56 protein-coding genes (2 of these 56 running past the window's edge) are annotated in these 56,733 nt (G+C 73.2%); 26 read left to right on the top strand and 30 right to left on the bottom strand.

Going from position 1 to position 56,733, the window contains the following annotated elements:
• Nucleotides 1-545, bottom strand: partial view of a dienelactone hydrolase family protein gene (locus tag LL648_RS12545; protein ID WP_232662675.1) — the 5' portion only. The gene continues 196 nt to the left of window position 1, outside the view; 545 of the gene's 741 nt are visible here — the first part of the coding sequence; it begins with the start codon at nt 543-545; its stop codon lies beyond the left edge, outside the window.
• Between the two features lie 45 nt (nt 546-590).
• Here LL648_RS12545 and LL648_RS12540 point away from each other — a divergent pair, with 45 nt between their 5' ends.
• The gene (locus LL648_RS12540) at nt 591-1,355 is read left to right on the top strand and encodes an SDR family NAD(P)-dependent oxidoreductase (protein ID WP_232662674.1); all 765 of its coding nucleotides are present in this window, start codon (nt 591-593) and stop codon (nt 1,353-1,355) included.
• 70 nt (nt 1,356-1,425) lie between these two features.
• Here the strand turns inward: LL648_RS12540 and LL648_RS12535 are convergent, their stop codons facing one another.
• Genes LL648_RS12535 through LL648_RS12525 form a run of 3 tightly spaced genes read right to left on the bottom strand, consistent with a single transcriptional unit; the run spans nt 1,426 to nt 4,323 of the window.
• The gene (locus LL648_RS12535; protein ID WP_232662673.1) at nt 1,426-2,238 is read right to left on the bottom strand and encodes an NAD-dependent epimerase/dehydratase family protein; all 813 of its coding nucleotides are present in this window, start codon (nt 2,236-2,238) and stop codon (nt 1,426-1,428) included.
• A 4-nt stretch (nt 2,239-2,242) separates the two neighbouring features.
• Nucleotides 2,243-3,508 (bottom strand): mandelate racemase/muconate lactonizing enzyme family protein, encoded by a 1,266-nt coding sequence (locus LL648_RS12530; RefSeq protein WP_232662672.1) that lies wholly within the window; start codon nt 3,506-3,508, stop codon nt 2,243-2,245.
• Nucleotides 3,505-4,323 (bottom strand): RraA family protein, encoded by an 819-nt coding sequence (locus LL648_RS12525; RefSeq protein ID WP_232662671.1) that lies wholly within the window; start codon nt 4,321-4,323, stop codon nt 3,505-3,507. Before LL648_RS12525 ends, LL648_RS12530 begins: the two co-directional genes overlap by 4 nt.
• 194 nt (nt 4,324-4,517) lie before the next feature.
• Here LL648_RS12525 and LL648_RS12520 point away from each other — a divergent pair, with 194 nt between their 5' ends.
• On the top strand, nt 4,518-5,348 hold the full coding sequence (locus tag LL648_RS12520) for a DUF3626 domain-containing protein (RefSeq protein WP_374112033.1): 831 nt from the start codon (nt 4,518-4,520) through the stop codon (nt 5,346-5,348).
• A 63-nt stretch (nt 5,349-5,411) separates the two neighbouring features.
• Here the strand turns inward: LL648_RS12520 and LL648_RS12515 are convergent, their stop codons facing one another.
• The 6 genes from LL648_RS12515 to LL648_RS12490 all read right to left on the bottom strand — a co-directional run bounded on the left by LL648_RS12515 (nt 5,412) and on the right by LL648_RS12490 (nt 12,012).
• Nucleotides 5,412-6,293 (bottom strand): NAD-dependent epimerase/dehydratase family protein, encoded by an 882-nt coding sequence (locus LL648_RS12515; RefSeq protein WP_232662670.1) that lies wholly within the window; start codon nt 6,291-6,293, stop codon nt 5,412-5,414.
• A complete protein-coding gene (locus tag LL648_RS12510; RefSeq protein WP_232662669.1) occupies nt 6,290-7,174 on the bottom strand; it encodes an alpha/beta fold hydrolase in 885 nt (294 codons plus the stop codon). The genes LL648_RS12515 and LL648_RS12510 overlap by 4 nt, the downstream gene beginning before the upstream one ends.
• Nucleotides 7,171-8,178 carry a patatin-like phospholipase family protein gene (locus tag LL648_RS12505; protein ID WP_232662668.1) on the bottom strand — a complete coding sequence of 336 codons (1,008 nt, stop codon included), beginning with the start codon at nt 8,176-8,178 and terminating at the stop codon, nt 7,171-7,173. Before LL648_RS12505 ends, LL648_RS12510 begins: the two co-directional genes overlap by 4 nt.
• Nucleotides 8,175-9,575: a WS/DGAT/MGAT family O-acyltransferase gene (locus tag LL648_RS12500; RefSeq protein WP_232662667.1), complete on the bottom strand. Its 1,401-nt coding sequence runs from the start codon at nt 9,573-9,575 to the stop codon at nt 8,175-8,177. Before LL648_RS12500 ends, LL648_RS12505 begins: the two co-directional genes overlap by 4 nt.
• A gap of 27 nt (nt 9,576-9,602) precedes the next feature.
• A complete protein-coding gene (locus tag LL648_RS12495; protein WP_232662666.1) occupies nt 9,603-10,961 on the bottom strand; it encodes a cobyrinate a,c-diamide synthase in 1,359 nt (452 codons plus the stop codon).
• A 76-nt stretch (nt 10,962-11,037) separates the two neighbouring features.
• Nucleotides 11,038-12,012 carry an aldo/keto reductase gene (locus tag LL648_RS12490; RefSeq protein ID WP_232662665.1) on the bottom strand — a complete coding sequence of 325 codons (975 nt, stop codon included), beginning with the start codon at nt 12,010-12,012 and terminating at the stop codon, nt 11,038-11,040.
• Nucleotides 12,013-12,114: 102 nt separating this feature from the next.
• Between LL648_RS12490 and LL648_RS12485 the strand changes: the two genes are divergently transcribed.
• A complete protein-coding gene (locus tag LL648_RS12485; protein ID WP_232662664.1) occupies nt 12,115-13,005 on the top strand; it encodes a CPBP family intramembrane glutamic endopeptidase in 891 nt (296 codons plus the stop codon).
• A gap of 78 nt (nt 13,006-13,083) precedes the next feature.
• On the opposite strand, the gene cobO is transcribed toward LL648_RS12485, so the two are convergent.
• The 3 genes from cobO to LL648_RS12470 are packed head-to-tail and all read right to left on the bottom strand — an operon-like array spanning nt 13,084 to nt 17,214.
• Nucleotides 13,084-13,698 carry a cob(I)yrinic acid a,c-diamide adenosyltransferase gene (cobO, locus tag LL648_RS12480; RefSeq protein ID WP_232662663.1) on the bottom strand — a complete coding sequence of 205 codons (615 nt, stop codon included), beginning with the start codon at nt 13,696-13,698 and terminating at the stop codon, nt 13,084-13,086.
• 13 nt (nt 13,699-13,711) lie between these two features.
• The gene (locus LL648_RS12475; protein ID WP_232662662.1) at nt 13,712-15,700 is read right to left on the bottom strand and encodes a putative cobaltochelatase; all 1,989 of its coding nucleotides are present in this window, start codon (nt 15,698-15,700) and stop codon (nt 13,712-13,714) included.
• Nucleotides 15,700-17,214: a cobyric acid synthase gene (locus LL648_RS12470; RefSeq protein ID WP_232662722.1), complete on the bottom strand. Its 1,515-nt coding sequence runs from the start codon at nt 17,212-17,214 to the stop codon at nt 15,700-15,702. Before LL648_RS12470 ends, LL648_RS12475 begins: the two co-directional genes overlap by 1 nt.
• Nucleotides 17,215-17,423: 209 nt before the next feature.
• Between LL648_RS12470 and LL648_RS12465 the strand changes: the two genes are divergently transcribed.
• The 3 genes from LL648_RS12465 to LL648_RS12455 are packed head-to-tail and all read left to right on the top strand — an operon-like array spanning nt 17,424 to nt 20,012.
• On the top strand, nt 17,424-18,221 hold the full coding sequence (locus LL648_RS12465) for an SURF1 family cytochrome oxidase biogenesis protein (RefSeq protein WP_232662661.1): 798 nt from the start codon (nt 17,424-17,426) through the stop codon (nt 18,219-18,221).
• 4 nt (nt 18,222-18,225) lie between these two features.
• Nucleotides 18,226-19,203, top strand: coding sequence for a non-homologous end-joining DNA ligase (gene ligD / locus LL648_RS12460; protein WP_232662660.1), 978 nt, complete (start codon nt 18,226-18,228; stop codon nt 19,201-19,203).
• Nucleotides 19,200-20,012, top strand: coding sequence for an alpha/beta fold hydrolase (locus tag LL648_RS12455; protein WP_232662659.1), 813 nt, complete (start codon nt 19,200-19,202; stop codon nt 20,010-20,012). The genes ligD and LL648_RS12455 overlap by 4 nt, the downstream gene beginning before the upstream one ends.
• On the opposite strand, the gene LL648_RS12450 is transcribed toward LL648_RS12455, so the two are convergent.
• A complete protein-coding gene (locus LL648_RS12450) occupies nt 19,978-20,925 on the bottom strand; it encodes a cobalamin biosynthesis protein (protein WP_255685293.1) in 948 nt (315 codons plus the stop codon). The two genes, LL648_RS12455 and LL648_RS12450, sit on opposite strands and share 35 nt — an antisense overlap.
• 71 nt (nt 20,926-20,996) lie before the next feature.
• Here LL648_RS12450 and LL648_RS12445 point away from each other — a divergent pair, with 71 nt between their 5' ends.
• Nucleotides 20,997-21,623, top strand: coding sequence for a flavin reductase family protein (locus tag LL648_RS12445; RefSeq protein ID WP_232662657.1), 627 nt, complete (start codon nt 20,997-20,999; stop codon nt 21,621-21,623).
• A gap of 35 nt (nt 21,624-21,658) precedes the next feature.
• Here the strand turns inward: LL648_RS12445 and LL648_RS12440 are convergent, their stop codons facing one another.
• The gene (locus LL648_RS12440; RefSeq protein ID WP_232662656.1) at nt 21,659-21,895 is read right to left on the bottom strand and encodes a hypothetical protein; all 237 of its coding nucleotides are present in this window, start codon (nt 21,893-21,895) and stop codon (nt 21,659-21,661) included.
• A 217-nt stretch (nt 21,896-22,112) separates the two neighbouring features.
• Entirely contained in the window at nt 22,113-23,798 is a 1,686-nt protein-coding gene (locus LL648_RS12435) for an AMP-binding protein (RefSeq protein ID WP_232662655.1), read from the bottom strand.
• Nucleotides 23,799-23,947: 149 nt separating this feature from the next.
• Here LL648_RS12435 and LL648_RS12430 point away from each other — a divergent pair, with 149 nt between their 5' ends.
• Nucleotides 23,948-24,457 (top strand): hypothetical protein, encoded by a 510-nt coding sequence (locus tag LL648_RS12430; RefSeq protein ID WP_232662654.1) that lies wholly within the window; start codon nt 23,948-23,950, stop codon nt 24,455-24,457.
• Nucleotides 24,458-24,638: 181 nt separating this feature from the next.
• The gene (locus LL648_RS12425) at nt 24,639-25,052 is read left to right on the top strand and encodes an SsgA family sporulation/cell division regulator (RefSeq protein WP_232662653.1); all 414 of its coding nucleotides are present in this window, start codon (nt 24,639-24,641) and stop codon (nt 25,050-25,052) included.
• Here LL648_RS12425 and LL648_RS12420 read toward each other — a convergent pair.
• Nucleotides 25,030-25,461 (bottom strand): DUF5313 family protein, encoded by a 432-nt coding sequence (locus tag LL648_RS12420; protein WP_232662652.1) that lies wholly within the window; start codon nt 25,459-25,461, stop codon nt 25,030-25,032. The genes LL648_RS12425 and LL648_RS12420 overlap by 23 nt on opposite strands.
• Before the next feature lie 8 nt (nt 25,462-25,469).
• Nucleotides 25,470-25,787 (bottom strand): DUF5709 domain-containing protein, encoded by a 318-nt coding sequence (locus LL648_RS45185; RefSeq protein ID WP_232662651.1) that lies wholly within the window; start codon nt 25,785-25,787, stop codon nt 25,470-25,472.
• 181 nt (nt 25,788-25,968) lie between these two features.
• Here LL648_RS45185 and LL648_RS12410 point away from each other — a divergent pair, with 181 nt between their 5' ends.
• Nucleotides 25,969-26,553 carry a TetR/AcrR family transcriptional regulator gene (locus LL648_RS12410; protein ID WP_232662650.1) on the top strand — a complete coding sequence of 195 codons (585 nt, stop codon included), beginning with the start codon at nt 25,969-25,971 and terminating at the stop codon, nt 26,551-26,553.
• A gap of 41 nt (nt 26,554-26,594) precedes the next feature.
• On the top strand, nt 26,595-27,788 hold the full coding sequence (locus tag LL648_RS12405) for a cytochrome P450 (protein WP_232662649.1): 1,194 nt from the start codon (nt 26,595-26,597) through the stop codon (nt 27,786-27,788).
• A 114-nt stretch (nt 27,789-27,902) separates the two neighbouring features.
• Here LL648_RS12405 and LL648_RS12400 read toward each other — a convergent pair whose 3' ends face one another.
• Together LL648_RS12400 and LL648_RS12395 are read right to left on the bottom strand one after the other, a co-directional pair.
• Nucleotides 27,903-28,415 carry an SRPBCC family protein gene (locus tag LL648_RS12400; protein ID WP_232662648.1) on the bottom strand — a complete coding sequence of 171 codons (513 nt, stop codon included), beginning with the start codon at nt 28,413-28,415 and terminating at the stop codon, nt 27,903-27,905.
• Nucleotides 28,412-28,726: a hypothetical protein gene (locus LL648_RS12395; RefSeq protein ID WP_232662647.1), complete on the bottom strand. Its 315-nt coding sequence runs from the start codon at nt 28,724-28,726 to the stop codon at nt 28,412-28,414. Before LL648_RS12395 ends, LL648_RS12400 begins: the two co-directional genes overlap by 4 nt.
• Nucleotides 28,727-28,775: 49 nt before the next feature.
• Here LL648_RS12395 and LL648_RS12390 point away from each other — a divergent pair, with 49 nt between their 5' ends.
• Nucleotides 28,776-29,135 carry a nitrile hydratase accessory protein gene (locus LL648_RS12390; RefSeq protein WP_232662646.1) on the top strand — a complete coding sequence of 120 codons (360 nt, stop codon included), beginning with the start codon at nt 28,776-28,778 and terminating at the stop codon, nt 29,133-29,135.
• Nucleotides 29,136-29,140: 5 nt separating this feature from the next.
• On the opposite strand, the gene LL648_RS12385 is transcribed toward LL648_RS12390, so the two are convergent.
• On the bottom strand, nt 29,141-29,992 hold the full coding sequence (locus LL648_RS12385; RefSeq protein ID WP_232662645.1) for a LysR family transcriptional regulator: 852 nt from the start codon (nt 29,990-29,992) through the stop codon (nt 29,141-29,143).
• A gap of 69 nt (nt 29,993-30,061) precedes the next feature.
• Between LL648_RS12385 and LL648_RS12380 the strand changes: the two genes are divergently transcribed.
• Nucleotides 30,062-30,967: an EamA family transporter gene (locus LL648_RS12380; protein ID WP_232662644.1), complete on the top strand. Its 906-nt coding sequence runs from the start codon at nt 30,062-30,064 to the stop codon at nt 30,965-30,967.
• 79 nt (nt 30,968-31,046) lie between these two features.
• Here LL648_RS12380 and argS read toward each other — a convergent pair whose 3' ends face one another.
• Nucleotides 31,047-32,789: an arginine--tRNA ligase gene (gene argS, locus LL648_RS12375; protein ID WP_232662643.1), complete on the bottom strand. Its 1,743-nt coding sequence runs from the start codon at nt 32,787-32,789 to the stop codon at nt 31,047-31,049.
• A 96-nt stretch (nt 32,790-32,885) separates the two neighbouring features.
• Here argS and kduI point away from each other — a divergent pair, with 96 nt between their 5' ends.
• The 5 genes from kduI to LL648_RS12350 all read left to right on the top strand — a co-directional run bounded on the left by kduI (nt 32,886) and on the right by LL648_RS12350 (nt 39,024).
• The gene (gene kduI / locus LL648_RS12370) at nt 32,886-33,704 is read left to right on the top strand and encodes a 5-dehydro-4-deoxy-D-glucuronate isomerase (RefSeq protein WP_232662642.1); all 819 of its coding nucleotides are present in this window, start codon (nt 32,886-32,888) and stop codon (nt 33,702-33,704) included.
• A complete protein-coding gene (locus LL648_RS12365; protein WP_232662641.1) occupies nt 33,701-34,468 on the top strand; it encodes an SDR family oxidoreductase in 768 nt (255 codons plus the stop codon). The genes kduI and LL648_RS12365 overlap by 4 nt, the downstream gene beginning before the upstream one ends.
• A gap of 521 nt (nt 34,469-34,989) precedes the next feature.
• A complete protein-coding gene (locus LL648_RS12360; protein ID WP_232662640.1) occupies nt 34,990-35,397 on the top strand; it encodes an anti-sigma factor antagonist in 408 nt (135 codons plus the stop codon).
• 111 nt (nt 35,398-35,508) lie between these two features.
• Nucleotides 35,509-36,771, top strand: a complete 1,263-nt coding sequence (locus LL648_RS12355) for a YeeE/YedE family protein (protein WP_232662639.1) — start codon at nt 35,509-35,511, stop codon at nt 36,769-36,771.
• Between the two features lie 63 nt (nt 36,772-36,834).
• Nucleotides 36,835-39,024, top strand: coding sequence for a heavy metal translocating P-type ATPase (locus tag LL648_RS12350; RefSeq protein ID WP_232662721.1), 2,190 nt, complete (start codon nt 36,835-36,837; stop codon nt 39,022-39,024).
• Between the two features lie 15 nt (nt 39,025-39,039).
• On the opposite strand, the gene LL648_RS45180 is transcribed toward LL648_RS12350, so the two are convergent.
• Entirely contained in the window at nt 39,040-40,905 is a 1,866-nt protein-coding gene (locus LL648_RS45180; protein WP_232662638.1) for a cytochrome c oxidase assembly protein, read from the bottom strand.
• 90 nt (nt 40,906-40,995) lie between these two features.
• Here LL648_RS45180 and LL648_RS12340 point away from each other — a divergent pair, with 90 nt between their 5' ends.
• The 3 genes from LL648_RS12340 (at nt 40,996) to LL648_RS12330 (ending at nt 44,840) form a co-directional block, all read left to right on the top strand.
• Nucleotides 40,996-41,706: an SDR family NAD(P)-dependent oxidoreductase gene (locus LL648_RS12340; RefSeq protein ID WP_232662637.1), complete on the top strand. Its 711-nt coding sequence runs from the start codon at nt 40,996-40,998 to the stop codon at nt 41,704-41,706.
• A 168-nt stretch (nt 41,707-41,874) separates the two neighbouring features.
• A complete protein-coding gene (locus LL648_RS12335) occupies nt 41,875-43,026 on the top strand; it encodes a L,D-transpeptidase (protein WP_232662636.1) in 1,152 nt (383 codons plus the stop codon).
• Between the two features lie 38 nt (nt 43,027-43,064).
• Complete coding sequence (locus tag LL648_RS12330; RefSeq protein WP_232662635.1) at nt 43,065-44,840, top strand: DUF5107 domain-containing protein; 1,776 nt, start codon at nt 43,065-43,067, stop codon at nt 44,838-44,840.
• Nucleotides 44,841-45,210: 370 nt separating this feature from the next.
• Here LL648_RS12330 and LL648_RS12325 read toward each other — a convergent pair whose 3' ends face one another.
• The 3 genes from LL648_RS12325 to LL648_RS12310 form a co-directional block, all read right to left on the bottom strand.
• On the bottom strand, nt 45,211-45,621 hold the full coding sequence (locus LL648_RS12325; protein WP_232662634.1) for a hypothetical protein: 411 nt from the start codon (nt 45,619-45,621) through the stop codon (nt 45,211-45,213).
• 71 nt (nt 45,622-45,692) lie between these two features.
• Nucleotides 45,693-46,739: an alpha/beta fold hydrolase gene (locus tag LL648_RS44840; RefSeq protein WP_308190305.1), complete on the bottom strand. Its 1,047-nt coding sequence runs from the start codon at nt 46,737-46,739 to the stop codon at nt 45,693-45,695.
• A 77-nt stretch (nt 46,740-46,816) separates the two neighbouring features.
• The gene (locus LL648_RS12310; protein WP_232662633.1) at nt 46,817-47,758 is read right to left on the bottom strand and encodes an SDR family NAD(P)-dependent oxidoreductase; all 942 of its coding nucleotides are present in this window, start codon (nt 47,756-47,758) and stop codon (nt 46,817-46,819) included.
• A gap of 135 nt (nt 47,759-47,893) precedes the next feature.
• Between LL648_RS12310 and LL648_RS12305 the strand changes: the two genes are divergently transcribed.
• Complete coding sequence (locus LL648_RS12305; RefSeq protein ID WP_308190304.1) at nt 47,894-48,460, top strand: TetR/AcrR family transcriptional regulator; 567 nt, start codon at nt 47,894-47,896, stop codon at nt 48,458-48,460.
• A 119-nt stretch (nt 48,461-48,579) separates the two neighbouring features.
• Here the strand turns inward: LL648_RS12305 and LL648_RS12300 are convergent, their stop codons facing one another.
• The 3 genes from LL648_RS12300 to LL648_RS12290 form a co-directional block, all read right to left on the bottom strand.
• A complete protein-coding gene (locus LL648_RS12300; protein WP_232662631.1) occupies nt 48,580-49,416 on the bottom strand; it encodes a metallophosphoesterase in 837 nt (278 codons plus the stop codon).
• Entirely contained in the window at nt 49,413-50,390 is a 978-nt protein-coding gene (locus LL648_RS12295; protein WP_308190303.1) for an o-succinylbenzoate synthase, read from the bottom strand. Before LL648_RS12295 ends, LL648_RS12300 begins: the two co-directional genes overlap by 4 nt.
• A 280-nt stretch (nt 50,391-50,670) precedes the next feature.
• The gene (locus LL648_RS12290; protein WP_232662630.1) at nt 50,671-51,156 is read right to left on the bottom strand and encodes a carboxymuconolactone decarboxylase family protein; all 486 of its coding nucleotides are present in this window, start codon (nt 51,154-51,156) and stop codon (nt 50,671-50,673) included.
• Between the two features lie 173 nt (nt 51,157-51,329).
• Between LL648_RS12290 and LL648_RS12285 the strand changes: the two genes are divergently transcribed.
• On the top strand, nt 51,330-52,214 hold the full coding sequence (locus LL648_RS12285) for an RNA polymerase sigma-70 factor (RefSeq protein WP_232662629.1): 885 nt from the start codon (nt 51,330-51,332) through the stop codon (nt 52,212-52,214).
• A gap of 45 nt (nt 52,215-52,259) precedes the next feature.
• Here LL648_RS12285 and LL648_RS12280 read toward each other — a convergent pair whose 3' ends face one another.
• A complete protein-coding gene (locus LL648_RS12280; RefSeq protein ID WP_232662628.1) occupies nt 52,260-53,624 on the bottom strand; it encodes a M20/M25/M40 family metallo-hydrolase in 1,365 nt (454 codons plus the stop codon).
• 152 nt (nt 53,625-53,776) lie between these two features.
• On the opposite strand from LL648_RS12280, the gene LL648_RS12275 reads away from it, so the two are divergent.
• The 3 genes in view from LL648_RS12275 to LL648_RS12265 are tightly spaced (each overlapping or abutting the next) and all read left to right on the top strand, a layout consistent with a single transcriptional unit that may run on beyond the window.
• The gene (locus LL648_RS12275; RefSeq protein ID WP_232662627.1) at nt 53,777-55,297 is read left to right on the top strand and encodes an alpha/beta fold hydrolase; all 1,521 of its coding nucleotides are present in this window, start codon (nt 53,777-53,779) and stop codon (nt 55,295-55,297) included.
• The gene (locus tag LL648_RS12270; RefSeq protein ID WP_232662626.1) at nt 55,294-56,595 is read left to right on the top strand and encodes a sensor histidine kinase; all 1,302 of its coding nucleotides are present in this window, start codon (nt 55,294-55,296) and stop codon (nt 56,593-56,595) included. Before LL648_RS12275 ends, LL648_RS12270 begins: the two co-directional genes overlap by 4 nt.
• On the top strand, nt 56,595-56,733 hold the 5' portion of the coding sequence (locus LL648_RS12265) for a response regulator transcription factor (protein ID WP_232662625.1). The gene runs 506 nt beyond the window's last position; the window shows 139 of its 645 coding nt (coding positions 1-139); its start codon is at nt 56,595-56,597; its stop codon lies off the right edge, out of view. The genes LL648_RS12270 and LL648_RS12265 overlap by 1 nt, the downstream gene beginning before the upstream one ends.

Raw genomic sequence — 56,733 nt, 5'->3', positions numbered from 1 at the left:
TCGGCGGCCGCGATGTAGAGCTTCGCCTGGATCCGGTCGGCCAGCGCGGCGGGGGTCTCCGGGGCGTCGGCCGCGGCGAGCCCGCCACCGTGGAACGACGCGGCACCCCCGATCCGGTCGGGGTGCTTGGCGGCGGCGACGAGGGAGGCCCGCCCGCCCATGCAGTAACCCGTGATGCCGACCTTCTCGCCGGTCACCTCGTCGCGGGCGGCCAGGAAGTCGAGGAACGCGCCCGTGTCACGGTCGACCGCCTCGGGCGTGAACGTCTGCATGAGCGTGGTCAACCGTGCCCGCTCGTCCGGGTCGGTGAAAACGGTGGCGAGGTCGAACGGGGCCCACGCGCCCGCCCGGTAGTAGGGGTCCGGCACCAGCGCCACGTAACCCATGGCGGCCAGCCGGTCGCCCATCACGCTGAACGTCTCCCGAGGCCCGCCGGCGTCGGGGAACATGATCACGGCAGGCGCGGGGCCGCCGCTGTCGGGAACGTGCAGTGAGGCCGGGCATTCGCCGTCAGGGGTGGGGACGCGCACGTCGATTCGAGCCATGCTTCGTTTCTACTCCCCTCCGGGAGATCCATTACGGTGCACGTCGTGGAACTCAAGGACACGGTTGCGGTGGTCACCGGAGGCGGGACGGGCATCGGGCGGGCGGTGTGCGAGTCGCTCGCCCGGGCGGGCGCCGCGGCGGTGGTGGTCAACTACTCGCGCTCGGCCGACGAAGCGGAGGCGACCGCCGAGGCGGTCCGCGCGATGGGTGCGTCCGCCGAGGCGATCCGGGCGGACGTCTCGGACGAGGCCGCGGTGCGGGCGATGGTCGACCAGGTGCAAGGCAGCTACGGCCGCACCGACGTCCTGGTCAACAACGCCGGCGTCACCCGCTTCATCGAGTTCGCAGACATCGACGCGCTCACCGACGACGTCTGGCAGCACCTGCTGGGCGTCAACGTGCTGGGCGCCTTCCGCTGCGCGCGGGCGTTCGCGCCGTCGCTGCGCGAGGCGGAGGGCCACGTCGTCAACATCGCCTCCGTCGCGGGTCACTTCGCGGCCGGCTCGTCGCTGGCCTACTCGGTGAGCAAGGCCGCGATGCTGCACATGACCAAGGGCCTCGCCGTGGCGCTCGGCCCGCAGGTGCGCGTCAACTCCGTCTCCCCCGGGCTGGTCGAGACCCGCTGGCACACCGACCGCCTCGGCGCCGACGGCTACGAGCAGCTGGCGGCGGCGCAGCGCAAGCGCAGCCCGCTGCTGCGCACCGCCGAGCCCGCCGACGTCGCCCGCGCCGTCATGGCGTTCCTGACGACGGACCTGATCACGGGCGAGGACCTGATCGTCGACGGCGGGCAGCACGTGAAGCACTAGGAGGCACCGTCGACAACGACGTTCTGGCTGTTTGTGAGCGCTAACATTGACCAGAACGTCGTTGTCGACGTCAGTGCGTCCAGCCCAGCTCGGCTTCGATCTTGTTGGTTGAGTAGAACGAGCTTCGGGCCGTCGGGTCTGCGCGGAAGGGGACGTCCGGGTACCACCGCTTCGCGAGCTCGGCGGAGTCGACCTCGGCGCCCGTCTCCGGTGCCACGACGAAGTAGGCGGCGTGGCCGGCCCGGCCGCGCGTCAGCGCGAGGAGCACCGCCCGCGCGGCGCTCTCGAACGACGTCCACCCCCACAGGTCGCGGTGGCGCCCCTCCAGCTCGTCCTCGCCGAGCCGGCCACCCGCGGCGTCGCCGACCAGCAGGTGCAGCCGCAGCGAGACGAACGGCACGCCGGGCATCCGTCGCGCGAAGGCGGCGCACTGCTGCTCGCCCACCCATTTCGACAGGCTGTACGCGTCCTCGCAGTAGCTCGGGTGCTCCTCGTCGACGGGGAAGAAGTCGTAGCGGGCCCGCTCGCTGAACGCCCCGCCGATCGCGTTGATGCTCGACGCGAAGCAGAACGCCCGCACGCCGTGCTCCTGCGCCGCGACCAGCGTGTTGTAGGTGCCCTCCACGTTGGTGCGGTGCACCAGCGGCTCGGGGTGGCGCGGGTGCACGAGCGCCCCGAGGTGGGCGACGGCCTCGGCGTCCGCCAGCGCAGCGCGCATCGCGTCTAGGTCGACGAGGTCGGCGTGGCGCCACTCGACGCCCTGCTGGGCGGGACGCGACCGGCCCGCCTGGTCGACCGCGATGATCTCGTGCCCCTCGCGCAGCGCCGCGGCGACGACGGTCCTGCCGAGCCTGCCGGCCGCTCCGGTGACGGCGATCCGCACCTGGTCAGCTCCAGAGCCGGTCGTGGCTGCGCTCGGCGTCCCAGTGCGCCGATTCGGCGAAGAACACCGGGTCACGGGGGTCGAGCAGCCGTTGGAACAGCTCCTCGTTGATGTCGCCGAACCCGAGCCCCGGCACGTCGGGCACCGTGATGAAGCCGTCCTCGATGAGCGGCCGTGGCAGGTCGGTCACCAGCTCGCTCCAGAACGGCACGTCGACGGCGTGGTGCTCCAGCGCCAGGAAGTTCTCCGTCGCCGCGGCCAGGTGCACGCACGCCATCGTCGCGATCGGGGACGCCGCCAGGTGCAGCGCCATCGCGATCCCGCGGTCCTGCGCGTAGTCGCCGATCCGCTTCGTCTCGGCGATCCCGCCCGACGTCGCCGGGTCGGGGTGGATCACCCGCACCGCGCCCGCGTCCAGCAGCGGCTTGAACCCCTCCAGCAGGTAGATGTCCTCACCCGTGCAGGTCGGCACCGCCACCGACGACGTCAGCTCCCGCCACTGCTCGGTGTACTGCCACGGGATCAGGTCCTCGATCCAGGCCAGCGTGAACGGTTCCAGCGCCCGCCCGATCCGGATGCACGAGTCGAGCGCGATGTGCCCGAAGTGGTCCGCCGCGATCGCGATGTCGTTGCCGACGATCGAGCGCACGGTCGCGACGTACTCCGCGAGGTGCTCGACGCCCTTCGGGGTCACCTGGATGCCGGTGAACGGGTGCATGACGGCGGTCTCGTCGCGCGCGCCGGGCGGCGCGATCAGCGCGTCCGGCACGTCCCACAGGAGCGAGACGCCCACGTCCATCTTGAGCATCGTGAACCCGAGCTCGCGCCGGGCCAGCAGCCGCTTGCCCATCTCGTGCGGGTCCGTGGTCGAGGGCGTGTCCGCGTAGCACCGCACGGTGTCCCGGAACCGGCCCCCGACCAGCGCGTACGCCGGCACGCCGTACGCCTTGCCGGCGAGGTCCATCAGCGCCATCTCGACGCCGGAGACACCGCCACCCTGCCGTCCGTGGTGGCCGAATTGCTTGATCTTGCGGAAGATCTTGTCGACGTCGCATGGGTTCTCGCCGACGAGCCTGCTCTTGAGCATGAGCGCGTAGGTGGCGCTGGCCTGGTCGCGCACCTCGCCGTAGCCGACGAGCCCCTGGTTGGTCTCGATCCGGATGATCGACGAGCGGAACGGGACCCCGTCGAGGTTGGCGACGCGCAGGTCGGTGATCCGCAGCGCGCTCGGCCGCGACGCGGTGCTGACGTGCTCCTCGGTGATGCTCACCTGTTCTCCCGCCACTGCTGGAAGTCGGTCTCGATGTCGTCGGCCCAGGTCGGGACGTCGATGTCGGCGCTGGTGTAGCGGCGCTCGGCGATGCGCTGCTTGCCGAAGACATCCCGGACGCGGGTGTCCTCACTGGCCGCGGCCACCTGCGCGGCGAGGTGCGCGGGGATCACGCTCACGCCGGTCGGGGTGCCGAGCACGACGTCGCCCGGCAGCACGGTCACCCCGCCGACGCGGATCGGGATGTTGATCCCGGCGAGCGTGACGTCGCGGATCGGGGTGGGGTCGGCGGCGCGGTGGAAGAAGTTCACGCCGGGGCCGAGCTGCTGCAGGCCGTGCAGGTCGCGGACGCCGCCGTCGATCACCGCGCCGACGCCCGTCCTGGTCGCGACGGCGGTGCCGAGGTTGTCGCCGACGACCGTGCCCTCGACGACCTTCCCGAAGATGTCGACGACCATCACGTCGCCCTGCTCCAGGCCCTCGATGATCCAGGTGTTCTGCCGGTCGCCGGCGAGGTGCCCCTCCCGCGCACCGGCGGCGACGACCACCTCGTCGAGGTCGGGACGGTGCGGCAGGAACTGCGCCGTCACCGCCCTCCCGACGATCACCGTGCCGGGATGGGTCTCCCGCCAGCCGCCTTCGAACTGCCGGACGTACCCGGAGTGGAAGAGCGTGCTCCAGGCCTCCTCCGTGGTCGCGAGCCGGAGCACGTCGAGCACGTCGTCGGGCACCCGCGGGCGCCCCGACGGGAACCGCTCACCCTCCCACGCCGCCGTCAGTTCTTCGAGGTCGTCCTTGCCGGGCTGGATCCGCACCGCTGTCCCTCCACCGCCGTCGAACCACTCTTACGCACACATCAGATGGCTGTCCATCGTCCACATATGTGGACGGCGAATGTTCCTTAGCGCTCTCACGGATACCCCCGACTTCCCCACCGTTTTGGGTGGATGCGCGCCCCAGGAGCGCGCAAGTGCCCAAAACGGTGGGGAGATCCGGCTGGCACGATGCCCTGGTGCACCCATGGGACCGGGCAGTGGCGTACGTGCTGGAGCGCTCGGCGGGCGATCCGGTCGATCCGGCGCTGCGGGTGACGCTGCACTTCCACCCCGACCGTGCGATCGCCGGCAGGCCGATCCTCGAACGGATGCGCGCCGACGGGCGCTACCGCTCCCAGTTCGAGACGGGGACAAGCAATGGAGGCCTCACCGCACATGCGGGCGGGGACCGGTGGCGGTGGGAGAGCCGGATCTTCGGCGCGGTGTACGACGACGGCCCGGTCACGCACCGGCCGGCGTACGGCTCGCTGAACCACAGGTCACGCCCCGCGGGCGGCTCGCCGCGGTTCGGGTCGGCGCACTTCCGGCTGGCCGCGGAGGCGCTGGACCGGGCGACGTTCTGCTACCCCGACAGCTACCTCGAACCCGCCCACTTCGGCGTGGCCAGGCACTTGTCCGGGCTGATCGCGCTCGCCGACGCCGACGACCGCGCCGGCACCGTCGACCAGCTCGACGACTACATCGAGGCGCACGTGCACGGCCCGCTCCTGCTGGAGCGCGACGTCGAGGCGCTGGTGCTCGACCCGTGCTACCGCGGCACCGACGTCGAGGCGCTCGCCGCGGCGTTGCCCTGCGAGGTCGAGTGGCACCACGGGTTCCGGCTGGACGTCGCGACGCTGGCCGCGCACCCGGAGTACCGCGGGCCGGAGATCGTCGAGGCCGGGTGCGCGATCGCCGAGGACGGCATCCTGGACGCGCGGATCATCGGCGCGGCCGTCCGGCCGGGGAACGAGCAGACCCTCAAGCGGGTGTGGCACCACGTCGCGAGGTTCGGCCTCCGGTAGTCGCCACCCCGAGGGCTGGGACACGTGCGTTCCGCAAGCGTGGGCAGCGACGCGGCGGCCCCGCTACCGCGCGACCTGGTGGAGGTGGTGGACACCCGGGGCGAGGGTGGGGGCGAGCGCGGCGGCCCGGGCCGCGATCTCCGCTGTCGCGAGCGACTGCCCGCGCCCCGCGCGGGCGCGGGTCCGGCCGTCGTCCGCGACCGCGCACACGAGCCACGCGTCCGAACCGGGCAGGTGCGCGTCGCCGGGCAAGGAGCCCGCCCCGGGCAGCCGGCTCAGCAAGGTCAGCCCGGCCGTGGCGAACCTGGACGTGAGCCCGAACCAGGTGCGCACCGGCACCCCGAGGTCGCGGGTCAGGACGTGCTGGTCGGCGAAGTCGGCGCGCACCAGCCGCCGGCGGCCGGCTCCCGGCAGGTCGAACGGGTGGGCGCCGCTGAAGTTGAGGACGGGTTCGCCGGTCGCGGGATCGGCGAACCGCCGCCCCAGCAGCCCGAACGTCCACCCGGTCGCGGCGGCGCCGTGCGCGTCGCCGGTGCCGAGCAGCACGGCGACATCGATCCGGCGCGCCGGCCGCTCCCGGTGCAGCTGCGCGGCGAGCAGGTTGGTCAGCCCCGGCGCGAGCCCGACGCTCAGCAGCACCGGGCCCGTGGGAGCGAGCCGCTCAACCGCATGCACGTACGCGGTTGTGGCCGTGATGTCGACGAACGCGGCAGGCCCGGTCGCGGCGACGACGTCGATGCTCTCGACACCGGCGGCGTTGACGACGACGTCGATCCCGGCGAGCGCCTCCCGGTAGCTGCGCAGTCCCGGTTCGCGCAGGTCGACGGCCCGATCGGCACGGGCGGCGTCCCGCCCCGCCGTGGTCACGGAGTGCCCAGCCGCCCGCAACTCACCCACCACTGCGGCACCGACCGCGCCGTACCCGCCGAGCACGAGGAAGTTCATGAAGGGCGCAGGCCCGCCAACGCCGCCACCTCGGACACGATCGACGGCCACAGCTCACGCGGGAGGTTGTGCCCCATCCCCGGGTACGTGACGAGCCGCGCGCCGGGCACCGCGGCCGCGGTCGCGCGGCCGCCGGCCGGGCGGACCAGCGGATCGTCCTCGCCGTGCACGACGAGGGTCGGCACCGCAACCCGGCGCAGCCCCGACACCCGGCTCGGCGACGCGCTGATCGCCGCCAGCTGCCGGCGCCCGCCCGCCGGGTCGTGGCTGCGGTGGAACGCCTTGCGCGCGTACGTGCGCAGCCACTCCTCGTCGAGCGGGTAGCCGGGCGAGCCGATCACGCCGAACGTGCGCACTGCACGATCCGCGGCCTCCTCGGCGGTGCGCGCGGGCGGCGCGACGAGCGCCGACATCGCGCCGAGCTTCGCCCGCCCGATCCGCGGCGACGGGGTCGACATCACCGAGGTCAGCGTGCGGACCCGCGTCGGGTGCCCGATCGCGACCGTCTGCGCGATCATCCCGCCCATCGACGCGCCGAGCACGTGCGCCGACTCCCAGCCCAGCGCGTCGAGCACGGCGACGGCGTCGGCGGCCATGTCGGAGATCCGGTACGGCGCGACGACCTGCGGCATCAGCATCACCGCCGCCATCGACGGCACACCGCGGTCGGCCAGGTGCGTGGACTCCCCGACGTCCCGGTTGTCGAAGCGCGCCGGGCTGAACCCCGCCTCCACGAACCGGGCGACCAGCGCGTCGTTCCAGTACACCATCTGCATGCCGAGGCCCATGATCAGCAGCAACGGCTCGGCGCCGTCGCCGCCGAGCCGCTCGTAGGCCAGCTCGACGTCGCCGTTGCGCGCGGTTGCGGTCGTGCCGGTCATGCGGCGCGCCGCCCCTCGTCCAGCGCGGCGTCCAAGGCATCGGCCGTCGTGGCCATCGCCGTCTCCAGCACCCGCTCGCGGCGGCGCGGGTTCATGAGGTTGAAGCCCATCGCGTGCAGGTCGGCCGGGCCCGGCGTCAGCACGGTCACCCGCGTGCCGCGCGCGCGGACGGCGGCGACCTCGGCGTCGAGCCAGCGGGTCAGAACGTGCCGCACCCCGCGCTCGACCCCGGAGAGCGGGTCGACCGGCCGGTCGTAGGCGTGGCTGGCCAGCGGCGCCAGGACGTAGACCTCGTCGAGGTCCGGGGCGTCCGGCCCGGCCAGCAGCCCGAGCGAGGTCGACGACGCAACCCCGCCGTCGACGTACCTGCGCCCGCCGATCACCTGCGGGGTGAACCAGCCGGGGATCGAACAGGACGCGAGGACGGCCTCGCCGACCGTGGACGGCGGCCCGCCCGCACGGCCGAACACCGTCCGCGCGCCCGAGTCGTAGTCGACGGCAACCACCCACAGCGGCGCGCCGGGCACCCAGCCGTCGGTCGTGATCCCCAGCCGCGTCTGCAGCGCCGCAACCATCCTGATCAGCGAGCCCATCCGCCCGCGGCCCGCCGGGAGCAGCCCGGACGCCGCGACCACCGGATTCACCCGCCACGGGTGCGTGACGGCCGTGGCGACCAGCCGCGGCGAGCCCATCCACGGCAACGGGATCGGCGGCAGCCCGTCGCCCGACTCCCGCTCGATGGTGCGCATGTCCGGCAGATCGCCGGTGTCGAGGTCGGGCGCGATCTCCGCAGGCGGCACGCCGCGCTGGTGCAGCAGCAGCTCGTCGACGCTCATCCCGCAGCGCAGCGCGGCCCCGAAGACGCTGCCGGCGCTGGTGCCGAGGATCAGGTCGAGCTCGCCGAGCGGGCGGTCGAGCCGGTCGGCGAGCGCCGCGAGCCCCGCCGCCATCCACGCCCCGCCGAGGATGCCGCCGGCGCCGAGCACCAGCCCCGTCCGCGTCATACCGTCTCCCGGAGCTCGTCGAGCGACTCCCCGATCGCCGCCGCCAGCACGTCGACATCGCCCATCGTCGTGCGGTCGGCGTTGAGGCCGTAGAACACGCCGCCGTTGTAGGACGTGATGCCGATCGACACCGACTGGCCCTTCGCGAGCGGCACCACCGGGAACATGTCGCGCATCCGGCCGCCCACCGCGTAGAGCGGGAACTGCGGGCCGGGCACGTTGGTGACGACGACGTTGAACACGCGCGCCGAGAGCGAGCTCGACAGCCGCGCGCCGAGGCTGTGGAGCGTGGGCGGGGTGAGCCCGACCAGCCCGACGAGTGCGGTCGCCCCGATCGCCGAGCCGCTGCGCTTGTGCCCTTCCATCGCGGCGCTGATCGTCGTCAGCCGGTCGACCGCGTCCGGCACGCCGACCGGGAGGTCGACGAAGTACGCCGAGACGCGGTTGCCGAGGTTCTCCTCGCTGCCGGGAGCGCCCCCGGGCACCCGCACGCTCACCGGGACCATCGCGCGGACGGTCGTCCCGGCCAGCACCGGTTCGCCGCGGTGGATCAGCCAGCGCCGCAGCCCACCCGCGACGACCGCTAGCACGACGTCGTTGACGGTGCCGCCGTGCGCCTTGCGGATCGCCTTGTAGTCGTCGAGCTCACCCGACGACGTCCCGTACAGGCGTTGCTGGCTGATCGTCGCGTTCAGCGGGTTCGACGGGGCGGTCCCGGAGGCGTTGCGGGCGTACGCCACCAGCGCGCCCGCGGTCTGGGCGACGTTCATGGCGACCGTGCGCGCGTCGGTGACGGCCCGGCGCAGGTTGCCGATCGCCGACTGCGGCCGGCGCAGCTGCTCGGTGACCGCCGACGCGATCAGCTCCAGCGCCGACGGCTCCGGGCGCGGGCGCCAGTCGTCGGGCTCCGACTCGCGCGGCTGCGGCGTGACGTCGAGCAGGACGGCACCGATGTCGATCGACGAGAGCCCGTCCACCATCGCGTGGTGGGTCTTCGTGATCACCGCGAACCCGCCGTCGGCGAGGCCCTCCACCAGGTAGATCTCCCACAGCGGGCGGGAGCGGTCGAGCTGGCGGCCCTGCAGCCTGCCGACGAGGTCGCGCAGCTGCTCCGGGCCGCCCGGCGCGGGCAGCGCCGAGCGCCTGACGTGGAAGTGCAGGTCGAAATCGGGGTCGTCGACCCAGACCGGCAGCCCGAGGCGACCGGGCACCTCACGCACCTTCTGCCGGTAGCGCGGCACCGCCGCCAGCCGCTCGCCGATCAGCGTGATGAACGCCTCGGCGTCGAACCCGTCGGGCGGCGCCTCGAACGTCATCAGGCCGCCGACGTGCATGGCAGTGGTGAGCTCCTCCATGAAGAGGAACGAGGAGTCCAGTGGCGACAACCGTTCCGGCACGGTGACCTCCTCGCGAGCGGCACTTGGTTACTCGACAGTATGCCGATTCGCCGATGATCGGGAGCCGGCCGCAGCGACGAACCGCGCGACCGCGTCGGGACGCCCGGCGGGGTGGCTGTGCAGGAACGACGCATGTACGCCGTTCCGGACGAAACCCTCGGGTTCGGCCCCGCGCCACGCCCACGCGGGCGCGCTGCCCGCACGCGGCTCGACGGCGCAGTGGTGGAACTCGTGGCCCGCCACCCGCTCGCCGGCCTCGAACAGCGGCGAGGCCGTGAGCGCAACCGCGTCGCGGTAGCCGAGCGTGAGCCGGCCGGTCATCGCGGCGGCTGCGGGCAGCACCCCGCACATCGGAGCGCCGTCCAGCGCCTCGCAGAGGTAGAGCAGGCCACCGCACTCGGCGTGCAGCGGGGCGCCGGCGGCCGCGAGCGCGGCGACGTCGGAGCGCAGGGCCGCGTTCGCGCCCAGCGCGCCGACGTGTTCCTCCGGGAAACCCCCTGGCAGGACGAGTGCGGCGGTGCCTTCCGGGAGGGATTCGGCGTGCAAGGGGTCGAGCACCACGACCTCGGCGCCGGCGGCGGCGACCAGCTCGCCGTGCTCGGCGTAGCCGAAGGTGAACGCTGGCCCGCCGAAGATCACCACGCGCGGCCGGCCCGGTGCCGGTTCGGCGACCTCTGGCGACCACGCCGGGCCCGGCGGCAGCGGGGCGGCCGCGGTGAGCACGGCGTCGAGGTCGACGTGCGCGGCCACCAGCTCCGCCATCGCGTCGACCGCCGCCGTTGCCGCGACCCCGTGCTCGACGGCCGTGACCAGGCCGAGGTGGCGCGACGGCACCACGAGCGCGTCGTGGCGCGGCAGCGCACCGAACACCGGGAGGCCGACCTCGTCCGCCGCGGCGCGCAGGACCGTCTCGTGCCGTTCGCTGCCGACCCGGTTCAGCACCACACCCGCCACCCGCAAGGTCGGGTCGAAGGAGCGGAACCCGTGCAGCAGCGCGGCGAGGCTGCGCGACTGGCCCTTGCAGTCGACGACCAGCACGACCGGCGCCCCGAGCAGGCCCGCGACCTGCGCCGTCGAGCCCTCGCCGTCGGCGAGCCGGCCGTCGAAGAGCCCCATGACGCCCTCGACGACCGCGATCTGCGCGCCGGCCGCGCCGTGCCGGGCGAGCGGCGCCACCCGGTCGGCGCCGACGAGCACGGGATCGAGGTTGCGGCCGGGCCGTCCGGCGGCCAGCGTGTGGTAGCCGGGGTCGATGTAGTCGGGCCCCACCTTGAACGGCGCAACCGCCGTCCCCCGCCGGCGCAGCGCCGCCATCAACCCGGTGGCCACCGTCGTCTTCCCCGACCCCGAGGACGGCGCCGCAACCACAACCGCCCTCGCGGTCACCCGAATCTCCCCATCGTTTTGGGTGGATGCGCGCCATGGGAGCGCGCATCCACCCAGAACGGTGGGGAAGTTCGCACTAGTGGCCGGCCACGGCGTGCGGGACGTAGGGCTTCTCCAGCGCCGCGATCTCGTCGTCGGAGAGCTCGACGTCGACCGCGGCGACGGCGTCCTCGATGTGGCCCGACTTCGTCGCGCCGATGATCGGGGCCGTGATCGCGTCCTTGTGCAGCATCCAGGCCAGCGCGACCTGCGCCTGCGGCAGCCCGCGGGCCTCCGCGACCGCGCCGACGGCGTCGACGACCGCGAAGTCGGCCTCGGAGTAGAGCCGGTCGGCCATCTCGTCGCTCTGCGCGCGGGTGGTGCTCTTGCCCTCGCGGGTGCGGTTGCCGGCGAGCACGCCGCGGGCCAGCGGGCTCCACGGGATCACCCCGACGCCCTGGTCGACGCACAGCGGGTGCATCTCCCGCTCCTCCTCGCGGTAGAGGAGGTTGTAGTGGTCCTGCATCGCGACGAACCGCGTCCACCCGCCCAGGTCGGCGGTGTGCTGCGCCTTCGCGAACTGCCAGGCGTACATGCTGGACGCGCCGATGTAGCGGGCCTTGCCAGCGCGCACGACGTCGTGCAGCGCCTCCATCGTCTCCTCGATCGGCGTCTCGGGGTCCCACCGGTGGATCTGGTAGAGGTCGACGTGATCGGTGCCGAGCCGGCGCAGCGACGCGTCGATGCTGGCCATGATGTGCTTGCGGGACAGGCCCTTCTCGTTCGGCCCCTCCCCCATCTTCGAGAAGACCTTCGTGGCGAGCACGTAGTCGTCGCGCGAGCTGAACAGCTCCGCGAGCAGCGCGCCCGTCACCTCCTCGCTCACGCCGATCGAGTAGACGTCGGCGGTGTCGAAGAACGTGACCCCGGCGTCGACGGCGCCGCGCACCAGCGGGCGGGCGGCGTCGACGTCGAGCACCCAGTCGCGCCACAGCTTCGAGCCGTAGCTCATCATCCCGAGGCAGATCCGGGAGACGGCCAACCCGGTCGAGCCCAGTCGCGTGTACTCCACGATCTCGCACGCTACTCGTCGGAGGCACTCCAGCCAGCTCCACCTTCGATACACATGCTCGCGGGATGGGACCGGACCCGCGATCTCCCTAACGTCGCAGCCATGACCGAAAACCGCTGGCGGGCGCTCGTCGCGCGACGTCCGCTCATCACGTTCTTCGTGCTGGCCAACGCCGTCAGCTGGCTGGGCTGGGCGCCCTACATCCTGTCCGCCGACGGGTTGGGAGTGCTGCCCTACCGGCTCCCCGAGCTGCTCGGCGACACCCAGTTGCTGGGGCTCATGCCCGGCGCGTACCTCGGCCCGCTGACGGCGGCGTTCGTCGTCACCGCCGCCACCGAAGGGCGCGAGGGGCTGCGGCAGTGGCGCAGCCGGCTCGTCCGGTTCCGGGTCGGGTGGCGCTGGTACGCGTTCACCCTGCTGGTGTTCCCCGCGGTGCTGATCGCCGCGACCCTCGCGCTGCCCGGCGGGCTCGGCGCCTTCCAGCTGCCCGGCATCGAGTTCCTGCCCATGATCGTGGCGTACCTCGTCATGCAGTGCCTCACGAGCGGGCTCGCCGAGGAGCCCGGCTGGCGCGACTTCGCGCTGCACCGGATGCAGCAGCGCCTGCACCCGCTCGTCGCCACCGTCGTGCTCGGCGTGCTCTGGGCGATCTGGCACTTCCCGCTGTTCCTGACGGCGTGGGGCGGCGGGGCGCAGGCGAGCGTGCTCGTGCAGTTCACGCTGATCACGATCGGGCTCAGCATCGTGATCAGCTGGATCTACAACCGGGCGGGCAACAGCCTGCCGATGGTGATCCTGTTCCACGCAGCCTTCAACACCGTCGCCGGGCCGGGGCAGCGGGCCTTCTACCCGGCGCTCGACCACCAGTGGTCCTGGTCGCCGGTGATCGGGGTGTGGGCGCTCGCGGTCGTCCTACTGGTAGCGACCCGCGGCCGGCTCGGCTACGACGCCACCGCCGTCCCCCGCGCGACGGCCGTCCCGGCCCACGCGTGAAAGTTCCCCACCGTTTTGCCAACCTGCACGCCCTGCAGCCCGTGCAAGTTGGCAAAACGGTGGGGAAGTTCGCGGCGCTCACCACTCGATGCCCCGTTGCCCCTTCTGCCCGGCATCCATCGGGTGCTTGATCTTGGTGGTCTCCATGACGAGATCGGCGGCGTCGACCAGCTCGGGGGCGGCGTCGCGGCCCGTGATGATCACGTGCTGGCGGCCCTGGCGCGCCGCGAGCACCTCGACCACCTCGGCGACGTCGACCCACCCCCACTTCATCGGGTAGGTGAACTCGTCGAGCACGTAGACGTCGTGCGCCTCGCTCTCGATCCGGCGCCGGATCTCCGCCCAGCCCTCCGCCGCGGCAGCCGCGTGGTCCTCGTCGGAACCCTGCTTGCGGGTCCACGACCAGCCCTCGCCCATCTTGTGCCACTCGACGGGCCCGCCCTCGCCGGTCTGCTCGTGCAGCTTGCCGAGCGCGCGGAACGCGGCCTCCTCGCCGACCTTCCACTTCGCCGACTTCACGAACTGGAACACCCCGATCGACCAGCCCTGGCTCCAGCCGCGCAGCGCCAGCCCGAACGCCGCGGTCGACTTCCCCTTCATCGTGCCGGTGTGCACGACGACGAGCGGCCGGTTGCGCCGCTGGCGGGTGGTGAGCCCGTCGTCCGGAACGGTCGTGACCTGGCCCTGTGGCATCGCGTTCCCTCCCTTACGCAGCGCGCGCCGCGTGCACGACCCCGGCGACCCGGTCGGCCGACAGCTCACCCACCCCGACCAGCGCGCCACCCGCGGCGGCGGCGATCCGGCCGGCGAGCCCGAGCCGGACGTGCCCGCTCTCGCAATCGACGACCACCGTCGCGACGCCGTCGGCCGCGAGCAGGCCGGCAGCACGGCAGGCGTCGGCCACCGGGTCACCGCCCGGACGTGCGGCGACGGTCGCCCGCCCGTCGGTGAGCAGCACCAGCAGCGGCCTGCGGCGCGGGTCGCGCAGCCGCTCGACCCGCAGCACCGCACGCGCCCGCAGCAGCCCGTCGGCCAGCGGTGTGCGCCCGCCCGTCCGCATCCCGGCGAGCCTCGCCTGCGCCGCGGGGACGCTCGACGTCGGCGGCAGCACGAGCTCCGCGCCGCCGGCCCGGAAGGTCACGAGCCCCACCTTGTCGCGGCGCTGGTAGGCGTCGCGGAGCAGCGACATCACCGCGCCGGTGACGGCCGCCATCCGGGTCCGCGCCGCCATCGAGCCCGAGGCGTCGACGGCGAAGAGCACGAGGTTGCCTTCGCGGCCTTCCCTGACGGCGTGGCGCAGGTCGTCGTGGTGCAACACCAGTCCCGCCGAGCTGCGGCCGCGCGAGCGCTGGTGCGGCGACGCGGCCGTGATCGTCGCGGGCAGGTGCACGTCGGCGGCCCGCCGCGGGGTCGCCCCGGACGCGCGCACGACCCGGCCGGCGTCGGTACGCGCCCGCGACCGACGCCCCGGAGCACCCTCGCCGATCCCCGGTACCTGCAGCAGCCGCGCCCGGAACGTCGACGACGGCGGCGGGGCGGCCTGCGTGGGGCCGTCGCCGGCCGGGCGCGGCGCGGAGCTCTCACTGCGTTGATCGTCGGTGCCGGCCGCGGGCGGTTCCTCCGGGGCGCCGCCACCAGGCCCGCCGTCCGGTGGTTCGGGATCCTCGTTCTCGCCGGCCTCGCGCAGCGCGTCGTCGAGCGCGCCCTCGTCGATGCCGGGCTCGTCGAACGGGTCGCGCCGGCGCCGATGTGGCAGCGCGAGGCGGGCCGCGACCCGCACGTCCTCCTCCTCGACGACGGCCACACCGCGCCACGCGGCGTGCGCGACGGCGGCCCGGGCGATCACGAGGTCGGCCCGCATGCCGTCGACGTCGAACGCCGCGCAGACCGCCGCGATCCGCCGCAGCTCGGCGTCGGGCAGCACCACCGACCCGACCGTGGCCTGCGCCGCGGCGATCCGCGCCGCCGTCTCGGACTCCGCGGCGCTCCAGCGCGCCGCGAACCCCACGGGATCGGCCTCGAACGCCAGCCGCCGCCGCACGACCTCGACGCGCGTCTCCACGTCCCGCGCGGCCCGCACCTCGACGGCCAGCCCGAAGCGGTCGAGCAGCTGCGGGCGCAGCTCGCCCTCCTCCGGGTTCATCGTCCCGACCAGCAGGAACCGGGAGGCGTGCGAGACCGAGACGCCGTCGCGCTCGACGTGCGCCCGGCCCATCGCCGCGGCGTCGAGCAGCAGGTCGACGAGGTGGTCGTGCAGCAGGTTGACCTCGTCGACGTAGAGCACGCCGCGGTGCGCCTCGGCGAGCAGGCCGGGTTGGTAGGCCCGCACGCCCTCGGCGAGCGCACGTTCCAGGTCGAGCGAGCCGACGAGCCGGTCCTCCGTCGCGCCGACCGGCAGCTCGACGAGCCGCGCCGCGCGGGTCTCCGCGGGCCCGCTCGTGTGCGGGCCGTCGGGGCAGGCCGGGTCGGGATCGGCGGGGTCGCAGCCGAACCGGCAACCCGGCACCACCGCGAGCGCCGGCAGCAGGGCCGCGAGCGCGCGCACCGCCGTCGACTTCGCCGTGCCCTTCTCACCGCGCACGAGCACCCCGCCGACGCCCGGGTGCACGGCGTTGAGCAGGAGCGCGAGCCGCAGGTCGTCGTGCCCGACGACCGCGGTGAACGGGAACCCGGCGGTGCTGGTCGCGGTATTCATCACGGCGAGCCTGCCAGACTGGAGGCCACGATCGGCAGGTCCGACGGTGCACCGTGATTGATGACATGTTCAAGTGAGCGGGTGTCGAGGTGCGCCTCGACCAGATCGCCGAGCAGGTCGAGCTGCGCGGTCCGCACGTCGGCGAACGACGTGCCGGGCGCCACCTCGAAGCCGTCGCGGCCGGCCTGCGCAGCGACCCGGCGCAGGAGCGCGCGGCGGAACCCGTCGTTCTCCAGCAGTCCGTGCCAGTGCGTGCCGAGCACGACACCGCGGTCGGTGCCCTCGGCGCCGATCAGACCGGGGTCGCCGGAGCGGACGACCCGGCCGTGGTGGATCTCGTAGCCGGTCACCGGCTCGCCCCACGCCGTGCCGCTCGGGGTGGCGAGGTGCTTGGCGGGGTCGAACTCGATCTCCAGGTCGAGCAGCCCGAGCCCGTGGGCGCTGCCGCCCTCCACCCCGTGCGGGTCGGCGATCGAGCGCCCCAACATCTGGTAGCCACCGCAGATGCCCAGCACGGGACGTCCGGCGCGGGCGTGCGCGACGACGGCGTCGGCGAGCCCGGTGCGGCGCAACCAGGCCAGGTCGGCGACGGTCGACTTCGAACCCGGCAGCACCACGAGATCGGCGTCGAGCAAGCGGGACGGCTCCGTGACGTACCGGACGGCGACCCCGGGCTCGCAGGCGAGTGCCTCGGCGTCGGTGGCGTTGGAGATGCGCGGCAACCGGACGACCGCGACCCGCAGCCACTGCGACCCGTGCGGCGGCCCCGGCCGGCCGAGCACGGCATCACCGACCGCGGAGAGCGAGTCCTCGGCGTCGAGCCACAGACCCTCGGCCCACGGGACGACCCCGAGGGTGGGGCGGCCGGTGAGCGCGGCGAGCTGGTCGAGGCCGGGGGCGAGCAACGCCGGGTCGCCCCGGAACTTGTTGATCACGAAGCCGGCGATGCGGCGCTGGTCGGCGGGGTCGAGCACGGCCAGCGTGCCGAAGAGGTGGGCGAGCACGCCGCCGCGGTCGATGTCGCCGACCACGACGACCGGCAGGTCGGCAGCCTGCGCGAGACCCATGTTGGCGATGTCGGAGGCGCGCAGGTTGATCTCGGCGGGCGAGCCCGCGCCTTCGCAGACCACCACATCGAAGCGCGAGCGCAGGTCGGCGAGCGTGCCCGTCACGACCTCGAGCAGCGCGGCCTTCCGCTCGTAGTAGGACAGGGCGCTGACGACGCCCTGCGCCTGCCCCAGCACAACAACCTGCGAGCTTCGGTCGCTGCCCGGCTTGAGCAGCACCGGGTTGAACGCGACGCTCGGCGCGAGCCCGCACGCGTGCGCCTGCATGGCCTGCGCCCGGCCGATCTCGCCGCCGTCGGGGGTGACGACGGAGTTGTTCGACATGTTCTGCGCCTTGAACGGCGCCACTTTGACCCCACGACGCGCCAGCCAGCGGCAGATCCCGGCGACGAGCGCGCTCTTCCCCGCGTCCGACGTCGTCCCGGCCACCAGCAGCGCCCCGTGCACGGCACCATCCTCGCGCACACCACACCCTCCAGCGCGGCGCCCCGGACCGCCACCGCGCAGGACGTCCACCCACACGCGAGGGCAGGAAAGCCACTTTCCTGCCCTGTGAGGGCCGGAAAGTGGCTTTCCTGCCCTCCCCCAGGCCCCGGGCTGCCCTGCGCGCGCGGTGTGTTGCCGGGCGCGTTGCGCCGGTGGCCTAACGTGGACGCGTGCGGTTCCTGTTGCGTCCCGGGTGGATCGCGCTCGTTGCGGTGGTGGCGGGGTTCGTCGTCGCCTGCTACACGCTGCTCGCGCCGTGGCAGTTCGGTCGCGAGGCGGAGCGCGAGTCGCAGCAGCGGGCGATCAACGCCTCGTTCGCGACGCCGCCCGTCCCGCTCGTCGAGCTGTCCGCGCCCGGCGCGGGTGTCGCGCCGGACGTCGCGTGGCGGCAGGTCACGGTGTCGGGCGAGTACCTGCCCGACGCCGAGGCGCTCGTGCGGCTGCGCCACCTCGACAACGCGCCGGCGTACGAGGTCCTCACGCCGTTCCGGACGAGCGAGGGCCGGCTGCTCGTCGTCGACCGCGGGCTGGTCGCGGCCACCGGCGGCGCCGACGTTCCCGGCTTCGCGTCGGCGCCGGCGGGGCCGGTCACGCTCACGGCCCGGCTGCGCACCGACGAGACCGACCCCGACGGCCGGGCGGTCATCACCGCCGCGGGCCACCGCCAGCTCTACGCCGCCGACTCCCGCACGCTCGCAGCGGCGACGGGCCTCGCGCTGGAGCCCGGGTACCTGCAGCTCTCGGAGGGGCAGCCGGGTGTGCTCGCGCCGCTCGCCGTCGCGCCGAGCGCAAGCGGGGCACCGTTCACCAACCTCTCCTACGCCTTGCAGTGGCTCACCTTCGGGGCGATCGCCGTCTTCGCGCTGATCTACTTCGTGCGGCTGGAGCTGATGCAGCGCCGCGGCGAGGGACGAGCCGCGAAGAAGGCCGCCGTCCGCAGGGCGCTCGCGGGCGACGACGAGGGGTAGCACCGTGGCCGGCGACCTGATCTCCAACCCGGAACGGGTGTTCTTCGCCGAGCGCGGCGAGACGAAAGGAGATCTCGCCGAGCACTACCGCCGGGTCGCCGAGCCGCTGATGCGGGCGATGGGCGGGCGGCCCGTCCTGCTCCAGCGCTTCCCGGAAGGCGCCGAAGGCCCGTCGTTCTTCCAGAAGCGCGTGCCGAAGAACGCGCCGCGATGGCTGCGGACGACCACGGTCTCGACGCCGAACGGCACCACGTCGGAAGCGCTCGTCGTCGCCGACATCGACCACGTCCTGTGGGCGGTCAACCTCGGCTGCCTCGGCTTCCACGTCTGGCCCTACCTCGCCGACGACCCCGAGCACACCGACGAGCTGCGCATCGACCTCGACCCCACCCCCGGCGTCGACTTCACGCACATCCGGGCCGCGGCGCGGGAGCTGGAAGCGCTGCTGGCCGAGGTCGGGGTGGTCGGGCACCCGAAGACGACCGGCAACCGCGGCCTGCACGTCTACGTCCGCCTGCAGCCGCGGTGGGACTCCTACCAGGTGCGCAGCGCCGCTGTCGCGATCGCGCGGGAGCTGGAGCGCCGACGCCCCGACCTGATCACGGCGGCGTGGTGGAAGGAGGAGCGCGGCACGCGGGTGTTCGTCGACTACAACCAGAACGCGCCGCACAAGACGGTGTTCGGGGCGTGGTCGGTGCGGGCCCGGCCCGGTGCGCAGGTGTCGACGCCGATCAGCTGGGCCGAGCTGGACGACGTGCACCCGGACCAGTTCACGATCGCGTCGCTGCCCGAGCGGCTGGCGACCGTCGGCGATCCGTGGCGCGACATCGCCGCCGAGCCGCAGTCGCTCGACCCGCTGCTCGCGATGCACGCCCGCGACCGCGCCGCAGGCCTGATGGACGCGCCGTGGCCGCCGGTGTACCCGAAACAACCCGACGAGCCACCGCGGGTGGCCCCGAGCAGGGCGAGGCGGACCGAATGATCACCAAGAGGACGCTCGACGTCCCGACCCGGCTCGGCCGGCTGCGGGTCGACGTCGCGGGCTCCGGGCCGGCACTGCTGTTCTGGCCGAGCCTGATGATGGACCGCACGCTCTGGGACGCGCAGGTCGCCCACTTCGCCGACCGGTTCACCACGATCGCGGTCGACCCGCCCGGCCACGGCGGCAGCGAGGCCCTCACCAGGACGTTCACCCTGGACAGCTGCGCGGGGTGCGTCACGGACGTGCTCGACCTCCTCGACTTCGCAACCGCCGACGTCGTCGGCAACTCGTGGGGCGCGATGACGGGCGGCACGTTCGCGGCCCGCTACCCCGAGCGCGTCCGCCGATGCGTCCTGCTGAACGGCACGGCGTCGGCGGCCGGGTGGCGACAGAAGGTCGAGTACGAGCTGCTGCTGCAGGTCAGCACGCTGCTCGGCGGGGTCCGTCCGCCGCTCACGTCGTCGGTGGTGAAGGCGTTCCTCGGCCCGACCTCGCGCCGCCACCGGCCCGACGTCGTCCGGCGGGTCGTGCGGCTCGCCGCTGCCGCGGACGTCCGCTCGGTCCGGTGGGCCGTGCGCAGCATCGTGCCGCTGCGGCCCGACCAGCGAGCCCTGTTCGCCGGCATCACCGCGCCGGTGCTCGTCGTCGCGGGCCAGGAGGACTCCACCTTCCCCGTCGCGGAGGTGTCGGCGATGGCCTCGGCGATCCCGACCGCGGAGCTGGTGGTCATCGAGAACGCCGCCCACCTCGCGGCTCTGGAGGTGCCGCCGCAGGTCAACGGGCTGATCGACGAGTTCCTCTCGGGCTGAGCGCCGCGGCCGCAGCCAGCGCCGCAGCCGCCAGCCCGACCCGTCGGGAGAGCGCCGCGGCCCGGCGGAGGTCGGCGGGCGCGGGCGGCGGGCCGGCGCCGAGCCGCGGCCGCTCCTCGACACCGTGCGCGTAGACGGTGCGCCCGCCGAGCCCGACACCGAGCGCGCCCGCCGCGGCGGCCTCGACGGGGCCGGCGTTGGGGCTCGGGTGCGCCGACGCGTCGCGCCACCACGCCGCCAGCGCCGCGCGCGGCGACCCCGCAACCGTCGGGGCGAGCAGCGCGAACAGCAGCGCCGCCACCCGCGCCGGCACCAGGTTGGCGACGTCGTCGATGCGGGCCGCGGCCCAGCCGAAACGCAGATAGCGCGGCGAGCGGTGGCCGATCATCGCGTCGAGGGTGTTGACCGCGCGGTAGCCGAGCAAGCCCGGCACGCCCGCGACGGCGCCCCACAACAGCGGCGCGACCACGGCGTCGGAGGTGTTCTCGGCCATCGACTCGGTGCCGGCGCGGGCCATCCCCGCCGCGTCGAGCGACGCGGGGTCGCGCCCGCACAGGGCCGGGATCCGGGCCCGCGCGGCCGCAAGATCGCCGCCGTCGAGCTCGGCCGCCAGCGCGGCGCCGTGGCCGGCGAGCGACGAGCCGCCGAGCACGGCCCAGGTCGCCGCGGCCGTCACCGTCGCCTCGACGAGCGGGCGGCGCCTGCCGAGCACCTCGACCGCTGCGCCGAGCAGCACGGTCGCCCCCACCAGCGCGACGGTGTGCGCAGCGCCGGCCGCGCGCCGGTCGGCGTACGAGCGCCGCTCCAGCGCCGCCGCGACCGTCCCGAACCCGGCGACCGGGTGCCACCGCCGCGGATCACCGAACACGGCGTCGGCCGCGACCCCGACCAGCAGCCCTACGGCCCGTCCCAGCACCGGCCGACCCTACCCAGCCGGTGGGGTGGGCCCGGCCCACGGCGTGGTGCGCGGGGGAGGATTGCCGCGTGCGCATCCACATCGATCCCGACGAGCTCGGCGCCGGCCGGTTCTACCGCGTCCTCACCTCGGTCGTCGTGCCCCGCCCGATCGCGTGGGTGTCGACCGTCTCGGCCGACGGCGTGGCCAACCTCGCGCCGCACTCGTTCTTCACCGTCTCGTGCGTCGACCCGCCGATGGTGCAGTTCACGAGCCACGGCAAGAAGGACTCGTTGCGCAACGCCGTCGCGACCGGCGAGTTCGTCGTCAACCTCGCGCCCGAGCCGCTGTTCGAGCAGATCAACGCGACCGCGACGAACTTCCCACCCGACCTCGACGAGTTCGCGGAGGTGGGCGTCACCCCGGAGCCGAGCACGGTCGTCGCGCCACCGCGGGTCGCCGAGTCGCCCGTGGCGCTGGAATGCCGGCTGCACCAGGCCGTCGAGCTGGGCGACTCCACCATCGTGATCGGGAACGTCGTGCACGCGGCCATCGCCGAGCACGTCGTCGAGGGCGACATGCAGGAGGGCGCGCTGCCCACCATCGACAAGCTGCGCCCGCTCGCGCGGCTCGGGCGCAACCAGTGGTCCACGATCGGGGACGTGCTGGCGATCAACCGCATCGCCTACGACGACTGGACCGAGGGCAAGCGCTAGCGCTCTGTCCGGCACCGCGCGCTGGCGGTGGCGCGTCACTCCCCGCCGACGGACTGCCCGAGCCGCAGCTCGTAGAGCCGGCGGGCGTCGACGGCGATCTGGTGCAGGGAGCAGGGCCAGCGTTCGCCGGAGCCGCTGGAGTTGCGGCACGTCGTGCAGCGGCCCAGGCGATCGGCTACGTGCGCGGCGAGGAGGCGTCGCCACACCTCCGGCATCCCCGCCATCATCTCGGCCATGGGCAGGTTGTCGCCGCCCGCGTCGTGAGCGGCCACCGCCGGTCCTTGCGTCACACTCCGCCCAACATCCGCGGGCCCAAGAGATTCCGGTCTGTGACGGGCCCTGCTGTGAACGGCAGAAACGCCGCGGCCGACGTGTGAACGGATGACCGTCCAACCTGTACTTTTACCGATCGTCGGCCGAGGGTTACCGCTCAGCGCGCCTCTGACCTGCACTGATCACAGCACGTAGTGATCTGACGAGCGCGCAGCGTCACAACGTGTATTCCCCCTCGACCGCCGCCGCGGCGTCGGCATGGATCTCGCCCTCGCGCCCGCGGAGCTCGACCCGCCTGATCTTGCCCGAGATCGTCTTGGGCAACGGCGCGAACTCCAGCCGGCGCACCCGCTTGTACGGGGCGAGGTTGTCCCGCGCGAACTCGAGGATCGACCGCGCCGTCTCCTCCGTCGGCTCGTGCCCGGCGGCCAGCACCACGTACGCCTTCGGCACGGCGAGCCGCAACGGGTCGGGCGACGGCACGACGGCCGCCTCGGCCACGGCGGGGTGCTCGATCAGCACGCTCTCCAGCTCGAAGGGGCTGATCCGGTAGTCGCTCGCCTTGAACACGTCGTCGGACCGCCCGACGTAGGTGATGTAGCCGTCCGAGTCCCGGGACCCGACGTCCCCGGTGTGGTAGTAGCCGCCGGCCATCGCCTCGGCGTTGCGCTCGTCGTCGCCGTGGTAGCCGACCATCAGCCCGAGCGGGCGGCGGGCGAGGTCGATGCAGATCTCCCCCTCGTCGGCCTTCTCCCCGGTCGCGGGGTCGACCAGCTCGATCGGGTACCCGGGGATCGGACGGCCCATCGAGCCCGGCTTGACGCTCTGACCGGGCGGGTTGCCGATCTGCACGGTGCTCTCGGTCTGGCCGAAGCCGTCGCGGATCCGCACCCCCCACGCCTTCTCGACCTGCTCGATCACCTCGGGGTTGAGCGGCTCACCGGCGCCGACAACCTTCGACGGCGGGTTCGCGAGGCCGGAGAGGTCGGCCTGGATCAGCATCCGCCAGACCGTCGGCGGCGCGCAGAAGCTCGTGACGTTGCAGCGGTCGAGCACCCCCAGCACGCTCTCGGCGTCGAACCGGGCGTAGTTCATGACCAGCACGCACGACTCCGCGATCCACGGCGCGAAGACGTTGCTCCACGCGTGCTTCGCCCAGCCGGGCGAGGAGATGTTCAGATGGACGTCGCCGGGCGCGAGCCCGATCCAGTACATCGTCGAGAGGTGCCCGACCGGGTAGGACGCGTGGGTGTGCTCCACCAGCTTCGGCTTGGCGGTCGTCCCGGAGGTGAAGTAGAGCAGCAAGGTGTCGGAGCCGCGGGTCACGCCGTCGGGGGTGAACTCGCTCGACGCACCGTCCGCCGCCGCGTAGTCCAGCCAGCCCTCGGGCGCCTCGCGCACCGCGATCCGCGTGTAGTCGCCCTCCACGCCCTCGAACTTGCCAGCGTCGGCACCGCCGACGACAACGTGCTTCGCGCCGCCGCAGTCGAGCCGGTCACGCAGGTCCGACGCCGTGAGCAGGGTCGTCGCCGGGATCACCACCGCGCCCAGCTTCATCGCGGCGAGCAGCGTCTCCCACAGCTCCACCTGGTTGCCCAGCATCAGGATGATCCGGTCGCCGCGGGCGACGCCGTTTGCGCGCAGCCAGTTGGCGACCTTGTTGGAGCGCGCCGAGAGCTCCGCGAACGTCCAGTAGGCCTCGCTGCCGTCCTGCTCGACGATCCACAGCGCCCGCTGCGCGCCACGCACGCCGTCGACGGCGACCGCGTCGAAGTGGTCGAGCGCCCAGTTGAACTCGTCGATCTCCGGCCAGCGGAACTCCCGGTAGGCCGTGTCGTAGTCCTCCCGGTGCGCCACCAGGAACTCCCGCGCCGCGTAGAAGGCCTGTGCTGACGGGTTCATCCGTTCACCTCGCCGAAGTAGCCGCCCATACCGATCCGCCCGCACACTAAGCCGTAGGGACCCTTCCGGCTCACCTCCGATCGGAGAGCACCCTGACGTGCCGGAGGGGTTGCCGGGAGGCGACCGGCGGCGCTGCCTACGGTGGACCGGTGATCACATCCCGCCGCATCGCGGCCGCCGCCGTGGTGCTGGCGGCCGGCCTGCTGCTCACTAGCTGCGGGAACAGCGAGTCGCCCCGGTCGACGGCAGCGGGTGCGGCGCCGACCACCCGGGAAGAGGCGACACGGGATCCGGATCCGGCGCCCAGCAGCACGCACCCCCGCCCGACGCCCGGCGCGCTACCCCGCCTCCCGGACCAGGGCGACGTCAGCACCTCGCTGCCGTGGCCCGCAGCTGGCGCCGCGGAGGCAGCCGCACTGCAGGCCGAGGTTGACCGCGGGTCCCAGCCGTGGCTGCTCGACCCCACCGAGGTCGCGCTCTCCTACGTCTCGGCCGCTCATGAATGGACGACGGCCGAGGCCGCCGTCACCGGATCGGCAGGCGGTCGGACGACCGTCGAGGTGCGCGAAGGACCCCGCTTGTTGACGTTGACCCTTTCGCAGCCGTCGAAGTCCGGCGCGGGCGGCATCTGGGTGGTCACCGCCGAGCGTTCTGCCTGATCGGAGCCCTGGATCGGCATCCGAACGACGGCGGGTTACCGTACAGCCCCCGGATGGGTGATTACTCACTGATTCGGGTGAAGAAACGAAACAGGTGCAGCATTCCGGCCCGCTGCGGCGATCTAGCCCATGACACCGTCGCATCGGCGACGGACACCCGAAGCCCCAGGGGGCGATGAGCATGAGCACCGACTCGGTTCAGCAGGACATGTTCACCGTGCTGCACGGCCAGCCCGCGCCGGTCGTCACGCGCTGGATCTACCACGCCGACGACCCCTTCGCGATCACGTTGGCCGTCCGTACCAGGCAAGACAGGTGGGTGGAGTGGCTGGTCGGCCGCGAGCTCGTGGTCGAATCGCTCTCCCGCGCCGCCGGTGACGGCGACATCAGGATGAGCCCGCAGATCGTCGAGGGCTACGACATCGTCGAGATCGAGATCCGGTCCACCGACGGGCGCGCGGTGCTCGAGGTCGACCGCGACCTGCTCCGCCACTTCGTCGAGGCCACCACCGAGCTGGTCGCGCTGGGTGACGAGGAAGGGATGATGGACATCGACGGGGAAATCGCGAAGATCACGCAGAGCTGCGCGGAGTGACGGTGTCGGGCGGCCCGCCGTTCCGGTACCGCGCCGCGTACCGGAGCTCGGCTGCGGCCCGCTCGTCGGCGTTCGCCTCCGCGCGCACCGCCGTCGCAGTCCCGCGCGGGTACCCCGCCTTCACCGCGCGATGCTCGGTCGACTCGTCCTGGAACGCCGCACCGTAGATCATCCCGACGAAGACTCCCCCGGCCACGGCCATCAGCCTGACCCACGGCTCCCCCGGAACGACGAAGTACACCAGCACCGCGAACGGCAGGATCTGCACGAGCGAGCGCACGAAGGCGCGCACCCGCCACCATCTGGCGGTCACGTCGTGCAGCACCCACTCCCGGTGCCGCGACGGCAGCCCGCCGCCCATCGCGTACCACAGCCACCGCAGCGGGTTCGGACGCTTCACCTGGCCCATTCTCCCCGCTAACGGCCCATCTGTGGGCCGACATCGTCACGTCCCGACGCCGGCGCGGCGGCGCCGTCCGTCTCGGGCGAGCGGTCGATGTCCTCGGCGGTGTTCCCGCGCACGGTGTGCATGGCGGCTTCCTCGGCGCTGGCGGCACCGCCGTCGATGCCGACGTCCGCACCGGTGTCGCTCAGCCGTCCTGAGCGGTTCGGATCGGTCATTGCGTCCTCCTCCGGTTCCTCGCGGTGCAGCCGCTCCTCCGGGTTCTCGGTGCGCCCCATCGCGGCCGAGCTCACCCCGTCGTCGTCGAGCACGTAAGGCCGGTCCGGCGGCACGTACCCGGCGTCGAGGGGGTCGCCGGGCGGGTCGTCGAGCGTCTCGGCGTGTCCAGCTGCACCGCAGCGCCGAGTTCGGCGGACTGCGGCTGGTGCTCCTCGTCGCGTTGCGGCATGTGGAGGAGTTACCCGGTCGCGTGGGGGTCACACACAAACGCCCCGGGTGTGGTCTCATCCCCGCATGTCATCGGCGGGAACGGACGAACCGGTAAGGACGCGGGATTCCGCCGCGACCCGTCGCGCGTTGCTCACCGCTGCGCAGGAGCTGTTCGCGGCGGAGGGGTACGACCGGACGACGGTGCGCGCGGTCGCCGACCGGGCGGGGGTCAACCAGGCGCTGCTCTTCCGCTACTTCGGCAACAAGGAAGGGCTGTTCAGCGAGGCCGTCCGCGGTGAAATGATGGAGCTGCTGAACGCGGGGCCGCCCGAGGAGCTGCTCGAACGGACGATCGCGGCGATGTTCGAGCCGGTGAAGTCGGCCGAACCCTTCCTCGCCGTGCTGCGCGGAGCCGGCAGCTCCGGGGTCGGCGCCGACCTGCGTGCCGAGCTGGGAGCCGCCTACACCTCGGCGTTCGCCTCGCTCGTCGACACCGACGACCACGACGACGCCGTGGCTCGCGCCGAGCTGCTGCTGGCGTTCCTGCTCGGCATCACGGTGATGCGCTCGATCCCCGGAGTGGGCACGATGCTGACCGCCGAGGCCGCGTCCGGGCACCTCCGGCGGGCGTCGACGGCGTTGCTTGACAGCTCCTCCGGGCGCTCCTAGCTTCGGCCGTAAGCACTTGCTTACGGCATCGGGGGCTTGTTGTGGCGACGCGTAGCTATCCCTTCTCCGTCGCGCGGGCGATGGACCTCGACCCGACCTTCCGGACGCTGCTCGACGAGGAGCCGGTCTCGCGGGTGCAGCTCCCCTTCGGCGGCGAGGCGTGGCTCGCCGTGCGGTACGGCGACGTCCGCACAGTGCTGTCCGACCCGCGGTTCAGCAGGGCCGAGCTGTTCGGCAAGGACGTGCCGCGGGTCCGTCCCGAGATCGCCGAGCAGGTCCCGACGATCCTCGACATGGACCCGCCCGACCACACCCGCCTGCGCAAGCTCGTCGCGAAGGCGTTCACCGCGCGCAGGGTCGCCGAGCTGCGCCCGCGGGCGCGCCGGCTCACTGCGGAGATGCTGGCCGGCATGCGTGCCGAAGGGCCGGGCGCCGACCTGGTGGGGCACCTGTCGGTCCCGCTGCCCGTGACGATCATCTGCGAGCTGCTCGGCGTGCCCGTCGCCGACCGCCCGATCTTCCGGGCCGGCGCCGACGCGGCGCTGTCGATGACGTCCCAGACCCCCGAGCAGCGCGCGCAGTCGATGGGCGCGATGTACACCTACATGTCGGGGCTGGTGGCGCAACGCCGCGAGCAGCCGACCGACGACCTGCTCGGGGCGCTCGTCGTCGCGCGGGACGACGGCGACAAGCTCTCCGAGGCGGAGATGATCTCCTTGGCCTTCGTCATCCTCGTCGCCGGGCACGAGACGACGATGAACCAGATCGGCAACATGACCTTTCTCCTGCTCACCCGCCCCGACCGCGGCGCCGCGCTGCGGGGCGACGAGGCCGCCGTGGCGCAAGGGATCGAGGAGCTGCTGCGCTTCACCCCGCTCGGCGCCTCGGCCGGCTTCCCGCGGATCGCGACGGAGGACGTCGAACTCTCCGGGGTCACCATCCGGGCCGGCGACACCGTCTACGTCGCGACGCAGACCGCCAACCGCGACCCCGCCGCCTTCCCCGACCCGGAGCAACTCCAGCTCGACCGCACGATGCCCGTCCCGCACGTCGCGTTCGGCCACGGCGTGCACCACTGCCTGGGCGCCCAGCTGGCCAGGATGGAGCTGCAGGAGGCGATCGGCGGGCTGCTGCGCGAGTTCCCCGACCTGCGCCTGGCCGTCGAGCCCCAAGACGTCCAGTGGCGCACGGGCGGCCTGGTCAGGGGCCCCCAAGCCCTCCCCCTCACCTGGTGAGCCGCGCGTTCCAGAGCGGTGAGTCGCCACTTTCAGCACGGTGAGTCGCCACTTTCAGCACGGTGAGTCGCCACTTTCAGCACGGTGAGTCGCCACTTTCGGAGCGGTGAGTCGTCACTTCCCGCGCGGCGAGGCGTCCGTTTCGGCGAGGTCCTTGAGGGCCGCGAGGGTGATGGCGATCGACTCGCGGAACTCGTCCATCCGGCCGTCGACGATCTCCTCCTCCATCTCCGGCATCTCCTCGATGATGGGGGTGAACATCGACGGGCCGGTGCCCAGCCGCACGTGCTGGCGCAGCTCGGTGCCTCCATCGACGGAGGTCAGCTCGAACCGCCACACCGCCGACGGGCTGGCCGGGTCCTCGACGGCCCACGCGAGCACCCGCGGCGGGTCACACTCGACCACGGTCGAGGTCGTCGTCCACTCCCCGGCCTCCGGGTGGGAGTTGCGGCCGCGGAACCGGTGCCCGCACGCCGCCTCCTCGGCGCCGTCGAGCCAGCTGACCTCCTGGATCTCGCGGCTGATCGACGCGACGACGTGGATGTCGCTCACCACCGACCACACCCGCTCGGGCGCCGCCGCGACGTGCACGACCCCCTCGGCCGTCGGTCCATCGGCGATCTTCACGGAGCCCCGGCCCGCTCGACGTGCACCTGCACGGCGTGCCCGTCGTCCGACAGCCAACCCTTCGCCTCGGCATGGTCGACCATTGCCGCCCACCGCTGGTCCCAGTCGGGTTCCGTGGCCACCAACCGGGCCCTGGTGCGCAGGACGCCGAGGTCGAGCCAGGCGGTGTCGCCGTCGATCGCAGCACCGGTCGCGGTGATCTTCAGCGCCGTGTGCAGCCCGTGCTCGTCGAGGTCGGTCTCCAGGTGCAGCCGCCCGCAGTCGTCGGCGTCGAGGACGACGGCCCCGTCCTCATCGAGTCGCACGATCATCCACCGATACTGCACGTTCTGCCCCTCCGGTGCGAGATAGGCTCGGGTGGTGCCGGCCCCGCTGCCCGTCGACGGCCCTGCCGCTCCGCCCCGCTCCAACGGCGAGCTGGTCTTCGCCGAGCCGTGGGAGGGACGCGCGTTCGGGATGGCGGTCGCGCTGCACGACGCGGGCGCGTTCGCGTGGGAGACGTTCCAGTCGGCGCTGATCACGCACCTCCGCGCCGGGGAGCCCCAGGGCCGCGGCTACTACGAGTGCTGGCTCGCCGCGCTGGAGGACGTGCTCGCCGTCACGGGCCAGGTCCGCGGGCCCGAGGTCGAGGAGCGGGCGGCGGCGTTCGCCACCAGGCCCGCCGGCCACGACCACAACCACGGGCACGGGCACGGCCACGGCCACGGGCACGGCCACTGACCAGCTCAGTCGCGCATCACGTCGCGCGCGAGGCGGACCAGGTCGGGCACCGCGGGATGCGCGGGCGGCTCGAACCACGCGAGCATCACCGGGATGTCCGGCACATCGGTGATCGGGACGAACACGACGCCGGGGAACCGGTGCAGCTCCGCCGTCGCGGCCGCCGTCACGCCGACGGCCCGCCCGTCGGCGACGGCGACGAGCCAGTCGTCGGTACCCGTGACCTCGAGCGTCGCGGGCCGGATCTCGGGCGGCCACAGCTCGGGTGTCGTCGAGCCCGACTCGCGGTTGACCGCGACCGTGTGCCCGGCAAGGTCGGCGAGGCGCACCGCGGGCCGCCCGGCGAGCGGGCTACCGGCCGGGACGGCCGCCAGCCGGGGCTCCGTCGTGAGGAACTCGACGCGGGCTCCTGGCAGCACGATGTCGCCGCGCAGCACGGCGATGTCGGTGTCGCCGGTGAGCAGCCCGGCCGAGCGGTTGTCGAGGCGGATCAGCTCCAGCGGGACGTCGGGATGGGACATCCGCCAGCGGCGCAGCAGGTCGGGGGTGCGCCTGCCGAGCGCCGACCACGCGTGCCCGAGCCGCAGCGGCCACCTGCCGAGCCGGCCGGGGTCCAGCGCGGCATCGACGGCTGCCACGGCACCGGCCGCGCGGGCCCGGAACGCGACCCCGGCCGTCGTGAGCTCGAGGTGGTGCGTCGACCGCTCGACCAGCCGCAGTCCCAGGTGCTGTTCGAGCTGCCGCAGCGTGCGCGAGAGCGCCGGCTGCCCGATGTGCAGGCGGGCGGCGGCACGCGTGATGGAGCCCTCCTCCGCGATCGCGAGGAAGCACCGGAGATGGCGCAGCTCCATGGTCATGTCGGGCAAGCATAACCACAGGTACATCGGCATTTCCGAAGCCGATCCGCGGTAAATAGCGTCGGTGTCGTGGCCGCACTTCGTGTCTCCCCGGCTCCTGTTCCGACCACCCCCGACGGTCAGCTCGGACCGGTGGCGTTGGTGCTCGCCGGACACCTCGTCCTGCACGCCGGCGCCGCCGTCGCGACGTTCCTGCTCCCGCTCGTCGGCGGGCCCGCCGCGGTCATGCTGCGACTGGGCCTGTCCGCTGTCGTCCTGCTGGCGGTCTGCCGGCCCCGGCTGCGCGGACGCTCGCGCGCCGACTGGGCGGTTGTCGTCGGCTTCGGCGCGACCCTCGCCGGCATGAACATGCTCTTCTACGAGGCGATCGCACGGATGCCGCTCGGCGCGGCCGTCACCGTCGAGGTGCTCGGCCCGCTCGCGCTCTCCGTGCTCGCCGCCCGCGGCGCCGGCCGGTGGGTGTGGCCCGCCGTCGCGCTGGCCGGAGTGGCCCTCCTCGGCTGGGACGGCCTCGGCGGGCTCACGATCGTCGGCGGCGGTTTCGCGCTGGCCGCGGGCGCGCTCTGGGGCGCGTACATCCTGCTCGCGCAACGCACCGGCGGCCGCTTCGACCGGTTCGACGGGCTCGCGCTCGCCATGGGTGCCGCGACCGTCCTGAGCGCCCCTCTCGGGATCGCGACCGCCGGCACCGCACTGCTCTCCCCCGCGGTGCTCGGGCTCGGCGCCGCCGTCGCGCTGATGTCGTCGATGGTGCCCTACGGGTTCGAGCTCGTGGCGCTGCGCCGCCTGCGCGCGGCGACGTTCGCGATCCTCATGAGCCTGTCCCCCGCCCTGGCGGCCGTCGTCGGGTTCGTGCTGCTCGGCCAGCGCCTGAGCCTGCTCGAATGCCTCGCCATCGCGCTCGTCGTCGTCGCGAGCGCCGGCGCGGTCCGCGGTGCCCGCCGGCCGGCACCCGCGGTCCCCGCCGCAACGTAACCCCGAACTTCCCCACCGTTTTGCCAACCTGCATGCCCCGCAGGGTGTGCAAGTTGGCAAAACGGTGGGGAAGTTTCGCCTACATGCGTTGCGGCGCCTCGATCCCGATGAGCGCGAGGCCGAGCACCAGCACCTCCGCGGTCAGGTGGGCCAGCACCAGCCGCGAGCCGCGGACGTCGGGAGCGACGTGGTCCTTCAGGATCGGGCAGCTGCCGTGGAAGGCGGTGAACACCTTCGCCAGCTCGTAGAGGTACGTGCAGAGCTTGTGCGGCGCGTAGCCCTCGACGGCCGCGTCGACGGCGGCCGGCAACTGCAGCAGCTTCACCGCCAGCGCCCGCTCGGCCGGCTCGCCGAGCTGCACCACCGTGCCGGGAGGAGGCACCGCCCCGGCCGAGCGCAAGATCGACCGGATCCGGGCGACGGCGTACTGCAGGTACACCGACGTGTTGCCCTCCGTGGCGAGCATCCGGCTCCACGTGAACACGTAGTCGTGCTCCCGGTCGCTCGACAGGTCGGCGTACTTGAGCGCGCCGAGCCCGACCGCCCTCGCCACCTGCGCCTGCTCGGCCGGCTCCAGCTGGGAGCGTTCCGCCACGATCTCGGCCGCGTTGTCGACGGCCTCCGCGAGCAGGTCGGCGAGCTTCACGGAGCCGCCGGCTCGCGTCCGGATGGTCCGGCCGTCCTCGCCGAGCATGCTGCCGAACCCGATGTGGACGGCGCGGTGCGCGTCGGTGAGGTAGCCGGCCTCCCGCCCGGCCGCGAACACCATCCGGAAGTGCTGCGCCTGCGGCGCCCCGACCACGTAGAGCAGGTCGTCCACACCGCGCTCCGCCGTCCAGTACCGGAGCGTCGCCACGTCCGTCACGTGGTAGCCGTACCCGCCGTCGCGCTTGCGCAGGATCAGCGGCAGCGGCTCGCCCTCCCGGTTGGCGAAGCCCACGGGGAACAGGCAGACGGCGCCGTCGCTGACCCGCGTCAGGCCCTTTCCCTCCAGGTCGGCGACGGTGCCGGCGAGCATCGGGTCGTAGAAGCTCTCGCCGTAGATGTCGTCGTCGGTGAGGCCGACGTCGAGCAGCCGGTAGACCTCGTTGAAGTGCCGGGTCGACTCGTCGACGAGCGCGCGCCACAGCCGCAGCGTCCGTTGGTCACCACCCTGCAGCGCGACGACGCGGGCGCGCGACCGGTCGGCGAAGCCGGGCTCGCCGTCGAATTTCGCGCGGGCCTGCCGGTAGAAGCCGTCGAGGTCGTTGATGGTGTGGTCGCCGCCCGATTCCCAGCCGATGTCGACCAGGTGCTCGATCAGCATGCCGAACGGCGTGCCCCAGTCCCCGAGGTGGTTGTGCGGCAGCACCTCGTGCCCGGCGAACCTCAGCAGCCGCAGCAAGGCGTCGCCGATGATCGTCGGGCGCAGGTGGCCGACGTGCATCTCCTTGGCGACGTTGGGGCTGGAGTAGTCCAGCGCGATCCGCCGGGGCCGCTGCGTCGCCGCCACCCCGAGCCGGCCGTCGCCGAGCAGACCCGCCACCCGTGCGGCGAGCCAGTCGGTCCGCAGCGTGAAGTTGACGAACCCGGGCCCGCTGACCTGCGGCGGCTCGAACACGCTCGACGTGCCCAGCGCGCCGACGACCGCCTCGGCGACCTCGCGCGGAGGTCTGCGCAGCGTCCGGGCCAGCTTCATCGCGATGTCGCACTGGTAGTCCACACCGGCCTGCCCCGACGGGCGCACCATCGTGTCGGCGGGCTCCACGCGGACGTCGAACGCCTCGCGCAGCGCGGTGGCCACCCGGCCGCGGATCTCGCTCCCGATGTCACCTGCCGGCACGGTCGACCTCCTGCGGTTCGTTGATCGTCACGAGGAGTCTTCCAGCGGGCGCGACCCGTTTCCCCTTCAGCGATCTTCCCGGCGATACTGCGGAGCGTGATCGACGTCCGGTACGCGACCCACCCGTCCGAGCTGCCCACCCTGCCTCCCGACGAGCTGCGCGCGCGGTTCGTGCTGGAGGACCTGTTCCGGCCGGGTGAGGTGAGCTGGACCCTCACCCACCACGACCGCATCCTCATCGGCGGCGCGCTGCCCGAGGGCGGCGAGCTGGCGCTGGAGGCCCCGGCGGAGATCGCGGCCGAGCGGCTGTGCGACCGGCGCGAGATCGGGGTCGTCTGCATCGGCGGCAGCGGTGAGGTCGTCGCCGACGGCGAGCGGATCGCGGTCGAGGCGGAGGACATCGTCTACGTCGGCGCCGGGACGGCCGCGGTGACGCTGGCCGGCGACGCCGCGTTCTACATGGTGTCCGCGCCGTCGCACGCGCAGCACCCGACCCGGGTCGCGAAGCGGGCCGAGGTCGAGACGATCGCGCTCGGCGACCAGGGGCACGCGAACGTCCGGACCCTGCGCAAGTACATCCACCAGGGCGGGCTGGCGTCGAACGAGCTGGCGATGGGGATCACCACGATCGAGCCGGGCAGCGTCTGGAACACCATGCCGTGCCACACCCACGACCGGCGCACCGAGATCTACCTGTACTTCGACCTGCCGGAGCAGGACCGGATCGTGCACCTGTGCGGGCAACCCGACCGCACCCGGAGCCTGATCATGGCCGACCGGCAGGCCGTCATCAGCCCGTCGTGGTCGGTGCACACCGGCGCGGGCACCAGCTCGTACAAGTTCGTGTGGTGCACGGCCGGGGAGAACATCGCCTACAACGACATGGACCTCGTGGCCACCCCGGACCTGCGGTGACCGGTCTGGAGCGGATGTTCGGGCTCGACGGGCGCACCGCGCTCGTCACCGGCGCGCGCACCGGGCTCGGCAGGGCGATCGCGCTCGGGCTGGCCGACGCGGGCGCCGACCTCGTCCTCTGGGGCCGCACGCCCGACGGGCTCGCCGACGTCGCGCGCGAGGTCGAGCAGCGGGGTCGGACCGCCGACGTCGTCGTGACCGACCTCGCCGACCACGTGGCCGTCCGCGAGACGGCAGCGGGCATCGCCGCCGACCGCCAGGTGGACGTGCTGGTCAACAACGCCGGCACCATCCGCAGGGCCGACGCCGTCGATACCCCGTGGGACGACTGGCGTCACGTCCTCGACGTCAACCTCGACGCCGCGTTCGTGCTGTCGCAGGAGTTCGGCCGCGGGATGGTCGAGCGGGGCGACGGGCGGATCGTCAACATCGCGTCGCTCCTGTCGTTCCAGGGCGGCATCCGGGTGCCGGCCTACGCGGCGGCGAAGCACGCGCTGGCCGGGCTCACGCGAGCGCTCTCGAACGAGTGGGCGGGCCGCGGGGTGAACGTGAACGCCGTTGCGCCCGGCTACATCGCGACGGACAACACGACCGACCTGCGCGCCGACCCGGCGCGCGAACCGGCGATCCGCGCCCGCATCCCGGCCGGCCGGTGGGGCGAGGCGGCCGACGTCGTCGGCGCCGTGGTGTTCCTCTGCTCCCCGTCGGCCGCGTACGTGCACGGCCACGTCCTCGCCGTGGACGGCGGGTGGCTCGGCCGGTAGCCGGAGCGAGAAGCATGCGTTCCGCACGCGAGGGCAGCAAAGCCACTTTCCGGCCCTCACAGGGCAGGAAAGTGGCTTTCCTGCCCTCCCCGACCCCAGGGGCCTTGAGTCGCTGGAATCCGTCGAGAACGACGTTGTCGCTGCATTGCCTGCCCCAGGTCAGCGGCAACGTCGTTCTCGACGGGCGCAGGTCAGGTCTGCGACGAACCTGACTGTGGTCCGTGCACGATCGGGCGCTGGAGGTTGATGGTGCGCCGCGGCCGGCCGGGCGGGGGCCGCGTCGCCCGCCACCCAGGGAAGAGGTCGACCGCGGCGGCCTCGGCCACTTCGACGACCTTCTGCAAAGCGGGAAGCTTTTCGAAGAGACGCCGGACGTCGGCAGCCGCCATCTCGGCGGGGCCGTCGTCTGGAGTAGTGCCGTCGCGCATCGCCCGGGAAGTACCCGCGCCGTCCCGGGGCCCAAACATCTCCGGCATTCCTCGATCCGGCCGAGATCCGCTCGACGCGCTACCGTGCCCGACGTGACAGGTCAACCGACGCCGATGAGCATCTCCACCACCGCCGTACCCACGTCTTCGGCCGGCTCCGCCGTGGTGGTCGCAGTGCATGGTGAGCTCGACCTGCACACCGCGCCGGCGCTGATGGCGGCCGTCGACGACGCGCTGGGCAACGCCGCGCTCGACGCCGTCGTCATCGATCTGAGCGACGTCGAGTTCCTCGGCTCGTCGGGCCTCGGGGTGCTGGCCAACATCGCGACGAGAGCCTCGGCGCCCGCGCAGGGCGGCACCGGGACGGATGTGGCCGTGCGGGTCGTCGCGCCGGCCGACCACCGGCCCGTCACCCGGCCGTGGGAGGCGATGAACCTCCAGCAGATCATCCCGCTGTACCCGAGCGTGGACGATGCGTTGGCGGTTACCCTGCACGGGTGATCCTTCTGACGCGGCGCCGCTTCGTCGATCACTGCACGCAGCGTGGTGCGGCCTGTCGGGTGTGACTGAACACCGCCCGTCCCTGCCGTCTTGCCCTTCAGAAGGACATCCATGTCTGTCGACGCCGGTCCACGCACGCTCCTCTCCCCCGCGCCGACGTGCGCGGTCGCCCCACCACCCGATCCGGCCGCGCCGGTGCAATGGCGCGCGCTCGCGTCGTTCGCCGTCATCGGCGCCGCCCTGATCACCTACGTCGGCCTCCAGCACGGCGCGCGGCAGGCGGTGCTGCTCGCGCTGGGTGTCGGGCTCGGGGTGGCGCTCTTCCACTCGCGCTTCGGCTTCACCTCGGCGTGGCGCCAGCTCGTCGCCGTCGGCAACGGGACGGGGCTGCGCGCGCACGCGTTGCTGCTCGGGACCACCGCCACCCTGTTCGCGTTGATCATCGGCACCGGGACGGGGGTGTTCGGCAGCACTCCCGCGCCCTCCGCCGGCACGCTCGGCGTCGGGCTCGTGCTGGGCGCGTTCCTGTTCGGCATCGGCATGCAGCTGGGCGGCGCGTGCGCCTCCGGGACGCTGTTCGCCGTCGGCTCCGGGCAGGGCACGATCGTGCTGACGCTCTTCGGCTTCATCACCGGCTCGGTCCTGTTCACCTGGGGATATCCGCTGGTCGCAGATCTGCCGGCGCTGCCGGCCGTGGTGCTGGCCGATCACATCGGGTGGTTCGGGTCGTGGGCGGTGACGATCGTGGCGCTGCTCGCGGTCGTGCTGGTGAGCCGGGTCGTGCAGGCACGCCGCAACCCGCCGCCGACCGCACCGGCACCGGCCGCGAGCGGCGCGGCGCGGATCCTGCGCGGTTCGTGGCCGATGCTGGTCGGGGCGCTCGTGCTGGCCGCGCTCGGTGGTGCGGTGCTGCTCGTCTCCGGCGGCGCCTGGGGCATCACCAGCGCGTTCGCGCTCTGGGGCGCGAAGGTGCTGCAGGCCGTCGGGCTGCACCCGGAGACGTGGGCGTACTGGCAGCAGCCCGCGCAGGCGAAGTCGCTCGCCGGGCCCGTGCTGGCGGACAAGACGTCCCTCACCGACATCGGGATCGTGATCGGGGCCGCGCTGGCGGCAACGGCGGGCGGTGCCTGGATCGTGCGCAGCTCCCTGCCGTGGCGCACCGCGCTCGCCGCCGTGCTCGGCGGGATCATCATGGGCATCGGGGCGCGGCTGGCGAGCGGCTGCAACATCGGCGCCTACCTCGCCGGGATCGCGTCCGGGAGCCTGTCGGGCTGGGTGTGGGCGGTCGCTGCGCTCGGCGGCACGTGGGTCGGCCTGCGCGCCCGCGGCCTGTTCGGCCTGGCCAACCCGCGGCCGTCCGACTCCGTCTGCTGAGGGAACCCGAGCCCGGCCGCCGGCGACCTCTGCTGAGTGACCACAACGATCACCGTCGGCGGCATGACGTGCGCCGCGTGCGTCGGGCGGGTGGAGCGCAAGCTCGGCAAGCTGGCGGGCGTCACGGCCACGGTGAACCTCGCCACCGGACGGGCCAGCGTCGAGCACGGCCCGGACGTGCCCGTCGCGACGCTGCTGGCGACCGTCGAGAAGGCCGGCTACCGCGCCGGCCTGCCCACCGCCGAGCCGCCGGCCGCCGACCCCGTACGCGACCTGCGCAGGCGGTTCGCGGTCGCGCTGCTGCTCTTCATCCCGGTCGCCGACGTCTCGCTGGCGCTCTCGCTCGTGCCCGGGCTCCGGTTCCCCGGCTGGGAGGTGGTTGTCGCCGCGCTGGCGCTGCCGGTCGTCGGGTGGGCGGCGTGGCCGTTCCACCGCGCCGCGCTGGTCAACCTGCGCCACGGCACGACGACGATGGACACGCTGGTGTCGGTCGGGGTCGTCGCGGCGAGCGGGTGGTCGCTGGCGAACCTCGCGACGGGTGAGGTCGCCACCGCGACGGGATGGGCCGCCGTGCTGCACCCGAGCGGACCGCTATACCTGGAGGTGGCCGCGGGCGTCACGACGTTCGTGCTGGCCGGGCGCTACTTCGAGGCCCGGGCCCGGCGCGGCGCGGCCGGCGTCATGCGGTCGCTCGCGCTGCTGCGCAGCGACGAGGTCACCGTCCTCGACGAGGACGGCGGCGAGCGCACGCTGCCGACGGACCTCCTGCGGGCCGGCGACCTGTTCCTCGTCCGGCCCGGTGAGCGGGTCGCCACCGACGGCACGGTCGTCGACGGCGTGGCCGCGGTCGACACGAGCGCGATGACGGGCGAGCCGGTGCCGGCGGAGGTGGCGGCGGGCGACGAGGTCACCGGCGGCACCATCGCGACCGGTGGGCGGCTCGTCGTCCGTGCCGACACCGTCGGAGCCGACACGCGGCTGGCCAGGATGCTGCGTGCCGTCGAGCAGGCGCAGGTGCAGAAGTCTGCGGCGCAGCGGCTGGTCGACCGGGTCTCCGCGGTGTTCGTGCCGGTCGTTCTCGGGGTTGCCGCCGCGACGCTGGCCGGTTGGCTGCTCGCGGGCGCCACCACGCACGACGCCGTCGCCGCGGCGCTCTCGGTCGTCGTGATCGCGTGCCCGTGCGCATTGGGGCTCGCGACGCCCACCGCGCTGATGGTTGCTGCCGGCCGCGGCGCCGAGCTGGGGATATTCCTGAAGGGCCACCGCGCGCTGGAGGCCGTGCGCGCTGTGGACACCGTTGTGCTCGACAAGACCGGCACGCTGACCACCGGCCGGATGTCGGTCGTCGCGCTGGCCTGCGTGGACGGCGTCGCGGAGGCCGAGCTGCTGCGCCTCGCGGCGGCCGTGGAGCGTGCATCGGAGCACCCGATCGCCCGCGCGATCGTCCAGCGGGCGGGCGGGGAGCTGCCGTCGGTCCCGGACGTCGCGGACTTCGAGGCGATGCCGGGCCTCGGCGCGCGCGGGACGGTCGAGGGACGCGCCGTTGTGGTCGGCAGGGTCGACGAAGCGCTCCTCGATGACGACCTGCGGGCGGCGACGGGCGGGTGGGCCGCCGCGGGGCGCACGACCGTCGGCGTGACAGTCGACGGTCGGATCGCCGGCGCGATCGCACTGGCCGACCCGCTCGCGCCCAGCGCTGCGGGCGCCGTCGCCGCGCTGCGCGCGCGGGGCCTGCAGCCGGTGCTCGTGACTGGTGACGGGCCGGCGCCCGCGCACGCCGTCGCCGCTGCCGTCGGGATCACCGAGGTGATCGCGCGGGCGATGCCGGACGGCAAGGTCGCCGAGATCCGCAGGCTGCAGGCGCAGGGGCGGCGCGTGGCGATGGTCGGCGACGGCGTCAACGACGCGGCCGCGCTTGCCGCGGCCGACCTCGGCATCGCGGTCGGCGCGGGCGCGGATGTGGCGCTCGACGCCGCCGACGTCGTGCTCGTCCGCGACGACCTGCGGCTGCTGCCCGCCGCCGTCGACCTTGCACGAGCCACGCTCGGCACCATCCGCGGCAACCTCGCCTGGGCGTTCGGCTACAACCTCGCCGCCGTCCCGCTCGCCGCGGCCGGCCTGCTCAACCCGCTCGTCGCCGGCGCGGCGATGGCGCTCTCGTCGCTCCTCGTCGTCACCAACAGCCTCCGCCTGCGCCACGCGGCCGTCGACAACGACGTTCTTGCTGTTGTTAGCGCTCACAAACAGCCATGACGTCGTTGTCGACGGTTACGCGCGGGTGCGGGCCAGATCGGCGAGCATCGCGTTGTAGGCCGTCAGGTCGGCGTCGCCGTCGCGGTCGGCCTTGCGGTCGTGGCGTGCGGCGTCGCGCGCGTCCTCCCGCGACCACTGCACCAGCAGCACGATGACGACGACGAGCATCGGCAGCTCACCGGTCGCCCACGCGATCCCGCCGCCGATCCGCTGGTCGGTGAGCAGGTGCAGGCCGGGCAGCGCGATCGAGCGGTAGAAGTCGGAGCCGAGCACGGAGTCGGCGCTCATCAGCGCGACGCCGAAGAACGCGTGGAACGGCATGGACGCCAGCAGCACCGCGAGCCGGCCGATCGACGGCAGCCGCACCGGCGCCCTGTCGACCCCGATCAGCGGCCAGAAGAACACGTACCCGACGGCCAGGATGTGCACGAACATCAGCTGGTGCGCCCAGTGGTAGCGCAAGGTCGTGTCGAAGATCGGGGTGAAGTAGAGCACGTAGAACGACCCGACGAACACGATCATGGCCGGCACCGGGTGGGTCGCGAACCGCGCGAGCGGCGAGGCGAGCGCGGCGACGATCCACTCCCGCGGGCCGCTCCCCTGCCGGGACGGCGCCAGCGCGCGCAGCGCGAGCGTCACCGCGCCGCCGAGCGCGAGCAGCACGGGCGCGAGCATCCCGATCATCATGTGGCCGATCATGTGCACGCTGAACTGGGCGGACCCGTACCGCCCGAGCCCCGACGACGTGGCGAGCAGGACGATCAGCCAGCCCAGCACCCACACCGTGGTCCGCCCGACCGGCCAGGCGTCGCCGCGGCGCCGCAGCACCCGCACGCCGTGCAGGTACAGCCCGACGGCGATCCCGGCGATCGTGCAGAACACCAGGTTGGGCCGCCAGTCGAGCAGCAGCCGGGCCGCCGTGGCCGGGCCGGCGACGTCGAACCCGATGAGGGCCTGCCCGATGGTGTCGGGCGGCCCGTACATCCGCGGCGGCACGGCGTTCGCCTGCGCCGCCGAGAGCGCCGTGACCAGCAACGACCCGGCCAGCGCGAGCCGCGGCGACCGCCAGCACGCCGCGACGGCGCAGGCCACCACGAGCTGCGCGGCCAGCAGCAGCCCCCACGGCGTGTCCAGCGCGGGCGTGCCGCCGGTCTGCACGAACCAGAACACGACGGTGCCCGCGACCCACGCCGCACCGCACAGCGCCAGCAGCACTGCCCGCCGCCGCGGCGCGTAGGGCCGCAGCACGAGCGGGACGAGCAGCGTCCCGGTCCACACGACCGCGGCGACGGTCCGCACGACCGAGGCGTCGGTGCCCCAGTCGTGGTCGGCGCCCGCGATCGACCAGCTAGCCGCATTCGGCGCCGTCATCGCCAGCGCGGCCAGCACGGCGAGCGCGGCAACGGGGCGCCACCGCACCGTCGCGCAGCAGCCCGCCGCCACCACCAGCAGCGCAGCGGCGGTGACCAGCCACCCGACCGGCTCCTCCAGCGCCGCGTACTCCCCGATCAGCCCGGCCACGCCGAGCACGTCGGTGACGGCGCTGCCGGTCAGGTCGGCCGCGACGAGCACGGCCTGCCCGAGCGCTGCAACCGCGCCGACGGCGGCCGTCCACCGCGCCAACCGCACGGCGCGGTAGCCGTCGACGTCCAGCACGCCGGAGCGCTGGTGCGGCGCGAACACCACGGCGTAGAGCAGGACGCCCGCGGTCAGCGCCGCGCTGAGCTGCGCGACCGTCCGGTTCGCCGCGAGCAGCCCGCGCAGCGCCTCCGGCGCGACCGGGATGCCGACCCGCTCGTAGAGCCCGCTGTCCGGCACCGCCACCGCGGCCGCGACCAGCGCTGATGCGGAGAGCGCGGTGATCAGCCATGCACGATTCACACGGAGGTGGTCGTGATGCGCCCTCTCGTGGTTCCCTGAAGCCGACCTTGATCGACCAGACTGTCGACACACCGGACGAAAGGGACGTAAGTGAACGTCACCAGAGCCGTCGTCACCGGTGCGGCGGGCGGCATCGGCCGCGCGCTCGCCACCGCACTGCGGGCCGGTGGTGCCGACGTAGTGCTGGCCGACGTCGACGAGTCCGCGCTCGGCGCGGCTGCTGCCGAGCTGCAAGGCACGGCCGTCCGCACCGACGTTAGCGACCCCGCGGCGGTCGAGGCGCTCGGCGCCGCGGCCGGCGACGTGCAGCTGGTCTGCCTGAACGCCGGGATCGTCGGCGCGGACGTCGGGCTGCCGTGGGAGGTCGGCGCGGCCGACTGGGACCGCGTGTTCGCCGTGAACGTCGGCGGCGTGGTGAACGGCCTGCGCACGTTCGTCCCGCGCCTGCTCGCGAGCGGGCAGCCCGCCCACATCCTCATCACGGCGTCGCTCGCCGGGCTGGCGACGTTCCCGGTCGGTGGCGCGTACGCGGCGTCGAAGCACGCGGTGGTCGCCGTCGCGGAGCAGGCGGCGCTCGGGCTGGCCGACACACCCGTCGGGGTGACGATGCTCGCTCCCGCTCTCGTGCGCACCGGTATGTCGCAGGACGGCGAGGACCCGGCCGACATCGCCGCCGAGGCGCTCGCGGCGATCGACGCCGGCCGGTTCGGCGTGATCCCCGGCGAATGGCACCGCGAGATCGTCCGTCGCGGCGAGCGACTGGCGGCCGGAGAGCAGCCGCTGATGCCCTCTCCAGGCTGACCGCAAACATCCTTGACTGCGGAGATCGGGTGAATTCCCGGCCCTCGCGGCGCGAGCCGGACACAGAACGGTGGCCGGGTGCTGGATTGTCATCCCAGTTGGGCACGTCGGTACGGGGGCAGGGTGATCAGGCGAGGTCGGGGTTGGTTGCCCTGGGTGGTGGCGACGGTGCTGATCGGCACCGGCGCCGCGCTGGTCGTCGTCTCCGAGATGGACGCGCACAACGCCGCGTTCGTCCCGCCGCCGGTCGAGCTGCGGGTGGCCATCAGCCCCGCTGACGCGAGCACCGGGGTCGTCCCGGCCGAGCCCATCCGGGTCGACGTCATGGGCGGGACGCTCGCCGACGTCGCCGTCACGTCCGAGGACGGGAAGGTACTGCCCGGCGGCCTCTCCACCGACGGGCAGACCTGGCTCGCGACGCAGAAGCCCGCGTTCGGCACCACCTACCGCCTCACCGCCACCGGGATCGGCGAGACCGGCCCGCAGCCGATCTCCAGCACGTTCACGACGGTCGCCCCGAAACGCCTGGTCAAGGCCACGTCCAACATCGGCGACGGGGACGTCGTCGGTGTCGCGGCGCCCATCGAGATCCGGTTCGACCGGCGCATCCCGGAGGCGGACCGCGCCGCGGCCGAGAAGGCGCTGGCAGTGCAGACCTCGGTGCCCGTCACCGGCTCGTGGGGATGGCTGCCCGACAACGACTGGGAGACCGGCTCGCGGGTGCATTGGCGGCCTGCGACGTACTGGCCCGCCGGCACCACCGTGACCGTCATGGCCGACACCCGCGGGGTCGACCTCGGGGCGGCCGGCTTCGGCTCCAACGACCTCGGGACGACGTTCAGCATCGGGCGCTCGCAGATCGTGAAGGCCGATGTCACCTCGCACCGCATGGTCGTGGTGCGCGACGGCCAGGTGGTCAGCGACCTCCCCGCGAGCTACGGGCTGGAGGCGGACGCCCGGCGGGTCACCCGCAACGGCACCCACATCGTGATGAGCAAGTCCCCGTCGGTCCTGATGACCAACCCCACGTTCGACTACGAGAACGTGCTGATGCACTGGGCCGTGCGGATCTCCAACAACGGCGAGTTCATCCACGCCAACCCGGCGTCGGGTTGGGCGCAGGGCCGCAGCAACGTCACGCACGGGTGCGTCAACCTCTCGACCGCCAACGCACGGGCGTACTACGACACCGCGATCTACGGCGACCCGGTCGAGGTCACCGGCAGCACGGTGCCGATGACCCGCGCCGACGGCGACGTCTACGACTGGGCGATCCCGTGGGAGCAGTGGCAGACCATGTCGGCGCTCGACGACAAGTAAGGGGACCCGTGCCAGACCTGCGCACATTCGATCTGCGGATGGCGGCGGTGGGGCCGGTCAACCCGATGCCGCCGGTCGCGGGGATGCTCGACCCGCCGTACGCGCTCGACCTCACCGAGGCCTCGCCGGCGGTCCGCCGGGGAGCGGAGTACGGGCGCGTGCGCACGGTGCTGCCGTACCTGCTGCAGGACGGCTACGGTCGCGCGCCCGTCCCGACCGGCGTGCCGGCCGTCGAGCTGGCGAACGAGCGGCTGCGGGCGACGTTCCTGCCGACGCTCGGCGGCCGGCTGTGGTCGCTCGTCGACCTCGACGCCGGACGGGAGCTGCTGCACCGCCCGGACGTGCTCCAGCCGGCCAACCTCGGGCTGCGCGGCGCGTGGTTCGCCGGGGGTGTCGAGTGGAACATCGGGACCCGCGGCCACAGCCCGCTGACCTGCGACCCGCTGCACGCCGCTGCGCTCGAACGGCCGGACGGCACGCAGGTGCTGCGGATGTGGGAGTACGAGCGGATGCGCGGGGTCGTCTTCCACGTCGACGCGTGGCTCCCGGCCGGGTCGCCTGCGCTGTTCGTCGGGGTCGGGATCACCAACCCCAACCCGGCTGTCGTCCCGATGTACTGGTGGTCCAACACAGCGGTCCCGGAGACGTCGTCGCTGGTCGTGCGGGCGCCGGCCACCAGCGCGTACCGGACGTCGTACAGCGGGGCGCTGGAACGGGTGCCGGTAGGAGACATGATCCCGGCACAGGAGCCGGCCGCGGCCGACTACTTCTACGAGATCGCCGACGACGAGCCGCAGCCGTGGATCGAGGCGCGGGAGCCGGACGGATCGGGGCTGGTGCAGCGCTCGACCGCTTTGCTGCGCGGCCGCAAGCTCTTCTGCTGGGGAGCCACGACGGGCGGGCGGCGGTGGCAGGACTGGCTGGCCGGCGAGCCGTACTGCGAGATCCAGGCCGGGCTCGCGTGCACGCAGTACGAGCACGTGCCGATGCCCGCGGGGGCGACCTGGCGGTGGGTGGAGTCGTACGGACCGGCCACCACCGATGATCTCGACGACCAGCTCGCGGCGTTCACGGCGAGCGCGGATCTCCCGGTCGGTCCGTCCTTGTGCACCGGCAGCGGCTGGGGCGCGTTGGAGGAGCTGCGCAGGCGGCACGCCGGTGAGCCCTCGCTGGCCGATGCCGGGACGCCCTTCGCCGCCTCGACCCTCGGGGCGGACCAGGCCCCGTGGGAGGCGCTGATCACCGGCGGCGCGCTGCCACCCGACCCGCCGGTCTCCTACGTCACGGGCGAGGGCTGGCGCTCGCTGCTGGCGGCTGCGGCGCCGCGATCGTGGGCGACGAGCTACCACCTCGGGGTGATGGCGCACGCCGACGGCGACCTCGTGGCGGCGGGCCGGCACTACCGGAATTCGATCGCCGCGCAGGCCACGCCGTGGGCGCAGCGGGCGCTCGGAGTGCTCGACGGCGACCCCGACCTGGTTGTCGCCGCCCACACCGCGCTGCCCGACGTATGGCAGCTGGCCGTGGAGGCGATGGCCGCGCTGGTGGCCGCGGACCGTCCGGCCGAGGCGCTGCGGCTCGTCGACGCCCTACCCGTGGATGTGCGAGCCCGGGGCCGGATCCGGCTGGGCGAAGCGCTTGCCGCCGTCGCCGCGGGTGAGCGGGATCGCGCGGCGGCGCTGCTGCGCGACGGCATCGAGGTCGACGACCTGCGTGAAGGCGAGGTCAGCCTCGACCGGCTGTGGGAGGCCGCCTGCCCCGACGAACCGCTCCCCGCCCGCTACGACTTCCGCATGAAGCCCCAGGACGGCTGACCCGCCGCCCACGCGACTCGGGGCCACCCCGCGCGCGAGTCGGAGGTGGGCGGGCGGGTGAGTCGCGCGGTCCGGAGCGGCGAGTCGCCACCTCCGGCACGGTGAGTCGACACCTCCGGCACGGTGAGTCGACACCTCCGGCACGGCGAGTCGACACCTCCGGCACGGCGAGTCGACACCTCCGGCACGGCGAGTCGACACCTCCGGCACGGTGAGTCGACACCTCCGGCACGGCGAGTCCCACGTCTCGGCCGGCGAGTCCCACGTCTCGGCAGGCGAGTCCCACGTCTCGGCAGGCGAGTCCCACGTCTCGGTGGGCCCCACCACCTCCGAGAGTCGGGGCCACGCAATGCGCGAGTCGGGGAGCGGGTCAGCCGGCGGTGCGCTGGAGCCGGAGGAAGGCGGACGCGCCGAACATGCGCTCCTGGATCGACCACTGGAGCTTCGAGAAGTAGCGCTTCGCCTCGTCGGCGCCGATCAACTCCGGCCGGGTCACGAGGTGGTCGGCGCCCTTCCACCGCAGCGTGCACCCGCCGGCGGCGAGCACGTTGCGCGCCCAGTTCGTGCCCGGCCCGAACGGGAGCGTGATCACGAAGACGTCGTTCGTGGTCATCACCGCAACCGGTACCGACAGGTCCCGACCCGACTTGCGGCCGCGGTGGTGCACCACCGCCCAAAGCGGGACGAACGGCCGTCCCGCCAGCGCCAGCGCGATCGGGCTGGTCACCTTCGCCATCCACCACGAGCGGCTGCTCGGCGCGATCTGCGTTGTTGTCGTCATGCCGACCATGGTCGGCCGCGGGGAGGTGCCGCACATCCCCGGCCTCCGGTGCCTCGTATGACGGAATTCCGTCAGGCCAGGCCGCGGCGCAGCGCGTACGCGGCCGCGTCGGCCCGGCCGCGGGCGCCGATCTTGCGGTAGAGGTTGGTCGTGTGCCGCTCGACGGTGTGCACTGTGATGCCCAGCGTCCGCGCGATCTCCGTGTTGGAGTCGCCGGCGGCCAGCAGCCGCAGCACGTCCAGCTCACGGGGTGTCACGCGCTCGCCGGGCGGCGACGGCGCGGCCGCCGGGCGACTGATCTTCCCGGTGGTCACGTACCGCGCCAGCAGCCCGACGTCGGTGCGCGCCTCCCCCAACAGCAACGTCGGCGACGATCCGTCGAGCTCGACGAGCTGGCCGCGCGGTAGCGCGTCGGCCAGCCGCCGCGACACCTCGACGGGGATCTGCCGCTCGCCCTGCCGGTGGATCACCAGCGTGGGCGCCAGGACGTCCCGCAGCAGCGCGGTGACATCGATCTCCAGCGCCGCCTCCAGCCACGCTTTGGCGACGGCCGGTGCGACAGCCGTCCGGAACGACTCCGCCATCAACCGCCCCGACTCCCCCGCCGTCCAGCCCAGCCAGGCGTGCGCGGCGGTGTCGACGAACAGGTCCCAGTCCTGGTCGAGCAGCGAGAACAGCGCCTGGTTCTCCACCGCCGCGACCATGTCCCGCATCCGGGCAGCCGCTCCGAACAGCGCCAGCCGCTCCACGCGGTGCGGATGCTTCGCCGCGAACGCCATCGCGGTGGTCGACGAGTGGTAGTAGCCGAGCAGCGACGTCGCTTCGAGCCCGGCGGCGTCGACGACGGCCTCCAGGTCGCGCGTGTGGGCGTCGAGCCCGAGATCATGCAGGTCGACCCGGCGGTCGGAGCTGCCCATCCCGCGGGCGTCGTAGAGCACGAGCCGGACCGAACGGGCGAGCTCGAGGTAGGCCGTACGCAGCTCGGGGACCCGCCACTGGGCCATCATGTTGCCCAGCGACGGGAGCCAGACGAGCGCGGGCCCGCTGCCCAGCACCTGGTAGGCGATCGTCACACCGTCGCTGGTGCGGGTGTACTGCAGTTCCGGCCCGTCCTCCACGCCACCAGTCTCCCGTTGACAACGACGTTGTGGCTGCTCGGGGCACCCCGCAACAGCCACAACGTCGTTGTCGACGCTCAGGCGAGCGTGCGCACCGTCACGTCCCACAGCTGCGCGGCGGCGTCCTCGTCGAGCGCGTAGGCCGCAACACCCGTGCGCGTGCCCGGCTCGTTCGGCAGGGCCTCGTTGCAGTCGTCGAAGTAGCGCCCGCCGATCCCTTCGAGCAGCGGTGAGGTCGCCAGCAACACGGACGTCGCTGCGCCCTGCTCCGGTGTCTTCCAGACGATGTCGGAGCTTCCCATCCGGGCCCGCATCCGCTCGATCTCCTCCATGCTCACGTACCGCTGCAGGTTGGTGCGGATGCCTCCGGGCATGAGGGCGTTGGCGGTGATGCCGTCGTCGGCCCAGCGCTTGGTCGCCTCGACGGCGAACAGGATGTTGGCCGTCTTCGACTGCCCGTACGCCGACCACGGCTCGTACTCGCGCTCGGTGAAGTGGATGTCGGAGAAGACGATCGGCGACCGCAGGTGCCCGCTGGAGCTGACGGAGACGATCCGCGCGCCACCGGCCGCGGTGAGCGCCCTGTGCAGGCCGGTGGCCAGCTGGAAGTGCCCGAAGTGGTTGGTCGCGAACTGCAGCTCCCAGCCCTCCGGGGTGCGCGTCTCCGGCGCCGCCATCACCCCGGCGTTGTTGACGAGGATGTGCAGCGGGCCGTCCCAGGCGGCGACGAACCCGGCCACGGACGCCCGGTCGGTGAGGTCGAGCGACGCGACCTGGATCTTGCTGTTGCCCGTGGTGGCGACGATGTCGTCGGCCGTCGCCTTGCCGGCGTCGAGGTTGCGCACGGCGAGCGTCACTTCGGCGCCCGCAGCGGCCAGCGCACGCGCGGTCTCGATGCCGATGCCCGACGCGGCACCGGTCACGACCGCCCGCTTGCCGCCGAGATCGATGCCTGCGACGACCTCTGCCGCCGTGGAGCTCCGGTCGAACGGTGTGGTGATGCGAGTTGACGTGGTCATGGTGGTCCTGTCCCCGTACGATGAAGCGGAGGGTCCTCCGTTACGATTTCCAGTTAAGCGGAGTGCCCTCCGGATATCAAGCCGTACGCTCTCCTCGTCACATTCGAGGCGATCGGGGAACAGATGGGAGGACCGGTGACAAGCACGCGACCCCTGCGGGCCGACGCGAAGCGCAACCGCGAGCGACTGCTCGAGGCCGCCGTCAGCGCGTTCACCCAAGGCGACCCCGACGTCACGATGGAAGCCATCGCGAAGGAGGCCGGCGTCGGCATCGGCACGCTGTACCGCCACTTCCCGACCCGCGACGCGCTCGTCGAGGCAACCTACCGCAACCAGCTCAGCCGCCTGTGCGACGCCGCCGACGACCTCGCACGCACCGAGGAACCCGCCGCGGCGCTGCGCGCGTGGCTGGACCGCTTCGTCGACTACATGACCACCAAACGCGGCATGGCCGAGGCACTGCGCGCCCTCATCGCGTCGGGCGGCAACCCGTTCGCCGAGAGCCGCGCCCGGCTCGTCGGCGCGATCACCACGCTGCTCGACGCCGGAATCGCCGCGGGCGCCATCCGCTCCGACGTCGCTCCGGGCGACGTCCTCACCAGCCTCAGCGGGATCTCCCTCGCCGCCGGCGAGCCGGCGCAGCGCGAGCAGGCCGGCCGCCTCCTCGACCTGCTGATGGACGGCCTCCGGTACCGCGCGTAGCTCCGCTGGTGACCAACCCCGGCTCGTCGGGGTTGGTCCTGAGGAGGGCAGGAAAGCCACTCTCCTGCCCTGTGCGGGCCGGAAAGTGGCTTTCCTGCCCTCCCCTACGCCCTGCCTGGCTACAGCACTGTGGCCCCGTCGAACACCAGCGGACGCCAGCTGGCCGCCCCCTGGCTGCCGTGCACGGGGTCGACGCCGACCAGCGGGACACCGCCGACGTCGCACCACTGGTGCCGGGCCGCACGGTCGACCGTCAGCACGCCGGTGAACGCGGCCGGGAACCTGGCCGGATCCCACGGCGCGGCCTGGCTGTGCCCGTGCACCTGGGCGAACGGCGGCGCCGTTCCCTTCTCGGTCAGGCGCGCGAGCCACGACGCGTAGAGCTCCGGGCCGGCGGCCGCCCAGACCGGCCCGGACCACCGGTTGACCTGGCCGTCGAGCTTGACCCCGGGCGCCCAGAACCGCATGTCGCCGGAGGTCGCCAGCGCGGTGACGGCCGCCGCGGCCGCCGGCGCACCCTGCGGCCTGCGCAGCACGTCGCGCCAGAACTCCGCGGTCACGCCGCCGTGCACGACGAGCCACTCGCGCCCGCCGCCGTCGACGAACGCCGCCGCGGGTCGCATCCGCCCGCTCGCCCACCAGCGCCGCAGCAGCTCCGCGTCATCTGCGCCGATCGGCTCGGGCCAGCGGAACACCGGACGGTCGACGTAGAGCTGTTCGTGGTTGCCCACCAGCTGGATCCACTGCCGCGGTTGCTCGCGCAGCGCCCGGTCCACCAACCGCAATACACCCGGACTGTCCGGCCCTCGGTGGACGAGGTCGCCGACCTGGATCACCACGAGGTCGTCCGGGAGCGTCACCCCGTCGCCCTCGACGGTGGCCCCCAGCTCACGCAGCGCAGTGACCAGCAGGTTCAGGTGGCCACCGACGTCACCGATGACGGCGACGCGGCTCACGCCACACGTCCCAGCCGCGCACGCCACCAGTCGGCCCGTCGCGCGTCACGCTGCTCGAAGCGGTCGAGGAGATCGGGATCCGGCACCGGTGGCGTTCGCGGGACGGGCAGGTAGCCGTCAGCCGGACGCAGTGCCTCACCGGCGGGCACGACGTCGCCGTCGAGCAGCGAGAGCGTGCCGAGCCCGCACGCGAACTCCAGCGTGGGCAACGCGGCGGCGAGCGCGACCTGCGCCGCCAGCCCGACGCTCGTCTCCAGGGCCGACGACACCACACACGGCAGTCCGGCCGCCTCGGCCACCTGCAGGGAGCGGCGCACCCCGCCCAGCGGCGTGCACTTGATCACCGCGATGTCCGCGGCGCCGGCCACGGCCACCCGCAGCGGGTCGTCGGCGCGGCGGATGGACTCGTCGGCCGCGATCCGCACGTCGACCTTGCGCCGGACGGCCGCCAGCTCCTCGATCGTGCGGCACGGCTGCTCGACGTACTCCAGCCCGCCGGCGGCCACGTCGAGCCGCTTGATCCAGCTCACAGCCGAGTCGACGTCCCACACACCGTTGGCGTCGACCCGGACGGCGCCGGACGGGCCTAGCGCGTCCCGGACGGCCTCCAGGCGGGCGACGTCCTCCGCGAGCGAGTCCTGGTGGTCGGCGACCTTGACCTTCGCCGTGCCGCACCCGGACGCCGTCACGATCGCGTGCGCCCGCTCCGGCGCGACGACGGGCACGGTGCAGTTGACGGGGATGCGATCACGCACCGGCGCCGGCCAGCCGACGGTGCACTGCTCGACCGCGGTCGCCAGCCAGCCGGCCGCCTCGGCGTCGTCGTACTCGGGGAAGGGGCAGAACTCCCCCCAGCCGTTCGGCCCCTCGACCAGCATCCCCTCGCGCACCGTGATGCCACGGAACCGCGTGCTCATCGGGATGGCGTAGACCCGCGCCCCGTCGACGTCGATCGACCGACCTGTTCTTGACACGTCACCCATCGAACACCAGGGGCGGGGAGCGGCGCCGCGCCACTGAGATGCCCGCGTTAGGCACACGAGGGCAGGAAAGCCACTTTCCGGCCCTCACAGGGCAGGAAAGTGGCTTTCCTGCCCTCCCCGAACCCGGGTCGACGACCCGCACGCAGTCACCCCACCCCGCCGCGCACCCCCCGGAGGGCACGGCGTGTGCCAGGAAAGTGGCTTTCCTGGCACCACAGGACAGGAAAGTGGCCTTCCTGGCACCCCCCGGGGCCACCGGGGTAGCCGCGCCTCAGTTCGTCAAGCTCGCGAACATCCCCGGCTCGTAGGAGCCGGCCGGGTTGCGCACGATGACGTTCATGCGGTTCGCAGCGTTGATCAGCGCGACCAGCCCGACCAGCGCCGCGACCTGGTCGTCGTCGTAGTGCTTGCGGACCTGCGCCCAGGTCTCGTCGGAGACACCGTGGTGGTGGTCGGCGAGCCGGGTGCCTTCCTCGGCGAGCGCGAGGGCGGCTCGCTCGGCGTCGGTGAACACGGTCGCCTCACGCCACGCGGCGACCAGGTTGAGCCGCACCGACGACTCTCCGGCGGCCGCGGCGTCCTTGGTGTGCATGTCGACGCAGAAGCCGCAGCCGTTGATCTGGCTGGCCCGCAAGGAGACCAGTTCCTGGGTCGGCTTCGGCAGCGTCGACCCGTCGATCACCAAGCTGGCGGCCACGAACCGCTTCGCGAACTTCGCGGCGAGCTCGTTCCCGAACATGTTGAATCGCGCGTCCATGACGTCGTCCTCACGTTGCTGTGGTGTTGTGTGCTTGACGAACACGAGACGCCGACCGGGGTTCACCTCGTGACATCGCCGGCGCGTGACGTGTGCCATACGGATCGGGTGTCACAGGACGGCGGTGGCCGGCGTCTGGAGGGCGACCCGCGTCGCGAACGAGGAGGAGATCCATGGCTGGCACGGACCCCGCCACCGAGGCGTTCGTCGCCCACCGCAGCCTGCTGTTCACCGTCGCCTACGAGATGCTCGGCTCGGCGGCAGATGCCGAGGACGTGCTGCAGGAGACCTGGCTGCGCTGGGTCGGCGTCGATCTCGACACCGTCCAGTCGCCGCGCGCGTTCCTCGTCCGCATCACCACCCGGCTGGCGTTGACGCGGCTGCGCACGCTCGGCCGCCGCAAGGAGACCTACGTCGGGCCGTGGCTGCCGGAGCCGCTGCTCACGACGCCCGACGTGGCCGAGGACGTCGAGCTCGCCGAGAGCGTCTCCATGGCGATGATGCTGGTGCTGGAGACGCTCGCGCCGACGGAGCGGGCCGTCTTCGTGCTGCGGGAGGTGTTCGACGTGGAGTACGACGACATCGCGGACGCCGTCGACAAGACGCCCGCCGCCGTCCGGCAGATCGCCCACCGGGCGCGGGCGCACGTCGCGGCCCGCCGCCCGCGCGGCACTCCGTCGGCCGCCGAGGCACGTGGTGCGCTCGACGCCTTCCGGCAGGCCGTCGACACCGGCGACCTGCAAGGCCTGCTCGACATCCTCGCCCCCGACGTCGTCCTGCTGGGCGATGGCGGCGGCATCGTGCAGGCCGTGCGTGTACCCGTCGTTGGCGCCGACAAGGTGGCCGCCGTGCTGGCGATGGGACTGAGCCGGATGGCCGAGGCGTCGCTGCTGCCGGCGCAGGTGAACGGCTACCCGGCGCTCGTCCTCCAGTTCGACGGCGAGGTCGACACCGTGCTCGCGCTGCGCATCGACGACGGCCTGGTCACCGGCCTCTACGCCGTGCGCAACCCCGAGAAGCTGTCCCACATGCAGCAGGAGACCGCTCTGCGGCGCTGAACAAGAGCGCTGAACAAGAGCCCTGAACGAGAGCGCCGCACCCGGTCAGCGGTTCGGGAGCAGCGGTTCGACCGGCGTCTCGCCGGCCAGACCGACCATGCTGAGCGCGACCAGCATCGCGTTCTGCGGTCCGAGGTGCGCGTCGGTCGGGTCGAACCACTCCTTGTCGGTGGAGGAGTGCGTGTTGCCGGCTTTGCCACCGCCGCCCAGCATCACCGCCGGGATGCCCAGGTTCAGCGGCACGTTGGCGTCGGTGCTGGACGCCGGCTGCAGCGCCGGGTTCAAGCCCAGTGCGGCGGGCGCGGCGAACGCGGCCTGGACGATCGGTGAGTTGCGGTCCTGCGTGCCGGCCGGGCGGTCGCCGATCAGCGTGGTCTGCACGGTCACCCCGCCCTCGGCGGCCGCGTTCCACCTCGCGTTCTCCTCCTGTGCGCCGGCGGTGGCCATCGGAAGGAGTTGGGCCTCCAACTTCGTGAGCTCACCCGGGTCGTTGGACCGCATGTCCACCTGCATCTTGGCGGCGCCGGCGATCGAGTTCACCGAGGTGCCGCCCGCCACGGTGCCGACGGTGAAGGTGGTCCTCGGCGTGGCGGGCGGGCGGATCTCGGAGATCTTGGTGATCGCCCGTCCCATCGCGTGGATCGCGCTCGGCCGTCCGAAATCCCCGAAGCTGTGCCCGCCGGGGCCCGCGAAGGCGATCTCGTAGCGGCGGCTGCCGGTCCCCTCGTACGCCACGTGCTCCGGCTCGCCCGGCTCGATCGTGACGAACCCGTCGATGCCCGGGTTCTCCGCGAAGAACGCCTTGACCCCGCGCAGGTTGCCCAGCCCTTCCTCGCCGACCGTGGCGCCGAGGACGATGTCGCCCTTGGTCTGCACGCCGGCGTCCCGCAGCGCACGCGCGATGACCAGCACGGCGGTGAGGCCGCGTGCGTCGTCGGCGATCCCCGGCCCGTAGAGCTTCCCGTCCTGCTGCGTCACCGTGACGTCGGTGCCCTCCGGGAAGACGGTGTCCAGGTGCGCCGACACGAACATCGTCGGGCCGCCACCGGTTCCGCGGCGCACGCCGTAGACGTTGCCTTCCTTGTCGCGGTGCACGTCCTCCAGCCCGGTCTCGGTCAGGCGACGCAGGTAGTCGGCGCCGCGCTGGTCCTCCTTGAAGGGCGGCGCGGGGATCTGGTTGATCGCGATCTGGTCGGCGATGGCGCGCGGCTCGTCGTTCGCGATCGCGGCGAGCGCGGCTCGCACCGCGGGCGCCTCCTTGATCGCGTTCACCGCGGCCGAGACCGGCGCGGAGACCTCGTACGGGGCCGCCGGCGGGTCCGGCGGTGCCGCCGGTTGAGGTGGGGTGCCGCCGCACCCGGCCGCCAGCACGACCCCGATCGCTGCCATGACCACGAGTTCCCGACGCATGGTCAACGACCATCGCACGTGATCGACTCAACCCCCCGGTGCGGAGCCGGGCACTACCCGAACGTCGCAACGGACATTGGGGACAACCTCAGTACCGATTTCTGAGGACAGCGGCAATGTGCTGACGACGCCGGTCGCGTTCATTGAGATCCATGAGAAAACTCGTTCTGACCGGTGTCGCGGCCCTGCTCTGCGGCACCGCGTGCACCACGGCCGGCCCGCTGTCCGCGGCGCCCTCGCCGCTCTCGTTCGGGGCGTGTCCGGCCGATCTCGCCGAGCAGTTCCCGACGATGACGTGTGCGACGTTCGAGGCGCCACTGGACTACGCCCACCCGGACGGGCCGACGATCACGCTGCTCGCCTCCCGGATCGCCGCGGGTGATCCGGCGAAGCGGCGGGGCACGCTGTTCGTCAACCCCGGCGGGCCGGGGTCGAGCGCGGCGGCCCGCATCGGCACGATCACGGTGCCCGACCAGGACGGCGTGACCAGGCTCCCGCAGCAGGTGATCGACGCGTACGACCTGATCGGGCTCGACCCGCGCGGCGTCGGGCACAGCTCGCCGATCAGCTGCGTGGATCCCGAGTTCTGGAACGGGCCGCAGCCCGACCCGGACGATCCTGCCAACCTCGGCAGGCTCTGGGAGAAGTGGCGCACGTTCGCCGCCGGCTGCGCGAGCCGCTCCGGCGACGTGCTCGCCCACATCGGGACGATCGATGCCGCCAGGGACATGGACCTGCTCCGCTCGAAGCTGGGTGAGCGGACGATCTCCTTCTACGGCACGTCCTACGCCACCTACCTCGGCGCCGTCTACGGCGAGCTGTTCCCGCAGCGGGTCGACCGGATGCTGCTCGACGCCCCCGTCGACCCGGAGCCCGGCGCGATGTGGTTCGAAGCCGGGTTCGCCCAGGCCCCGGCGCTGGAGCAGCGGTTCGACGGGTGGCTGGCCTGGGCGGCCGCCCACGACGACCTGTTCCACCTCGGTGCCACCGTCGAGGCCGCGCGAGCGACCGTGGACGGTGTGCTCGCCGACCTCAGGGCGGCGCCGCGCGGGCCGGTCGGGGTGGGCGAGGTGCTCGGCACGATCTACAACGCCCTGTTCTCGGAGGTCGTCTGGAACGACCTCGCCACGGCCATGAGCGCGTACGCGGTCGGCCACGACGACAGCGCGCTCGTCGGGATGTCGACGCCGCACGTCACCCCTGAGCAGGAGCAGGCGGCGGCCGCGGCCACCGCTGTGTCCTGCGTCGATGCGCAATGGCCGAGCGACCACACCGCCTACGAGAGCCGGGCGGCCGAAGCGACGACGACGTCCCGGTTCGCCTGGTGGAACATGTGGCTCGGCGGCGCGGCTTGTGCGGACTGGCCCGTCCCGCACGGCGAACGCGTGCCGATCACCGGAGCCGGGCTGCCGCCGGTGCTGATGTTCTCGCCGGTCGGCGATCCGGGGGCGCCGCACGCGGGCGCGCTCGCGATGCACCGCGTGATGCCCAGCTCGGTGATGGTCACCGAGGCCGACTCCGGCAAGCACGGGGCGTTCGCCAACCAGCAGGCCGTGCTCAACCAGACCGCGCAGGACATCGGCGCGGCCTACCTCGTCCGGGGTGAGCTGCCCGCTCACGACATCACGATCCCGGGGCACGCCGTGCCGGCCGCTAGCCTGCAGGATCGATGACGCTGCTGAGGGAACCGTTCACCGCGCGATCGTGGGCGGAGTTCGGCTATGCGCTGGTCGGGTTGCCGCTCGGCCTGGCCGGGTTCCTCTTCAGCGTGCTCTCGGTGACCGCTGCCGGGGTGCTGGTCGCCACGCTCGTCGGGTTGCCGCTGCTGGCGCTCGCCGTGCGTGGGGCGCGTCAGCTCGGGGCGATCCACCGGGCGCTCTCCCGGGCGCTGCTGGGTGTAGCCGTCGACGGGCCGGCGCCGCCGGTCCCCGCCGGTCGCGGGTTCCTGCTGTGGATCGGCGCGGGCTTGCGCGACACCGGCGGCTGGCGCGCGCACGCCTACTTCCTGCTGCGGTTCCCCCTGGCTGTGGCGGCGTTCGTGGTGGCGGTCGGGACGCGGGTCGGCGGGGCGGTCCTCGTGCTCTCGCCGCTGCTGCGGGACCTCGGGCAGGCGCCGGCTCCGCCGACCGCCGGGTTCGTGCCGCACCCGTTCCTGATCCGGTACGGCGACATCGTCTTCGACACGTGGCCGGAGATGGCGCTGCTCGTGGCGCAGGGCGTCGTGATGATCCTCGTCGCGCCGTGGGTGCTCCGCCCGGTGCTGGCGCTCGACGCGGTGCTCACCTGCTGGCTGCTCGGACCGTCCGCGCTGGCCGAGCGGGTGCACGAGCTGGAGAACAGCCGGGCGGCCGTCGTCGACGGTGCCGAGGTCCGCCTGCGCGGCATCGAACGCGATCTGCACGACGGAGCGCAGGCCCAGCTCGTCGCGGTGGCCATGAAGCTCGGCCTGGCCAGCGAGAAGCTGGCGGCCGACACCGTCGACGTCGGGCGGGTCCGCACCCTCGTCGACACCGCGCTCGATACCGCCCGCTCGGCGATCACCGATCTGCGCGACCTCATCGCCGGCATCCACCCACCGATCCTCGATGCCGGCCTGCCGGCGGCGCTGGCCACGCTCGCCGCGCGCAGCCCCGTCCCGACGGACCTGTCGGTCGAGCTTCCGCAACGGCCCTCCCCCGCGATCGAGGCGATCGTCTACTTCTGCACTGCGGAGCTGCTGACGAACGTGGCGAAGCACAGCGGCGCGCAGCGGGCCTCGATCCGGCTCGCCGCCGACGGCCCCGGGCTGCGCCTGCACGTCCGCGACGACGGTTGCGGCGGGGCGGGCGTCCGGGTCGGCGCCGGCCTCGACGGCCTCCACGGGCGGGTGTCGGCGGTCGACGGCGCCATCGACGTGGACAGCCCCGGCGGTGGACCCACAACCATCACCGTCGTGCTGCCGACGGAGACCCCTGGCCCGAGGAACGCCTGATGCGGGTCGTGATCGCCGAGGACTCGTTCGTCGTGCGGGCCGGGCTCGTCGAGGTGGTCACCGACCGCGGCCACGAGGTCGCCGCAGCCGTGGGCGACGCGGAGACGCTGCTCGACGCCGTGGCCGAGCACCGCCCGG

The organism is Pseudonocardia sp. TRM90224, assembly GCF_021245725.1.
In the GTDB taxonomy this organism is placed as follows: Bacteria; Actinomycetota; Actinomycetes; order Mycobacteriales; family Pseudonocardiaceae; genus Pseudonocardia.
Note: the sequence above shows the minus strand (reverse complement) of the source record. Positions and strands in the feature narration are given on the sequence as shown.

Coding starts and splice junctions, on each gene's coding strand:
- LL648_RS12410 (WP_232662650.1), top strand. CDS start 25,969: ATGTCATCGGCGGGAACGGACGAACCGGTAAGGACGCGGGATTCCGCC.
- LL648_RS12515 (WP_232662670.1), bottom strand. CDS start 6,293: ATGAACTTCCTCGTGCTCGGCGGGTACGGCGCGGTCGGTGCCGCAGTG.
- LL648_RS12310 (WP_232662633.1), bottom strand. CDS start 47,758: ATGACCACGTCAACTCGCATCACCACACCGTTCGACCGGAGCTCCACG.
- LL648_RS12350 (WP_232662721.1), top strand. CDS start 36,835: ATGACGTGCGCCGCGTGCGTCGGGCGGGTGGAGCGCAAGCTCGGCAAG.
- LL648_RS12455 (WP_232662659.1), top strand. CDS start 19,200: ATGATCACCAAGAGGACGCTCGACGTCCCGACCCGGCTCGGCCGGCTG.
- LL648_RS12395 (WP_232662647.1), bottom strand. CDS start 28,726: ATGATCGTGCGACTCGATGAGGACGGGGCCGTCGTCCTCGACGCCGAC.
- LL648_RS12425 (WP_232662653.1), top strand. CDS start 24,639: ATGAGCACCGACTCGGTTCAGCAGGACATGTTCACCGTGCTGCACGGC.
- LL648_RS12420 (WP_232662652.1), bottom strand. CDS start 25,461: ATGGGCCAGGTGAAGCGTCCGAACCCGCTGCGGTGGCTGTGGTACGCG.
- LL648_RS12475 (WP_232662662.1), bottom strand. CDS start 15,700: ATGAATACCGCGACCAGCACCGCCGGGTTCCCGTTCACCGCGGTCGTC.
- LL648_RS12510 (WP_232662669.1), bottom strand. CDS start 7,174: ATGACCGGCACGACCGCAACCGCGCGCAACGGCGACGTCGAGCTGGCC.
- LL648_RS12280 (WP_232662628.1), bottom strand. CDS start 53,624: ATGCGTCGGGAACTCGTGGTCATGGCAGCGATCGGGGTCGTGCTGGCG.
- LL648_RS12330 (WP_232662635.1), top strand. CDS start 43,065: ATGGCGGCGGTGGGGCCGGTCAACCCGATGCCGCCGGTCGCGGGGATG.
- LL648_RS12285 (WP_232662629.1), top strand. CDS start 51,330: ATGGCTGGCACGGACCCCGCCACCGAGGCGTTCGTCGCCCACCGCAGC.
- LL648_RS12505 (WP_232662668.1), bottom strand. CDS start 8,178: ATGACGCGGACGGGGCTGGTGCTCGGCGCCGGCGGCATCCTCGGCGGG.
- LL648_RS12485 (WP_232662664.1), top strand. CDS start 12,115: ATGACCGAAAACCGCTGGCGGGCGCTCGTCGCGCGACGTCCGCTCATC.
- LL648_RS12385 (WP_232662645.1), bottom strand. CDS start 29,992: ATGACCATGGAGCTGCGCCATCTCCGGTGCTTCCTCGCGATCGCGGAG.
- LL648_RS12290 (WP_232662630.1), bottom strand. CDS start 51,156: ATGGACGCGCGATTCAACATGTTCGGGAACGAGCTCGCCGCGAAGTTC.
- LL648_RS12325 (WP_232662634.1), bottom strand. CDS start 45,621: ATGACGACAACAACGCAGATCGCGCCGAGCAGCCGCTCGTGGTGGATG.
- cobO (WP_232662663.1), bottom strand. CDS start 13,698: ATGCCACAGGGCCAGGTCACGACCGTTCCGGACGACGGGCTCACCACC.
- LL648_RS12355 (WP_232662639.1), top strand. CDS start 35,509: ATGTCTGTCGACGCCGGTCCACGCACGCTCCTCTCCCCCGCGCCGACG.
- LL648_RS12435 (WP_232662655.1), bottom strand. CDS start 23,798: ATGAACCCGTCAGCACAGGCCTTCTACGCGGCGCGGGAGTTCCTGGTG.
- LL648_RS12275 (WP_232662627.1), top strand. CDS start 53,777: ATGAGAAAACTCGTTCTGACCGGTGTCGCGGCCCTGCTCTGCGGCACC.
- LL648_RS12270 (WP_232662626.1), top strand. CDS start 55,294: ATGACGCTGCTGAGGGAACCGTTCACCGCGCGATCGTGGGCGGAGTTC.